Raw genomic sequence first — 56,873 nt, 5'->3', positions numbered from 1 at the left:
GGGCTCTCCGGCAGCGGCGACGCGCGCCGCATGGAAAGAGAGGGCAGCCTGTCCAGCCGCATCGCGGTTCTCGGCCGGCTCGCTGTAGTCGAAGACGACCTCCGAACCGGGCATGCCGGCAATCCAGGACAGGGTGCTGAAGATTGCGTCCTGGCTCAGATACGGAACGACACCCAGCCAGATGAAGAAACTGGGCTCGGTCTGCCGCAAACCGGCCGATGCCAGTTCATCCGCGGGGCGCTGGCGCTCGAAGTTGACCGGCACGAACATGGTGGCCCGCGGTTCGGCAAGACCAGCATCGGCGATGCATTTCCGTTTCCAGGCCTGTGTCGCCGGGTGATCGACTTCGAACACCGCGACATCAGGGTACGGATTGCGCAGCGAGAAAGTGTCGAGGCCGGCGCCGAGCACCACCACTTGCTGGACGCCCCGGCGCACCGCCGCAGCCAGCCAGTCCTCGGCGAGGCGGGCGCGCGCTGCCACGAACAGGCGCATGTGCCGGCTGCGCTCACCTTCCTGCTCAAGCTCCTGCACCGTCGGTGCGGCATCGCCCAGTATCGCACTCGCATATGGGTCGCGAAACAGCGCCGCCTGCTGCGAGAACTGGTGGAGGGCCCGCATGCGCGCGACGCCCAAGGCGGTTCGGCTGGGTTTTGCGTCTTCCATGCCGGGGATTCCAACCTCGTGTCGGGGAAATTCGCAAGCCTGTGCGACTGGCCTGCGACATCTGTCGCGCCATTTCCTGACAGCTGCGCCAACGACGGCTCTTTACCTGATGCCGCGTGGCCTCTAAAACCCGCCCGCTGCCGGATGCCTCCGGCTTCACACCACGACCACCCGCGCTCGTTTGCGGGACTGGATAGGAGATACCCGATGCTGAATTCCGTTTCCCTGACATTTCCCGATGGCTCCGTCCGCGACTATGACGCGGCGATGACCGGTGCGGGCCTCGCCGAATCGATCTCGAAGTCGCTGGCCAAGAAGGCTGTCGCCTATGCCATCGACGGCACCGTTCGCGATCTTTCCGACCCGCTTGGCAAGTCCGGCAAGGTCGAGATCATCACCCGCAGCGATCCGCGCGCGCTGGAGCTCATCCGTCATGATGCAGCACACGTGCTGGCGGAGGCCGTGCAGGAACTGTGGCCGGGAACGCAAGTGACCATCGGGCCGGTGATCGAGAACGGATTCTATTACGACTTCGCCCGCAACGAGCCGTTCACGCCTGACGATTTCCCGGTGATCGAAAAGAAGATGCGCGAGATCATTGCGCGAAACAAGCCGTTCACCAAGGAAGTCTGGTCGCGCGACAAGGCGAAAAAGGTCTTTGCCGAGAAGGGCGAGCGCTACAAGCTCGAGCTGATCGACGCCATTCCCGAAGACCAGGATCTCAAGATCTATTCCCAGGGTGACTGGTTCGACCTCTGCCGCGGCCCACACATGGCCTCCACCGGGCAGATCGGCAACGCCTTCAAGCTGATGAAGGTGGCCGGCGCCTATTGGCGTGGCGATTCGAACAACCCCATGCTGACCCGCATCTACGGCACCGCCTGGGCCGAGCAAGCTGAACTCGATGCCTACCAGACGATGCTGGAAGAGGCAGAGAAGCGCGACCACCGCAAACTCGGCCGCGAGATGGACCTGTTCCATTTCCAGGAAGAGGGGCCGGGCGTCGTCTTCTGGCACGCCAAGGGCTGGAAGATGTTCCAGAATTTGGTCAACTACATGCGCCGCCGCCTCGACGAGCAGGGCTACCAGGAGGTCAACGCACCGCAGGTTCTCGACAAGAGCCTGTGGGAGACGTCGGGCCACTGGGGCTGGTATCGCGATGCCATGTTCAAGGTGACGGTGGCCGGCGACGACACCGACGACGACCGCGTGTTCGCGCTGAAGCCGATGAATTGTCCGGGCCACGTGCAGATATTCAAGCACGGGTTGAAATCTTATCGCGATCTGCCCGTAAAGCTTGCGGAGTTCGGCAATGTGCATCGTTACGAACCGTCCGGCGCCTTGCACGGGCTGATGCGCGTGCGCGGTTTCACGCAGGACGATGCGCATATCTTCTGCACCGAGGAGCAGCTGGCCGCGGAGTGCCTGCGCATAAACGATCTGATCCTGTCGACCTACGCCGATTTCGGCTTCGACGATGTCAGCGTGAAGCTGTCGACGCGGCCGGATAAGCGCGTCGGCACCGACGAGGCCTGGGATCATGCCGAGGCGATCATGGGCAACGTGCTGGATACGATCAGGACGCGCTCGGGAAACCGCATCAAGACCTCGATCAATCCGGGCGAGGGCGCTTTCTACGGGCCGAAATTCGAATATGTGCTGAAGGACGCCATCGGCCGCGAATGGCAGTGCGGCACCACGCAGGTCGACTTCAATCTGCCGGAACGCTTTGGCGCCTTCTACATCGGTTCGGATTCGGAAAAGAAGCAGCCGGTGATGGTGCATCGCGCCATCTGCGGTTCGATGGAACGCTTTCTCGGCATTCTGATCGAGCATTATTCCGGCCATTTCCCGCTGTGGTTCGCGCCGCTGCAGGTGGTTGTGGCGACGATCACCTCGGATGCTGACGACTATGCGCGAAAGGTTGTCGCACAGTTTAAGGCGGCAGGACTTTTGGCCGAACCGGATCTGCGCAACGAGAAGATCAACTACAAGGTGCGTGAGCATTCGCTGGCCAAGGTTCCTGTGATCCTCGTCTGCGGCAAGCGCGAGGCGGAGGAGGAGACGGTCAACATCCGCCGGCTTGGCTCGCGCGATCAGGAATCGCTCAAGCTGGCCGACGCGCTGAAGCTGCTTTCCGACGAGGCTATTTCGCCCGACCGCAGGCGCAGCGCGGCCTGAGCAATCAATATTTCGGAGAAATGGCGGTGGAGCGATCCACCGCCATTTTCACATGCCTGTCACGCCAACCTTGTAACGAGCCCCCATGCTCAAGCTGAAGATACGGGAAAGACCGTTTCCCGAACTCTCCTACGCCAATGCGAGCCAGCCGGTGCTGACGCGCTGGTTCATCCATTCCATTGAAGGCCTGTCGGGCCGCGACCGCTTTGCCGCGCTCTATGATTTCTGGCGCCGCCAGGTGGCGCCGACCGGCGAGCGGGTGTTCAGCCGCATGCTGCAGCTGATCGACGTCAAGGTGCGCAGCACCGATCAGTGGCCGCCGGCGGGGCTGCCCGACACGCCGCTGGTGATCGTCGCCAACCACCCGTTCGGCATTGGCGACGGCATTGCCGTGCTGTCGCTCGTCGAGCAGCTCGGGCGTCCGTTCCGCGTCATGATCCACAAGGACCTGCTGAAGGTCCGCGAGATGGAACCGTATTCGCTGCCGATCGACTTTTCCGAGACCAAGGACGCGGTGAAGAACAACATGGCGGTGCGCCACGAGGCAGTGCGGCTGTTGAAAGAGGGCGTCACCATCGTGGTATTTCCGGCCGGCGGCGTCGCCACCGCGCCGAAAGGCTTTGGCCGGGCGCGCGACCTGCCGTGGAAGATGTTTCCGGCGCGCCTCGTGCAGGACGCCAAGGCGTCGGTGGTGCCGATGCATTTTTCAGGTCAGAACGGCCGGCTGTTCCATCTGGTCAGCGGTCCGATGAACATGGCCGAGCGCGAAGGAGGGCTGGCGAAATTCGTCGGCAAGGCGTCGCGGACGTTGCCCCTTTCAATGCTCATCCGCGAATTTGCGCGGCTGTCCGGCAAGGCGATCGACGTGCGCGTCGGCGATGTGCTGAGCTGGGATGAGTTGGAGCCATTGCGCGACCGCAAGACGCTGCTCGACCGTCTTCATCGCGGTGTCTTCGACCTGGCGCCCGACGCACCGCGCCGCCGCGTCCACTTCCTGCCGCGCCGTATGCGAAAGGCAGCTTGAGAGACGCTAACTAGGGCGTGTACTCATAAACGACATTCAGTCGGTCAAATTTTCGACAACCTCGGCCCTTTTGCTCAACAGCTCCTAGGGCAGTGGGAGCGGTTTGTCGCTGAGTGTACGCAAGTAGGCGATCAGGTTGACCCGTTCGGTCTCGTCCGGGACGCCAGGCACCTCCATGTAAACACCCGGCGTGGTGAGCATGGGCTCAAGCAGATATTTGTTCAGGTCCTCGTACGTCCATACACCCTCTAAGGCCAGCAAGGTGTCGGAGTAACGCATATTTGCCATGGATGCCTTGTCGCGGCCGACGACGCCCCATAAGTTCGGTCCCGTTTTGATCCCTCCCTGTGGCTCGGCATTGTGGCAACCGTGGCACACGTGTGTGAAGTAGGTTCGGCCTTTCTCGACATCGGCAGCAGCCAACTTCATCGAGATCGGAGCTGGCGTTGGCAACACAACGCCGTGCGACATGAGATAGTCAGCAACTTCGCGTTGCCCCTTGAATTTTGCCAGATGGAGCGGTGTCTTGCCGTCCTTTGTCTTCGCATTCACGTCCGCGCCGGCCTCAACCAGTGCTTTCACGCAATCGAGGCAACCGAGATTGACCGCGATGTGGATAGCGTTTTCGCGGCTGCGCTTCGAATTTGGATTTGCGCCCCCGTCCAGCAACAGATTGATCAAATCGGTCCTGCGTTTTGCCAAAGCCAGAATAAGGGCAGGACCCAAACGCGGGTCCGGGACGGCGTTGACGTCGGCACCGCGTTCAATGAGCAGTTTTGCCGCTGCAAAATGACCGCCCTTGACCGCAAGATAGAGTGGTGTCGTGCGCCCGTCGCTCTCATCGACGCCGGCACCAGCGTCGAGCGCTGCCGTGATCGCCGCGACATCGCCCTTCATGGCGGCGTCGTGAATGCCGGCGGCATGCGATACAATCGGTGCAAGCAGTAGTGGAATGAAAAGCAAGGACATGCGCATTTGGCATCTCCCAAGGCAAACTGCGGTACGGGTCATGCTTTCAAGGCCGCAAAAACATACCACGAATGCCGGATCGTGGCCACTCCAACCGGTGCCTAGAAACGAATCGCAAGGTCGATCCGTCCGGCTGTGGCTTCGGGCTTATGAGTCCACAACCTAGTCGGCGCCTTCCTCCGGATCGATCGCAGAGGCATCAGTGGCCAGCACCTCGATCTCCTGGTTCTGCCCGGCGACCACGGTGAAATCCTTCTGGTAGATGCGGTCGCGGTTCTTGGCGATGATGGTGTATTGGCCTTCGGCCAGCACCATCGAGGCGAAGGCGCCGACGGCCTCCTTGATCGGATCGCCGGATTCGTTGAGCAGCGACCAGGATGTATCGGCGATGGCCTCGCCGCCGGTCTCGCGCACCAGCTTCATGGTCTCCTCCGCCGCGCGATGCTCGACGGTGGCTTCGGTCAGCTTGCCGGCCTCGACGCGGATGTCGGAGCGAATGACGGCATTGACCGCGCCATAGGTGGAGACGACATGATAAACGCCGGCGTTGAGCCGCACGACGCTGTTCGGCTCGACATCGGGAATGATCAAAGCGCGGTCGCCATTGGCCTCGGCGGTGCCCTCATAAATGGAGAAGCGCAGTTTTTTCGGCGGAATACGCACGCCGCCCGACAGCACCGCGTCGAGCTTGAGGCCGCCGGCATCGAGCACCAGGCTTTCGCGCCTGGCGTCCTTGCCGACGGTGATGCGCTTGGTGGCGCCGGCGCGTCCGTAGGAGGCGTGGACCAGATAGCTGCCGGGTTCGAGCTGGAACACGGCGCTGCCGCCATGCGCGGAAGCCACCATCGGCAGCTTGCCGTCGCCGGCGGCCTCGGGCTTGAAGACGCGCCAGACGATGCCGCGCGTGATGTCGGCGCCCTTGTCGGTCAACTGCGCCGACAGCGTTATGGCACCGCCGCCACCGAGTGCCAGCGGCGTCTCGCCCTTGGGCGGTGCATAGCTCGAAATATCGGGGAGTTTCAGATTGCCGATGCCGTCGGCATTCTGCGCCATGGCCATCGAGGCCGGCGCAAACAGCGCTACGGCGAGCCAAATCAGGAAAAGGCGCGATGTCCCCTCAAACATGCCTTGCGTTGAAGCCCAAGGCGGTGGCAATTTCAAGGCTTAAGAGTCCGACCGCCTTGGCAACAGGTTCTTTCGTCCGGCGCGCCCGCGCCAATGCCCGAGCCGCCCCGATCCGCAATGGCGCGCTTCAGCTCAAAATCGAGTGCTTTAGGAGACCTGGCCCCCATGGCGTCGCCGATCATCGACTTCCTGCTGACCCGAAACTCCGCACCGATTCCTGAATTGAAGGAACCGGCGCCCAGCGATGGCGATATCGCGACCATGATCGCGGCTGCAAGCCGGGTGCCCGATCACGGCCGGCTGGAGCCGTGGCGCTTCATCCTTTATCGCGGCGAGGCGCGCGTCGAGATCGGCAGGAAGCTGGCGGCACTCGCCGAACAGCGCGAAGGACCGCTGCCGGAAAACCGCCGCAACCAGGAGCTGGCTCGGTTTTCGCGTGCGCCGCTGGTGATCGGCGTGGTCTCGAGCCCGAAGGACAATCCAAAAATCCCGCAATGGGAAATGTTCCTGTCCGGCGGCATGGCGGCGATGAACCTGATGATCGCAGCCAATGCGCTGGGCTACGGCACCAACATGATCAGCAACTGGTATTCCGACGTGGCGGAGGGCCGGGCGCTGCTGGGACTGGCGCCACAGGAACGTGTTGTCGGGTTTATCCATATTGGCTCCTATCAGGGACCGGCGCCGGAACGGCCGCGGCCCGATCCGGCAAAGCTCTATGCCGATTATGCGGGGCCGTGGAACGGCTGACACCCGAAAGCGATTCCCCTTTATTTAAACACAGGCTAAGACAGCGGCTTCGGCGATGCGTTGGGGTCGGCGCATCGACCATGGGGAATATTGGGGGTTGCCGGCGACATGAAGAAACGAGACTCGCTGGGAACCCGGCTGCGCTACGGGTTTGACAAGAGCATGGCCGCCGGCCCGATCGCGCTGATCGGCTGGCTCGCCGTTGCTTCGCTGCTGATCATCATTGCCGCCGCGGCTTTCCTTGCGGTGACCCGCATTGCGCCGGAGGGCGGCGAGCCGTTGAACTTCTTCGAAGCGTTCTGGGAATCGCTGATGCGCACGCTCGATTCCGGCACGATGGGCGGCGACACCGGCTGGGCCTTCCGTCTCGTCATGCTGTTCGTCACGCTTGCCGGCATCTTCGTCGTGTCGGCCCTCATCGGCGTGCTCAGCGCCGGCGTCGACAGCAAGCTCGATGAATTGCGCAAGGGTCGTTCCCGGGTGCTGGAGAGCGACCACACCATCATCCTCAACTGGTCGCCATCGATCTTCGACGTCATCTCCGAACTCGTCATTGCCAATGCCAGCCGCCGCCATCCGCGCATTGTCGTCATGGCCAATATGGACAAGGTCGCAATGGAGGACGAGATCGCCGCCAAGGTCGGCAGACTGGGCAATACACGCATCATCTGCCGCAGCGGCGACCCGACCGACCTCTACGATCTGGCCATCGTCAACCCGCAGACCTCGCGCTCGATCATCGTGCTGTCGCCGGACGGCGACGATCCGGATTCGCAGGTCATCAAGACGGTGCTGGCGCTGGCCAACGACCCGAACCGGCGCACGGCGCCCTATAACATCGCCGCCGAGATCCGCGACGGAAAGAACGCCGAGGTCGCCCGCGTCGTCGGCGGGGCGGAGGTGCAGCTTGTCCTGGCCGACCAGCTGATCTCGCGGATCGTCGTGCATTCGAGCCGGCAGTCGGGTCTCAGCGGCGTTTATTCGGAGCTGCTCGATTTCGACGGCTGCGAGATCTACACCACCGAGCAGCCTGATCTCACCGGCAAGACCTTCGGCGAGGCGGCGATGGCGTATGAGCATTGCGCGCTGATCGGGCTCTGCGACGAAAAGGGGTGCGTCAACCTCAACCCGCCACCGGAGCTGGTGATCGGCAAGGACATGCGCGCCATCATCATTGCCGAGGACGATGCGGCCATCAAGCTGGGAAGCGCGGCGGCCAAGATCGATACCGCGGCGATTCTTCGCCATCAGCCCATTGAGGCGAAGCCGGAGAGCACGCTGATCCTTGGCTGGAACCGGCGCGGTCCGATCATCACCTATGAACTGTCGCGCTACGTCGCGCCGGGTTCGATCCTGACCATCGCCGCCGATACGCCAGGCCTCGAGCAGGAAGTTGCCGGCCTGCCGGTCGTCGGCGACAATCTGTCGGTTTCCTGCCGCATCACCGACACGTCGAGCAGCACAGAACTGGCAAGCCTGGACGTGCCTTCCTACGACCACGTGCTCGTCCTCGGCTACAGCGAGACCATGGCAGCGCAGCCCGCCGATACGCGCACGCTGGTGACGCTGCTGCATCTGCGCAAAATCGCAGACGATGCCGGCACGCACATCTCGATCGTCAGCGAGATGATCGACGTGCGCAACCGCGAGCTGGCGGCGGTGACCAAGGCCGATGATTTCGTCGTCAGCAACCGGCTGGTCAGCCTGATGCTGGCGCAGGCTTCGGAGAACCAGCATCTCGCCGCGATCTTCGATGACCTGCTCGACGAGGAGGGCTCCGAAATCTACATGCGTCCGGTCGGCGACTATGTCGCCATCGACCAGCCGGTGACGTTCTGGACGATCGCGGAATCGGCGCGGTTGCGCGGAGAGATCGCCATCGGGCACCGGCGCGTTCGCGCCGCGCAGAGTGATGAGCGGGCGCTGGGCGGCGTCACCGTCAACCCGTTGAAGTCGCAAGCGCTGGCCTACCTGCCTGAGGACCGGGTCATCGTGCTGGCGCGGGACTAAACCCCGACTGCCTTGGCGCGAGCCAGAAGCCGTTCGGCGAGCCTGAGATGCGGCCGGTCATACATCTTGCCGTCAATGCCGACCACGCCAGGATTTCCGGCCGCCTCGAAAGCCGCGACGATGGCCCGCGAGCGCTCGACCGCCTCGGCCGATGGCGTGAAGGCGGCGTTGATGACCGGCACTTGCGCCGGATGGATCGCCATCTTGCCGGCAAAACCATCACGCTCGGCCTCCGTGCATTCGGTTTCGAAGGCGGCCATATCACGAAAGGCGGGGAAAACCGTGTCGATCGCCGCGACTTCGGCTGCGCCGGCGGCGAGGATGGTCATGGTGCGGGCAAGGCGGAAGACATCGGTGTATCGACCGTTGTCGTCGCGCGCAGCCCGCGCACCGATCGCCGCGGACAGATCTTCGGCACCCCAGGTGAGGCCGGCAAGCCGGGCGCTTGCCCCGGCGTAGGTCGCGGCGGCCAGCAAACCGGCAGCCGTCTCGGTGATGATCGGCAGGATCTTGATCGCGCCATCCGGCAATCCGTTTTCGGCCTCATGCACGCGGAGCTTTAGGGATAGCTGCTGAACATCCTGGCCGCTGTTCGACTTCGGCAGCATGATGCCGTCGGGCTTTGCAGGAACCAGCGCGGCCAGATCATCGTCGGTCAATCTGGTCGAGAGATCGTTGACGCGGATATAGATGGCGGAGCTTGTCTGCTGCCGATTGCCGGCGATAAAGCGTGCCGCGATGTCGCGTGCCGCCGCCTTGTTTTGTGGCGCCACGGAATCCTCGAGATCGACGATGACCACGTCGGCGCCGGCGCCAAAGCCTTTGTCCAGCTTCTTTTCGGAATCGCCGGGCACAAACAGCAGCGAGCGCATCAGGCCGCCTTTTTCATCATCATCGCCTGGCGCGTGCACTTGGCGACGAGCACTTCGTTCTGATTGTAGGCGCGATGCTCGAACTCGACGATGCCGCGGTCCAACCTGGATTTCGATTCCCTGGCTGAGATCACCGTCGTTTCGACACGGATGGTGTCGCCGTGGAAGACCGGGTGCGGAAACACCGTCTCCCTCATGCCGAGATTGGCAATTGTGGTGCCGACGGTGATGTCATTGACGGAAATGCCGATCATCAGGCCGAGCGTGAACAGCGAATTGACCAGCGGTCTGCCCCATTCGCTCTTGGCGGCGAAGTCGAAGTCGATGTGCAGCGGCTGCGGGTTCAGCGTCATCACCGAGAACAGCATGTTATCGCTTTCGGTGACGGTCTTGCGCAGCGTGTGCCGAAAGACATGTCCGACGACGAACTCTTCGAGATAAAGCCCGGGCATCGTTTTTCTCCTCCGCTGCCTGACGGTTGATAGGCGCTGCCCATGCCAGCCGCAAGTTTTAAGTCTTTGTTTTGATGCATGTCGTTGCCTCGAAACCGGGGCCACTTTCGAGCGACATGCATTAACAAACATGGTGAACCGTTCGTAAACCATTTCTGCCTATGGTCATTCCTGGGGCCGGAAGCTTTCCGGCAAGGGGCGTAGCAGGCAGTATGGTTGTCTCGCATTTTCTCAAATGGATCTACACCGCGAGGGTTTCGGAGCGCGCCGCAGCGGCGAGCGCGCTGGCCCGCGCCTACGTCAATTCCGACCTGCCTTTCGAAGACCGTTGCGCTGCCGAAGCGGCGCTGACGCTGCTGCTCGACGACGCCTCGTCGAAGGTGCGGCTGGCGATGGCCGAAGCGCTGTCGATGAGCCATCACGCGCCGCTGCAGATCATCAGCGCGCTTGCCTCCGATCAGCCGGAAGTGGCAGCCTTGGTGCTGGCGCGGTCGCCGCTGCTCACCGATGCCGACCTGATCGACCGCGTCGCGGCCGGGCACAAGGCGACGCAAAAACTGATCGCCGACCGGCCGGTCGTTTCGATGGCGGTTGCCGCGGCAATCGCCGAGATCGGCGAACCGGAAGCGTGTGCGACGCTGCTCGCCAATGACGGCGCCGATATAGCCTCACTCTCTTTCCGCCGCATCGCCGAGCGGCATGGCCATATCGCTCATTTGCGCGAGGCAATGGTCACGGATGTGCGGCTGCCGGCCGACTGCCGGCACATGCTGCTGGTCAAGCTCGGCGAAACGCTGAAGGCTTCGCCGCTGGTGATGGCGCTGATGGGGGCGGCCAGAGCCGAGCGCGTCACGCGCGATGCTTGCGTCAAGGCTTCGGTGCGGCTGGTCGAAGGCACGCGCACTGAGGAACATGCGGCACTCATCGAACATCTGCGCCTGCGCGGCGACCTGACCGCAAGTTTCATCATCCGTGCCATTGCCCACGGCAAGGTCGACTTTTTCGGCTCGGCCCTGGTTGCGCTCAGCCAGCAGTCGGAGCAGCGGGTGCGGGCCTTGCTCGCAGGCGGCCAGGACGTTGCGTTGCAGGCGCTCTTCCGCAGCGCCGGCCTTGCCGCTTCCACCCATGGCATCATCCTGCGCGCGCTCAAAATCTGGCGCGAGGTCGCCAACGGCAAGCGCCTCGCCGGCGTGCAGGAGGTCAGCTGGCTGATGCTGAAGGAGCTCGGCGGTCCGGCCACCGAGGGCGATCTCGCCGGCCTGGTCAAGTCGATCCACCTCGACGCGCTGCGGGAAAACGCGCGCGGGCATGCGCTGGCGATAGCCGCGGCCTGACGCCCTAAACTCGGTCCTTGGCGAAGAAATCCGGGAAATCCTCGATCGCGGCGGCGATGATGCGCAGCGAGGCTGCGATCTGCAGCATATCCGCACCGCCGCTGCGCTCTGAAAGGCTGGCTGCATATTGCCGGGCCACAGTGACAGTTGCTGTCTGTGGATCGCCGGTTGCGCGAAAGAGCAGTTCACGCGCGAGGCCGCGCAGGAAATTGGCGATCGAGAGCGCGGTGTCGGTAGGAGTGGACGGCCTCTGCTGCGCGGCGCGCAGGCGCAGGATTTCGAGGCCGACGGTAACGGCGGCGACCCCGCCGCCCAGGATCGCATCGCCTTTCCTGCCGGCATTTTGCAAGAGCGGCATCAGCTGGTTGATGCGGTCATAGGCCAGACTCTCGAAGGCCGAACGCCGCGGCACCCGCTCATGCAGGCACAGCCGCGCCAGATCCTCGCGCATGGCGCGCACGATGCGGTTGGCCGCGCGCCATGGATCCACCGGCAGCACCACGATGAAGACGCCGATAGCCAGCAGGATGCCGACCAGCACCGACGCCGAGCCGGCGAAGAACGGGCCTGGGGCATAGGTCATCGCCTGATGCGGGCTGAGGAAGGCGAGGAAATTGATTGCAAAGGCCGTCGCCACGCCGACGGTGCGCGGATTGGCCATGCCCAGCGCCGCCGGTACCAGGATCGGCACGACAAACAGCGTGAACCAGCCGAAGCCGGGCAAAGCAGGCAGCGCGACCTGGCCAACAAGGAAGGCAAAGGGCAAAGCCAGCAGCGTACCCTTGAAGAAGCCCCAGGACACCCGCACCGGGTCAGGCCGCGCGGCGAAAAGACTGGAGACGACCGCAACGAGGATAACGGTGCCGGCCGCATCGGACCATTTCGTCGTCAGCCAGAAGGCGGCGACCGCCAACGTGGCAAGGGCGGCGCGTATGGCATTGCGCGAAGCCCCGGGATAATCGCGGTGCACCACCAGCGCAGGCGGCTGCCTGTTGCTCCGGATAGGGCGCGTCACCGGTGCGCGCAGGGCGTCGAGGCCGCGCAGCACCTGCTTGAAGGCTTCGGCGAAATCGGCGGCGATGGTGAGGCGGGTTATGGTGCCGACCCTGTCGTCGCCCTGATCGGTCGAGGCGTCGGGCATTTGCCGGGCCTTGCCGGCGATGGCGTCAAGTCGCGTCACCCAGGGCGACGTGTCGTCCAGCGCCTCCGGCGTGGCTGCCAGCTCGCTGACCAGCGACTGCAGTTCGGAGCGCACCGGAATGAGGGCTGCGCTTTTCGGCGCGGCATGCGAATGCAGCGCGCGTGCCGCCGACAGCGCCGACAGAAGCTGACCGATGGTGAGGCGGACCGGATGGGCGCGGGTGGCGAAGCTCGGTGCTTCGAGCCGAGCATAGGTGCGCATCTCGGCCAGCGTCTGGGCGTCGCTGATCAGCTTGCGGTGCAGGCCGGCCAGCGTCGCCGGGTCGCCGCCGGAAAAAGCGCCGCCTGCATAGGTTGCGAGGTCGAGGATGCTGCGCTTCAACCTGGAGATGATGGCATCAGCGGCCAGCTTGGGCAGGATCAGCCGGCTGGTCAGGCCGGCGCAGACGATGCCGAGCACGATCTCGGCGCAGCGCGCGACAGCGAGATCGACGACCACATGCGGCTGGCCGAAAGCCGGCAGCCCAATGATCATCGCGGTATAGCCGGCAAGTGCGGCGCCATAGGCTTCCGGATTGCGCAGCAGCGACGAAACTAGCGTGCACAGCCCAATCCAGACGGATAGCGCCATGACCAGCAGCCAGGGATTGGTGCCGAAAACCGAGGTGATGCCGATCGCCGCAAGTCCACCGGCCAGCGTGCCGAGCAGCCGGTAAAACCCTTTCGCCAGCACCATGCCGGCGACCGGCTGGGCGACGATGAAGACCGTCATCATCGCCCATTGCGGGTGGTCGAGTTTCAACGAGTAAGCAGCGAGAAGCGCGATCAGACCGGCCGAAACCGTGCGCAGGGCGAAAATCCAATCCGAGCGCGTCGGCTGCGTCAGGCCCGCCAAACTGGTTTCGAAGTCGCTCTTCAGCCGCGCCCAGATCACAAGCTGGTCTCCGTATCGGAAGCGCAGGCTAGAGCAATTGCAGGAAAAGTGTGAAACGGTTTTCCGCCCGGAACTGCGTCAAAACAAAGAGTCGGCCGGCGCTCAGATATCCAGCACTTCCGTCGCGGCGAATTCGGCGCGTTCTTGGATGAAGCGGAAGCGGGCTTCCGGCTTGGTGCCCATCAGCGCGTCGACCGCATCCTTGGTCGCCGCCACGGCGTCGATGACATCGACCCTGAGCAGCGTGCGCTTCCTCGGGTCCATGGTGGTTTCCTTGAGCTGCGCGGCCATCATTTCGCCCAAGCCCTTGAAACGGCCGATCTCGACTTTGGCGCGGCCGGTGAATTCGGTGCGCAACAGCTCGTCCTTGTGCGCATCGTCCCTGGCATAGGCAACCTTGCCGCCTTGCCGGATCGAATAGAGCGGCGGCACGGCCAGATAGAGATGGCCGCCATTCACCAGGTTCGGCATTTCCTGGTAGAAGAAGGTGATCAGCAGCGAGGCTATGTGAGCGCCGTCGACGTCGGCGTCGGTCATGATGATCACGCGGTCGTAGCGCAAATCCTCATCGCGGTATTTCGAGCGCGTGCCGCAACCGAGCGCCTGAATCAGGTCCGAAATCTGCTGGTTGGCGGCGAGCTTGTCGTTGCCGGCGCTGGCGACGTTGAGGATTTTTCCGCGCAGCGGCAGCACCGCCTGGCTGGCGCGGTCCCGCGCCTGCTTGGCCGAGCCGCCGGCCGAGTCGCCTTCGACGATGAACAATTCGGCGCCCGCGGCGGCATTCTGCGTGCAGTCGGCGAGCTTGCCGGGAAGGCGCAGCTTGCGCACCGCGCTCTTGCGCGACACTTCCTTTTCCTGGCGCCGGCGCACCCGCTCGTCGGCGCGCGCAATCACCCATTCCAGCAGCTTGGAGGCTTCCTGCGGATTGTCGGCCAGCCAGTGGTCGAACGGATCGCGGATGGCGGTCTCGACAATGCGAATGGCTTCAATCGTTGCCAGCCTGTCCTTGGTCTGGCCGACGAATTCCGGCTCGCGGATGAAAACCGACAGCATGCCGGCCGCCGAGATCATGACGTCTTCGGAGGTGACGATCGAGGCGCGCTTGTTGCCGACCAAGTCGGCATAGGCGCGAAGCCCGCGCGTCAGCACATTGCGAAAGCCGGCCTCATGCGTGCCGCCTTCGCCGGTCGGGATGGTGTTGCAGTAGGAGTTGACGAAGCCGTCACCGCCGAACCAGGTCACCGCCCATTCCAGCGAACCGTGGCCGCCCTGCTTCTCGCTCTTGCCGGCGAAGATTTCGCGGGTCACCTGGAAATCATCGCCGAGCGATGCCTTGAGATAGTCCTTCAAGCCGCCGGGGAAATGGAACTCCGCCTTGGCCGGCGTCTGGTCCTTTTCCTTGATCAGCGATGGGTCGCAGCTCCAGCGGATCTCGACGCCGCCGAACAGATAGGCTTTCGAGCGGGTCATGCGATAGAGCCGTGCCGGCTCGAAGGCGGCGCCCTTGCCGAAAATCTGCTCGTCGGGATGGAAGCGGATTTTGGTGCCGCGCCGGTTGTGCACTTCGCCGAGCTGCTCCAGCCCACTCACCGGAACGCCGCGCGAGAACCTTTGGCGGTAAAGCTGGCGACCGCGCGCGACTTCGACTTCGAGATGGTCCGACAGCGCATTGACGACCGAGACGCCGACACCGTGCAGACCGCCGGAGGTTTCATAGACCTTGCTATCGAACTTGCCGCCCGAATGCAGCGTCGTCATGATGACTTCGAGCGCCGGCTTCTTGAATTTCGGATGCGGATCGACCGGGATGCCGCGGCCATTGTCGGTAACGGTCAGAAACCCGTCGGCCGACAGCTCGACATCGATGAAGGTGGCATGGCCGGCGACCGCCTCGTCCATCGAATTGTCGATGACCTCGGCGAACAGATGGTGCATCGCCTTGTCGTCGGTGCCGCCAATATACATGCCGGGACGGCGCCGCACCGGCTCCAGCCCCTCCAGCACCTCGATGTCGGCGGCGCTATAGCCCTCGCTGCCGTCCTTGGTCGCGGCAGGACGCTTCGTGGCCTGCACCAGCGGGTCGGCCGGGCGCGAAGGTGTCCGAGCCGGTGGGGGCTGCTTTTCCAGATTGCCGAAAAGATCGTTGTTGTCGTCCATGCCTGCCATAGAATCCGGTGCCGCGAATCACCCGTCGATACTGCCACGCTTTTCGGCGCCAAGCGACGGAAGTTCCTGTTACGTTCGGGGATTAAACCCTTCTTATCCTAAAACCTTTCGATAACCAAGCCGGCGGAAATAGGTCCGTGCGGGGCGGCCGCGATTCCTGAATCTTTAACAAAGCGGCCTAGCGTCGCCTCAACAAAACAAAAGACCACGAATGTCAGGGGTTGGTTGTGAGGGGCAAGGCCATAACGATGATTGGCATCGCTGCCGTCTTCGGCGCGATTTCAATCTTTGCCGCGGATTTCTGGGTGAAAAGCCAGGCCAAGGCCGATGCCGAAGAGAAAACGGCGTCGATCCCGGCGCCCGCAGCCCCCAAGGTCGTCTTCAAGACCATCGTGGTGGCCAACGCGCCGCTGCGTTACGGCATGGAGCTTGACCGGGCGCAGCTCAGCGAAATCCCATGGTCCGAGGATTCGGTGCCGCAGGGCGCGTTCACCACAGTCAATGCATTGCTCGCCGAAGGCAGCCGCGTGGTATTGTCGCCAATCGAGATCAACGAGCCGGTGCTGATCAGCAAATTGTCGGGGCCGAACGGCCGCGCGACGCTGTCCAACATGATGACGCCCGGCATGCGGGCGGTGACCATCCGCACAGACGAGATCGCCGGCGTCGGCGGCTTCGTCATGCCGGGCGACCGGGTCGACGTGGTGCTGACACGCGATGCGGGCGAAATCCAGGAAGTGGCCAAGAACGCGCAGGGCGCTGCCGGATCGACCGTTACCTCCGAGATCGTCGTCTCCGACGCCAAGGTGCTGACCGTCGGACAGGGCGCCGACGAGCGCCAGACCACGCCGCAGATCGCCAATTCCGTGACCATCGAGGTGACGACCGAAGGCGCGCAGAAAGTGGCGCTTGCCCGCACCGTCGGCACCTTGTCGCTGTCGCTCCGCTCGGCCGCCGACGGTGGTGCCGCCAAGGACGGCGTCACCACCATCTCGTCCTTCGGCGGATCGGTCGCCTCCGGCGTCCAGGCCGCTGCCGGCGCGCTGTTCACTGCCGCGACCAAGGAGCCTGAGAAGCCGAAATTCAAGACGATCATCGTGACGCGCGGCACGCAGGTCGAAGAATACCAGGTTCCTGCGCGGGACCAGCAATAACTGCCGGTGGGGACCGGGCGAAGGACGGGACAGATGTCGGGACTTCATGCATTTCAGACGACGAAAGGGCTGCGCCCAATGCGGGCGCTTGCGGTGGGGGCTTGCCTTGCCGCGGCCGTAATGCTCGGCCTCAGCGCGCCAGCGAAGGCCGACAACGATATAGTCCATGTCTCGTCGACAACGAATGCGTCGATCAAGGTGGCCAAGGGCAAGCCGAAGACGGTCATGACCAATGCCGCCTTCTACCAGATCGTCATCGGCGATCCGGAGATCGCCAACGTCAATCCGCTGACCGACAAATCCTTCTATGTGCTGGGCAACAATCTCGGCACCACCGGCATCGCGCTGTTCGACGAGAACAAGCAGCTGGTCGGCACCGTAGACATCGAGGTGACGCTGGACACCGACCAGCTGGCCAGCACCATTCGCGCCAGCGTGCCGGACGCCAAGATCAAGGTCGGCTCGGCCAATGGCCGCGTCGTGCTGTCGGGCGAGGCCGATGACGCGGTCGCCGCCGAGAAGGCAAGCAAGATCGCCAGCCGCTTCTCCGGCAATGAGGAAGTGATCAATTCGGTCAACATCTCGTCCTCGCAGCAGGTTCAGCTCAACGTCCGCTTCGTCGAGATCAATCGCCAGGCCGGACAGGATCTCGGCGCCAAATACAGCGCCAATTTTGCTTACGGCATTGGCGGGCGCGATGTCACCATCGAGCCGGGCTCGGTGCCGGGAGCCGGCAATGGCGAGATCATCGGCCGGCTGCTGTCCAACGGCCTGTCGATCGACGTCGCCATCAAGGCGCTGGAGGAACGTGGCCTTGCCCGGCGGCTGGCAGAGCCGAACCTGATCGCCCGCTCGGGCCAGACGGCAAGCTTCCTCGCCGGCGGCGAGTTCCCGATCCCGGTCTCCGAGGACAATGGCAAGATTTCCGTCAGCTACAAGAAATACGGCGTCAGCCTCGACTTCACGCCGACGGTTCTCAAGGACGGGCTGGTCAGCCTCGACATCGCGCCGGAAGTGTCCTCGATCGATGCTTCGGCCTCCTACAATATCGGCAATATCTCGGTGCCGGGCTTTATCGTGCGCCGCGCCAGGACATCGGTCGACCTGAAGAACGGCCAGAGCTTCATGATCGCCGGCCTGCTGCAGTCACAGAACGACATCACCACGTCGCGTCTTCCCGGCCTCGGCAAGCTGCCGGTGCTCGGCTCGCTGTTCTCCTCCAAATCATATCAGCGGCGCGAGACCGATCTGGTGATCATCGTCACCCCCTATCTGGTCAAGCCGGTCGATCCGTCGAAGAAGCTGCTCGAGCCGACCGACGGCACGCAGCCGGCCAGCAATGTCGACTATTTCCTAAACAACACCGAGGAAGTGAAATCATCCGACGCCAATCGTGCAGTGGCAATGGCCAGCGGCAGTACGGCACAGCCGGCCGCGGTCACCACCGTCGGGCATTTCCTCGACCTGCCGAAGGATTGAAGCCATGCGCGTGGAATCATGCATCGCCCTGCTGATCGCCGGCCTCGCCAGCGGCTGCACCAGCGACGACTATGTCCGCTCCGAGGGACCGACGATTGCCGCCGGCAACGCACAGGCCGCCAATACGGCCATGCAGATGGTCGATCCCTGGAAATACGGCGTCCAGAACACCAGGCTGCTGGTGCCGGCGCAGCGCAGTGAGGCGGCAGTCAACGCCGCCGACCAGGCTGCTGCTGCCAAGGCCGTGCAACCGACAGCGACAACCGATTGATTTGCCCGGTGATTTGACCGGGAATGACCTGACAGGCTGACAAAATGGCAAGCGGCATCAAGACCAAGAAGATCCTGCTGGTGTCCAGCGACCGGACCTTTGCGCAGGATACGCGCACCGCGTTCGCGGCCTCGGAGGTGATCCAGCTTTCGACCGTCGAGAAGAACATTACCGAACTGCGCGGCGAGGTCCAGGAAGCCGATTTCGGCGCGCTCATCGTCGACATGGATGCGGCAAAGCTGGAAGAGATCGAGTCGCTGCAGCGCATCATGCGCCGGCTTGAAGGCCGCGTTCCGGTGGTCGTCGTCACCCAGGAATTCAACGCAGCCGCAGTGCGTATCCTGGTGCAGCTCCAGGTCGCCGATTTCCTGGTCAAGCCGATCACCACCGCCGATCTGGTGCGGTCGGTCGTGCGCGCGCTGCAAGGGCCGGGGCGCGAGGAAAACACAGAGTCGCAGATCTATACCTTCATGCCGGCCGCCGGCGGCGTCGGCACCACGACGCTGGCGCTGCAGACCGCCTTCCAGCTGCATCATTCGGTGACGCGCGGCGCGTCGACCTGCGTGGTCGACCTCAACTTCCAGCAAGGCGCCTGCGCCGAATATCTCGACCTTGAGCCGCGCTTCGACATCACCGAAATCGAGAACCAGCCCGAGCGCCTCGACCGTCAGCTGCTGGATGTGATGCTGTCCAAGCATTCGAGCGGGCTCTGCGTGCTGGCGGCGCCAACGCATCCGTCGGAAATGCGCTCGTTTAAGACCGACGTCGTGGTGCGCATGCTCGATCTCGTCTCGGCCTATTTCGACAACGTCGTCATCGACATGCCGCGCACCTGGTTTCCGTGGACGGAAACGGTGCTGCTTGGCTCCAACAAGCTTTACATCGTCGCCGAAATGACGGTGCCGTGCCTGCGCCATACGCAGCGGCTGATCCAGGCGGTCTACGAGACGGCAGGCAAGGAAGTGAAGCCGAACGTGATCGTCAACCGTTTCGAGCAGAAGATGTTCGACAACGGCATCAAGCAGGCGGATGTCCAGGAAATCCTGGGCGAGCATTTCGTCGGCGGCATCTCCAACAATTACCGGCTTGTGCGTGAAGCTGTCGACCGCGGCGTGCCGCTGCATGAGATCGACCCGAACGCCAATGTCGTCAACGATCTGAAGAGGATCATCCTGCCGGAAGAAGCCGTGGTGACGCCGGAGAAATCGCGCTCGCTGTTCGGCATCGGCAGGGGCCTCCTGAAGAGGAAAGCCGGATGACCAGCCGCTTCTCGACCCTGCAGAACCGTGACGTCCGCGCGCCGAAGGCGGCCGAGGCGGCGCCGGTCGCGCATCACGCCGTGGTCATCCCGACGAACCGCAAGGCCTTGCCGCCGAAGCCGGAGACAACACCGGGAAAAAGCGCCAACAAGGTGCTCGATGCCCGCGTGCGCATCCACCGGCTGCTGCTCGAGGAAATCAACCTGGTCGCGCTGGAGCGCCTGCCCAAGGATGAGATGCGCCGGCAGGTGCAGGAGTTCGTGTCGGAAAAGACCCGCCAGGAGCGTATGGCGATCAACACCGTCGAACTTGAAGCGCTGGTCGATGACATCGTCGATGAGATGGTCGGCCTCGGCCCGCTGGAACCGCTGCTCAAGGACCCCGACATCAACGACATCCTGATCAACGGCCACCAGAACTGCTTCGTTGAAAAACGGGGCAAGCTGCAGCAGGTCCATATCCCGTTCAAGGACGAGGCGCACCTGTTGCGCATCGTCAACAAGATCGTCGCCGCCGTCGGCCGCCGGGTCGACGAATCGCAGCCGATGGTCGATGCCCGCATGCTCGACGGCTCGCGCTTCAACGCCGCCATTCGCCCGGTCGCCGTCGACGGGCCGCTGGTGTCGATCCGCAAGTTTTCAAAGAACAAGCTCGGCCTGCACAAGCTGGTCGAGTTCGGCGCCATCACCCAGAACATGGCCGAGGTGCTGGCGGCTGCAGTCCACGCCCGCAAGACGACCATCATCTCGGGCGGCACCGGCACCGGCAAGACGACGATGCTCAACGCATTGTCGGCCTTCATTCCGGAAGACGAACGGCTGATCACCATCGAGGACGCGGCCGAACTGCAGCTGCAGCAGCCGCATGTCGCGCGCATGGAAACGCGCCCCGCCAACATCGAAGGTCATGGCGAGCTGAAGCAGCGCGACCTGGTCAAGAACGCGCTGCGCATGCGCCCCGACCGCGTCATCCTCGGCGAGTGCCGCGGCGAGGAGGCCTTCGACATGCTGCAGGCGATGAACACCGGACATGAAGGCTCGATGGCGACCATCCACGCCAACACGCCGCGCGACGCCATTTCACGCCTCGAGCAGATGCTGGGCATGACCGGCATGCCGATGACGGTGCAGTCGATCCGCAGTCAGATCGCCAGCGCGCTCGACCTTATCGTCCAGCTGACGCGACTGTCGGACGGCAAGCGCAAGGTGACCAGCGTCGCCGAGGTGACCGGCATGGAAGGGGACGTCATCCAGATGCAGGAGATATTCCGCTTCGTGCGCACTGGCATGGAGGCCGACGGCAAGATCCTCGGTCACTACGAGGCGACCGGCATTCGCCCGCGTTTCCTCGAGGACCTGCGCAATATGGGCATTGAATTCCCCGGCAAATATTTCGAACCCGGCCGGCCGCAGGAGTAGCCGGGTGTTCGAGAATTTCAGCCCGATCTATGTCGTTTATGCCGCGGCAGCGCTGACCGGCATCATGATCGCCGAAGGCTGCTATCTGCTCTATGCCGGCCGCAGCGACAAGCGCCTGGCCATCAACCGGCGCATGAGGCTGCAGGAAAACAAGATCAGCCAGGAACAGGTGCTGATTCAGCTGCGCAAGGAACGCGGCCTCGATTCCGGCACGTCATTCTTCTCGCCCGACCGTTTTCGCGCGCTGCGCACGCAGTCTGGCATGGTGATGCCGTTGCCGAAATTCCTGACGATGACGACGGGCGTGGCGCTGGCGATGATGCTCGTCGCGCTCTGGTACGGGCTGCCGCTGTTGCTCGCCATTTTGCTGTTTGTGGTGCTGACAGCGCTGCTGCCGGTAATTGTGCTGCGTTCCAAGCGTGCCCGGCGGGTGAAGCGTTTCGGCGTGCAGTTGCCGGAGGCGCTGGAATTGATCACGCGCGGCTTGAAGGCCGGGCATCCGGTTCCGGTGGCGATCTCGATGGTGTCGCGCGAGATGTCCGATCCGATCGGCACCGAATTCGGCGTTATCTCCGACGAGGTGACTTATGGTTCCGACCTGGTTTCTGCGCTGAATTCACTGTTCGACCGCGTCGGCCAGGAGGATCTGCCGCTGTTCGTCACCGCGGTTTCCATCCAGACGAGTTCGGGCGGCAATCTGCGCGAGATCCTCGACGGGCTGTCGACGACGATCCGCGAACGCGGCAAGCTGCGCCGCAAGGTGCGCGCCATTTCGACTGAGGGTCGTATGTCGGCCTATATCCTGACGGCGGTGCCGGCACTGCTGTTCGCCACCATCATGGTGATGATGCCGCAATTCTATCAGAGCGTCTGGGATGTACCGAAGACGTGGTATCTGCTGGGCGGTTCCGTGACATGGCTGATGCTGGGCAACATCATCATGTTCAAGATGTCGAACTTCCGGTTCTGAGATGGAGCAGATGATCCAGTTTCTTGCATCGCTGGCGCCGACGTCGCTGATGCCGGTAGCCGCGCTGCTGCTGGTGTTGGGTGGCAGCGCGGTGGCATGGCCGCTCGTGGTAGCCAAAGGCGACCGCAACGATCTCAAGCGCCGGCTCAAGATCGACGACAGCAAGACTCCCCAACAGGCCGAGGCGGCGCCGAAGAAGAACCAGAGCGTCGTGCGCGAGAAGGCAGTGAAGCGGGCGCAGGAATTCTACGCCAAGAGCGATCCGGAAAATGTCGCCCGGTTGCGTATGAAGCTGATCCAGGCGGGCTATATGGAGCCGCGCGCGATCGGCACATTCTTCCTGATCCGCTTCGCCTGCCTGGTGGGCGCAACGATCGGCGCGTTCCTGGTCAACCATTGGATGGGCAGCGCCGATTCCACCGCGACCAGCCGCTGGACCTTCATCATCCTGTCGGGAGCCGCCGGCTATTTCGTGCCCGGCCTGGTGCTCAGCCAGAAGGTGCGGGAAAAGATGCGCGAATACCGCAACGGCTTTCCCGACTTCATGGATTTGATGATCGTCTGCTCCGATGCGGGCATGAGCATGGAGGCAGGCATCGAGCGGGTCTCGAAGGAACTGGCCAAGACCTATCCGTCGCTGAGCCAAAACCTGCAGCTGGTGTCGCTGGAACTCAGGGCCGGCCGCAGCCTCGACGATGCCTTGAAGGCGCTCGCCGACCGCCTCAGCTTGGACGAGGTGCGCTCCTTCGCCACGCTCTTGCAGCAGTCGAAGGAACTCGGCACCAGCCTCGCCGGGGCGCTGCGCGTGTTCTCCGACGAAATGCGCCACAAGCGCATGTCGTTGGCCGAGGAGAAGGCACATGCCTTGCCGGCCAAGATGTCGGTGCCAGTGGTGGTGTGCATCCTGCCGGTGGTGCTGATGATCGCCGTCATCCCGATCATCGTCAAAATGACGGCGGTTCAGTAGATACCAAGGCAGTAGATACCAAGTGGCCGCCCGGCGGCTTTCTGCGGTTACTCACTTCAACTACGCTTCGCCTGGATAGTCATATCCGGCCGGTTTGGCCGCTCTCCTTCGGCAAAATCCGCAAAAAGCAAAATGAGTGAGCCGTCCATGCGAATAGTCTTGTGCACCGCCTTCCTCTGCCTCGCCGCCGCCAGTCTGTCGCCGGCCTCGGCCGCGGCCGACGATTGCGGCGACGCTGTCGCTCTGGTGCAGCAGGCATATCCCAAGGCCCAAAAGAGTGCCGATGGCGCCTCCTTCACGCTCGAGCCTCATACCAGCATCGCCCAGACGCTTTGGGATGGCGATGCGCCATTCGGCGTGGTCTGCAAGATCTGGCCCGCCCATGACGACCTGTTGTTGGTCGCCGTGCCGCTGATCGACAGCTCCCAATCCAGCGACGACGGGCATGTCGGCGATGTCGACCTTCTGGTCGTCGACAGGAAGACCCGGCAGGTGCGCCAGCGCCTGCTCCAGCCCGGGCTGATGACCGATGATGCCATCGCCATCAACAAGGTCGAATTCGATACCGGCCGCTATGGCCTGGCGCCCGGTGTCACCGGCTTTGGCCTGCGCATCCATATGGCAAGCCATTCGCGGCCCAATCCCTTCAGCGAAACCGACCTGCGGCTCTATGCCCTTGACGGCGGTGATCTGCGCCTGGTGCTCGACGGCATCATCGTGGCCGGCTTTGGCGGCGAAGGCGACACCAATTGCGCAGGATCCTTTCAATCCAGCCGGGTCAGCCTGGCGATGAGCCCGGCGAGACATCACGGCTATCACGACATCACAGTGTCCGAGCGGTTGGACACCGACAATCCGTCTGTCGACAAGAATGGCGAGTGCCAGTCCCATCCCGGAAGGTCCATGAAACGAACCTACCGGCTGCGCTATGACGGCAGCCGCTATCAGTTTCCGGCGGGGCTCAAGTCGATGGAGCCGGACTAGGCTTCGGTTGGTTAATGGCTTCTGTGCCCGAAACCAAATTTTAGGCGCGTTTCCGCACTGAAGTTTAATCGCCCTGTTGTAGTCTGCTTCCTCAGAGAACGACCCGGTAAATCGGGCGATTGGGGCCAGGGGCATGCGTCACAGAAGTTTCACGGCAATGGCCGCGCTAGCGGCGGTCTTGATGGTCGGCGGCTGCACGACCGACAACGTCGACAAAACCAAGACCACATCGATCCAACCGGTGGCAAAAGACGTCAGCACCTCCGACCTTGCGCAAGGCAAGGCGCAGTTCCGCGAGGCCAATTACGGCCTTGCCGAACAGCATTTCCGCAAGGCCGTGGAACTGAAGGCCGACAGTGCCGAGGGATGGATGGGGCTTGCCGCCTCCTATGACGAACTCGGCCGCTTCGACTTCGCCGACCGCGCCTACGACCAGCTTTTGAAGGTTGCCGGGCGCAAGCCGCAGATTGTCAACAATATGGGCTATTCGCAGCTGCTGCGCGGCAACAAGAAGAAGGCGAGAGCGCTGCTCATGGAAGCAAGGGCCGGCATGGCCGACCCGAGCGTGATCAACGCCAATCTGGCGCTGCTCAACAAGGGCTGAGACTAGGGACACTCGCGTGCCGAGCTTCGCGGGACGGCAGTCGACGCTTTGTAAACCCTGTCGGCAGGTTGCTTTGAAAACCGGCCGAAAACGGTATCTCCGGCCGGTTGCATGCCTATGATGCGCCACAAATCGAAGATCCCAAAGGTTGCCGCTCATCCATGCTGGATTTCAGTTCGCTATTGCTGGCGGCTGCGCTGTCGGGCACATGCCTGAGCGTCACCATGTTTGTGATCTGGTTCACGGCGCCGCGTGCACGCTTCGTGCTGACGGTTGCGTGCGGCATTCTCGTCCTTGTCGCCCACGTCATCGTCTTCTGGCGCTACACGAGGGAGCCCAGTCCGTTGCTTTGTCAGGCAGCGTTGGCGCTGCTCAGCCTCGGTTTCCTGGCGCTTTCACTTTCGGCCATGCAATATCTTGGTGTGCGCAATTACAGCCGCGCTGTCCTGCCGGCCATGCTCGCGATCGCTGTCTGCGCCGGCGTGACCTATCTCGGTTTCGATGGTGTCGGCTTCATCCTCACCTATACGACGGTAACAGTGCTGCTCGCCTCGATCGGGGTGATGTTCTGGATCAAGGGCGGTCAGGATCGCGGCATTCTGCTGGTCGTTTCGGCGCTAAGCGGCGTCTGCGGCGTATCCTTCGGGCTCTGCGGCGCCGTGCTTCTGGTCAAGGGCCAGTGGGTGCTCGGCGTCGCACCCGACAATTGGGCCGAGCGGTTGAATTCGGTCGTGGCGGTCGCCTGCATGACGGCTCTCGGCGCGCTGACGCTGTCGCTGCATCATCTGCAGGCACAGATCGAACTGAAGGCCGAGACCCTGACCGACCCGTTGACCGGTCTGATGAACCGGCGGGCTTTGAACTCGCTCTATCGCGAGCGCGTCTTCGGCCCGTTCATGTCGGTCGCCATGTTCGACCTCGACCACTTCAAGCGAACCAACGATGTCTATGGCCATCCCGTCGGCGATCGGGTGCTCTGCCGTTTCGCCGCAGTCATCAAGAAGTATGACAGGGTTGGCGTCGACGCCTTCCGGCTGGGCGGCGAGGAGTTCGCGTTGGTCATGTCTCGGATGACCGAAGACAAGGCCTACGATCTCGCCAGCAGGATCGGCGTCGCCTTCGGCACGGAAGTGGTGCCGACGCCGCGCGGGCCGTTGCGCAGCAGCGTCAGCGGCGGCATTGGCTTTGGCAAGGAAGACGGCAGCAGCCTGGATGAAGTGCTGGCCGAGGCCGACCGGGCGCTCTACGCGGCCAAGAACGAGGGGCGAAATCGCGTGCTTGTCCTCAACGGCAAAGCCGACGGACCGGCCCTGCGCTCAGCCTGACAGGCCAGAGTGTTATTCGGCGGCGCCGAGATATTCCGACAGCGGCGGGCAGGAGCAGACGAGGTTGCGGTCGCCGGCGACATTGTCGATGCGCGAGACCGGCGGCCAGTATTTGGCCGCTGTATCGACATCGCCGGCGGGGTAGGCCGCTTCCAGCCGCGAATAGGGGTGGGTCCACTGGCCGGCAAGGGTTTCGGCCGCCGTGTGCGGGGCATTGACCAGCGGGTTGTCCTCGATCGGCCATTCGCCCTTCGCCACTTTCGCTGCCTCGCCGGCGATGGCGATCATCGCCTCGCAGAACCGGTCGAGTTCGCGCTTGGGCTCGGACTCGGTGGGCTCGACCATCAGCGTGCCGGCGACAGGGAACGACATGGTCGGCGCGTGAAAACCGTAATCGATCAGTCGCTTGGCGATATCGTCGACGCTGATGCCGGCGCTCTCCTTGAGGACGCGCGTGTCGAGGATGCATTCATGCGCGATGCGATCGTGCCTGCCTTTGTAGAGAAGCGGGAAGTGCGGCGCGAGCCGCGTCGCCACATAATTGGCCGAGATGATCGCCGTCTCCGTCGCCTGCTTCAGGCCGGCGGCCCCCATCATGCGGATGTACATCCAGGTGATCGGCAGGATGGAAGCGCTGCCGAACGGGGCAGCGGACACGGCATGCGCCGAGCCCTCCGTGACATGACCCGGCAGATAGGGTTTCAGATGCGCCCTGACGCCGATCGGACCGACGCCCGGACCGCCGCCGCCATGCGGGATGCAGAAGGTCTTGTGCAGGTTCATGTGGCAGACATCGGCGCCGATGTCTGCGGGCCGCGCCAGCGCGACCAGCGCGTTAAGGTTGGCGCCGTCGAAATAGACCTGGCCGCCATGTTCGTGAATGAGAGCGCACAGGTGGCGCGCGCCTTCCTCGTAGACGCCGTGCGTCGAGGGATAGGTGAACATCAGAGCTGCGAGATTCTTAGAATGCTCGTTGGCCTTGGCTCGCATATCGTCCATGTCGATATTGCCGTCCTCCAGGCAACGCACGACGACGACGCTCATGCCGGCCATCGCCGCACTCGCCGGATTGGTGCCATGCGCGGACTGGGGGATCAGGCAGATGGTGCGATGGCCTTCACCGCGCGCGCGATGATAGGCGCGGATGGCGAGCAGACCGGCATATTCGCCTTGGCTGCCGGCATTGGGCTGCAGGCTGACGGCGTCGAAGCCGGTGATCTCCGCCAGCCAGCCTTCCAGCTCGCCGACCATGGCGCGATACCCGGCCGAATGGCTGGCCGGCGCGAAGGGATGCAGGTTGGCGACAGCAGGCCAGCTGACCGGCATCATTTCGGCCGCCGCGTTGAGCTTCATGGTGCAGGAGCCCAACGGGATCATGGTGCGGTCGAGCGCCAAATCCTTGTCGGCTAGCCTGCGCAGCAGGCGCATCATGTCGGTCTCGGAGTGGTTTTCGCGGAAAACCGGCTGGGTCAGAAACTCCTTGCCGCGCGGCTTGCCGGGCATCGCGCCGGCCTCAGTAGCGCCGGACTTGGCGCCGAACAGGGCGGCGATAGCCTCGAGATCCGCCTCGGTCGAGGTTTCGTCGAAGGCGATGCTGATGCGGTCGGCATCGATGACGCGCAGCAGCCGGCCACCTTTTTCAGCGGCAGCGGCGATCGAAGCTGCCTTGCCCTTCACTTCGGCCGTCACCGTGTCGAAACGGCTTGAGCCGAGCACGGAAACACCAGCGGTTTTCAGGCCTGCTGCGAGGCCGTTGGCGAGCTCATGAATTCGGGCTGCGATCGCCTGCAAACCAGTGGGCCCGTGCCAGATCGCGTATGCGGTCGCCATGTTGGCAAGCAGCGCCTGCGCGGTGCAGATGTTGGAGGTCGCCTTGTCGCGGCGGATATGCTGTTCGCGCGTCTGCAGGGCGAGGCGATAGCCGGGACGGCCCTTGCTGTCGATCGACTGGCCGACGAGGCGGCCGGGCATCAGCCGGGTCAGCTTGTCGGAGACGGCGCAATAGGCGGCGTGCGGGCCGCCAAAGCCCATCGGCACGCCAAAGCGCTGCATCGGGCCGACGGCGATGTCGGCGCCAAGCCTGGCCGGCGCTTCGGTCAGCGTGAGCGCAAGCGGATCGGCAATGAAGACGACCACGGCGCCGGTGGCGCGAGCCTTCTCGATCGCCGCCTTGTGGTCGCCATAGACGCCAAACGTGTCCGGCCAGGAGACCAGCAGGGCGGCGGTGTTGTCGTCGATGGTCTCGCCATCGATCTCGATGCCGAGCGGCTCGGCGCGGGTGCGCACGACGTCCAGCGTCTGCGGATGCGGCGTGCCGGCCAGCGCCACCTTGGTGCGCTTGTCGCGATGATGGCGCAGCGCGATGCCGACCGCTTCGGCCACCGCCGTCGCTTCGTCGAGCAGGGAAGCCGAAGCCACCGGCAGGCCGGTCAATTCGGTGACCAGGGTCTGGAAGTTGAACAGCATTTCCAAGCGGCCCTGGCTGATCTCGGCCTGGTAGGGCGTATAGGCGGTGTACCAGGCCGGGTTCTCGAACAGGTTGCGCTGGATGACCGGCGGCACGTGGACGCCGTGATAGCCGGCGCCGATGAAGCTCTTCAGCACCGTGTTTTTTGCCATGATCGCCGACAATTCGGCCAGCGCTTCGGCTTCGCTCGCCGGCGCGGGAAGGGCCAGCGGCAGGTCGAGGCGGATCGACTGCGGCACAGCCTGGCTGATCAGCGTCTCGACGGAGGGAACGCCGATCACGGCAAGCATGGCTCTGACATCGTTTACATCAGGACCGATGTGGCGGGCCGAGAAGGGGGTAAGTGCTGCGCTCATGGCAATAGGTCCTGATATCAACCGATATGGGCTTTGTAGGCGGCCTCATCCATGAGGCCTGCGAGTTGGCCTTCGTCGGCGAGCTTCATCTTCCACAGCCAGCCGTCGCCGGTCGCAGCGGAGTTGACCAGCGACGGGTCCGAGGACAGCGCGCCGTTGGCGTCGGTGATCTCGCCGTCAACCGGCGCATAAACATCGGAGGCCGCCTTGACGGATTCGACGACCACGGCGGTATCGCCCTTGCTGAGCTTCGTGCCGATTTGAGGCAGTTCGACGAAGACGAGATCGCCAAGCTGTTCCTGCGCATAGTCGGTGATCCCGACGGTGGCGATGCCTCCCTCGACGCTCAGCCATTCGTGGTCTTGTGTGAAATAGGTCTTTGCCATCGGGATTTATCCTTTGCGGTAGCGATGAGGAGTGAAGGGCATGGAACTGATATCGACCGGGATTTTCGTCCCGCGAACGTCGGCGAACAGTTTCGTGCCCGGCTTGGCCAAGGCCGTTGACACATAGCCCATGGCGACAGGATGGCCGGCCGACGGACCGAAGCCGCCTGATGTCACGTGGCCAGCCGGATTGCCGTCGGCATCGAACAAAGCAGCGCCGGCGCGCACCGGCTGGCGGCCATCCGGCTTCAGGCCGACGCGCTTTTGCGACGGCCCGCGCTCCAGGATGGACCGCAGCGCATCGGCGCCGATGAAGGAACCGCCGGCGCGGAGATCTTTGGGGATCGCCCACATCAGGCCGGCACTGGCCGGATCGATCTCCGGCGTGATGTCCTGGCCGTGCAGGCACAGGCCGGCCTCCAACCGCAGCGAGTCGCGGGCAGCAAGGCCGATCCACAACACACGCTCGTCCTCGAGCAGTTTCGTGACCAGAGCGCGCGCATCCGCCTCCGGCAGGCCGATCTCGAAGCCGTCCTCGCCGGTGTAGCCGGAGCGGCTCATGAACCAGTTTTGCTTCGGCTCGATGCCATGCATGAACAAGAGTGAGCCGGTCTCGATGCCGGCGCGGGACAAGGCAGCCCAGGCTTCCAGCCCCTGGATCGCCAGGAAGACGCGGTCGAGCGCATCGACTTTGACGTCGAAGTCCGCGGCCAGCGCACGCAGATGCTTCTCGTCCTCGACCGCATTCCCGGCGTTGGCGACCACCATGAAGCGCTCGGCGCCGAGCCGGGTGACGATCAGATCGTCGATGATCCCGGCGGCCTCGTTGAGGAAGAAAGTATATTTGGACTGTGAAATCTCAAGCGCGCCGGCATCGAGCGGACTGGCGCGGTTGAGCAGTGCCGCAGCGCCCGGTCCGCTGACAGCGAACAGCTTCATATGCGAAATGTCGAACAGGCCGGCATGTTCGCGGGTGTGAAGGTGCTCCTTCATCACGCCGGCCGGATAGATCAGCGGCATAGACCAGCCCGCAAAGGCGCCAAAGCGTGCGCCGGCGGCGGTGTGCAGATCTTCGAGGGGAAGGTGTTTGGTGTCGTCGCCCGTCATGTCATCTCCAGAGTCGCACGCAATCGGCCGCTGCTGGCGACCAGTCCGTGCCCCTCTGTCTGAAGCCTGAGAGACTCGCGCAACCGGAACTCTGTCGGCGACGCTTACACCTTCGGCGCGGGGCAAGCCCCGACTTTCCAGAGTGTCTTTCCCGTCTACGGTTCTTTTGCCTGAGAGATTTCGGGCGATTTCCCCTTCGGCGGCAGCTCGCGCTGCTCTCTCCCGCAAACAGGTAGGACTCAGACCCTGAGCCCTCGACGCGCCATCCATAGCTTGTCGGCGACACCTTGTCACCTGCCAGCGACATCTTCCTGACAAGTCTTCGCTAACCACGCCGTTTGCCGGTTTTTCAAGACAATGCCGATATTCAGGGCTGATAATTTGGCCGGCAATTGCGTTGGGCACGGCGGATGGGGATTGACAGATGGGCGAACGGATCGGCAGCGCGCCGGTGGCGGGGCTGGCCTCGAAGGACCGCATCACGGCGGAAGATGTCGTCATGCTGCGTCGCGAAGTGTTCGCCGACGGCGTGGTGACGCGCGGCGAGGCTGAAGCACTGTTCGCGCTCGATGCGACAGCGGCGGACAAATGCCCGCAATGGCCTGAGTTCTTCGTCGAGGCCGTTACCGACTACATCGTCCACCAGGAAAAGCCGGCAGGCTATATCTCTGAAGACAATGCCGGTTGGCTGATACAGACCATCTCGCGCGACGGAATGGTCGACAGTGTGACCGAACTGGAGCTGCTGGTGCATGTGCTGGAAAGGGCGAAATCATCGCCCGGCCGGCTCTCCGCCTATGCGCTCGAGCAGGTCGCCAACGCGGTGGTCGACGGCAAGGGACCACTGATGCTCGGCGGCGCGCTGGTTCCCGGGCTGGTCGCCAAGGCAGAGGTCGATCTGTTGCGCCGCATTCTCCATGCCTATGGCGGCGACGGTAACATCGCCATCACACGGGTTGAGGCCGAGGTGCTGTTCCAGATCAACGAGCAGACCGCAGCGGCCCACAACGACCCGTCCTGGAACGACCTGTTCGTCAAGGCGCTCGCCAATTTCGTCATGTGTTCGGCCGGCTACGAAGCGCCGACGCGCGATGTGGCGCTGCGTCGTGACAGTTTCTTGGACCAGGCCGAGCCCGAAATTGGTGGCTTCTTCAGCCGCATGGTGTCGGGCGGACTGGCCGGCATCATGGAAGCCTATCGTTCGCCCGGCGATACCGAGGCCGAATGGGAGTCGAAGAACCGTGCCGCCGAGGCACTCGCGCGCCGCGCCGAGACGATCGACGCCAGCGAGGCGAAATGGCTGGCCGATCGCATCGGCACCGACCGCCCGCTGCGTGACAATGAACGCGCGCTGCTGACGCTGATCAAACTCGCCTCGCCGGAGATACATCCGGCGCTCAAGCCACTGCTCGACAAGGTTGCTTAAGCCGCGCCGTTTTCTGCGACCGGTTTGCAGAGAACGGTATTGGAGTGTCTTCAGGCCAATCGCCAAGTTCGGCCACGCGCTCGAAACCGGCTTCCTCAGGCAAGCTCGGTTCGGTCGGAGTCAAATCGTGCTCGGCTGTATGCGAGCGGCCATCAAATCCCGCCATACCAGTCATAGCCATTGTCTTCCCAATAGCCGCCGCGGCCGCCGCCGATATTGGCAAAACTGTCGACGAGCTCGATCTTGTTGAGATACTTTGGCATCTTGTAGCCGAGCTGTCGTTCGACGCGCACGCGCAGCGGCGCGCCGTTTTCGACCGGTAGCGGCTTGCCGTTGAGGCCGTAGGCGAGGATCGTCTGCGGGTGGCGGGCATCGATCAGGTCGATAGTACCGTAATATTTGATCTCCCCGGAGAGGCTGCGGTCGATCGTGTCGAGGCAATGGAACATGACGTAGCGGGCCTCGGGCTTGACCACCGCCTGGTCGAGCACCAGCGACAGCGGCGTGCCGGTCCATTTGGCGATGCAGCTCCAGCCTTCGACGCAGTCGTGACGGGTGATCTGGGTACGGCTTGGCATGGTCTGAAGCTGCTCGCGGCTGAGCGACAGCGGCTTTTCGACCAGGCCCGTTACCTCCAGCCGCCAGTCGGCGAAATTGTTGGCGAGCAGGCCCTTGTAGGTGTCATCGTCGGGCGCGGTGACGCCGTTCGGCCGCTGCGGCTGGCGGATGTCGGCCTCGGTGAATTCCGGCGCCAGAGCATCGCGGCCGGCAAGCCAGCGTTGCGCGCGGTAGGTCAGGCCATTGGCGTTTTCGAGGAAACTGCGCAGGCCATCGCCCATGCCGAGCTGGCTGTCGAAGGCATCGCAGCCCGACAACATGATGCCGGAAACGCCGAGGCCGGCACCCGTCAGGAACTTTCGGCGGCTGATCGGGAATTTGGCCATCTCACGCACTCCTCTCGGTGTCGCCATGCCTTGGCGGATCCGTGCGGTACCAGCCGGTGATGATCGAGCGCAGTTCATTGATCGGGCCGGCGGCGAGGATCATCATCATATGGACGATGAAAAAGCCGACCAGCAGAACCATCACCGTGAAATGGATGGTGCGCGCCGTCTGCCTTCCGCCGAGCACTTCGTTTAACCAGGGCAGCACCGAATTCATGCTCGGCGACATGGCGAGGCCGGTGATGATCATCAGCGGCAGCAGCACGAACAGCACGCCGCCATAGGCCATTTTCTGCAGAGTGTTGTATTGGCGTGTGTGGTGGAACCTCAGCTTGGCGTGGTCGACAATGTCCCGGGGCAGCCGCTTGAGATCGTCCAGGCGCGGCGCCAGATCGTGGCGCAGGTGGCCGTTTATGACGCTGGCGACGAGCCAGACGACCAGTGTGGTGGTCAGTATCCACGCGAAAAAGAAGTGGACGATGCGGGCAGTGCCGAGATCGTAATAGGACGGGATTGTCGCCCAGGACGGGAAGGCACGCGACGTCTGCTGACCGGCCGGGCCCGACCAGCCGAGCACGCCTGTGGTGTCGAAGCGATGGCCGAAGATTTCGGTATAGCCGCGCGGGCCGGTGGCGGTGTTTTCGGCGCCGATGGCAAAGACGGTGTTGTTGTATTCGAAGCCGGATTGCTTGCCGATGTAGAGCTGCGGCCGGGCATTGAAGATCTGCAGGCCGGACAAAAGCATGAAGAACAGCGAGATCGCCCACAGCCAGTGCGTCAGGCGGGTCCAGCGCGATTGCCGGTAGATCAGCGTCGTATCCTTCGGTGAGGCGGCATCGACGCCTGCGCCGGGCTGACTCATGGCAATGGCTTCCATCTTTTCCTCGCCTTCCGGCTGCGCGGTCCTGGGACGGCCGCGCTCGTCCTTGTCCTCCCAATACGTCGCTATCGAAAGCGATGTTTCATGCGATCACGTTTTTATTACGGGCACGGGTTTTCGCCGGCACGGATACTCAATTGCCGAGGCTGACCGCGAGATTGACGACGGCGGCGACGATGACGGCGTTGAAGAAGAACGACAGGATCGAATGGACAAGCACCACGCGGCGCATATGCGAGGTCGTGATCGCCGTATCGGCGGTCTGCGCGGTCATGCCGATCACCGTCGCGAAATAGAGAAAGTCCCAACCATCCGGCCGTTTGCTGCCGGGAAAATCGAGGCCGCCGACCGGCATTTTCTTCTTGGTGTCCGTATCGATCGCGTCGCCGTCCATCCAGTAGACATGCGCATAGTGGAGGGCGGCCATGGCATGGATGGTGAACCAGCCAAGCGGGATCGACAGCATGGCGAAGCCGAGTTCGATGGGGTCGCGATCCTTGTGATTGATCAAAAGGAACAGCAGGACGATGGCCATGGCGACGATGCCGAGCGTGATGGCAAAGATGCCCAGCACTGGGAGGTCCAGTTCGCGCGCGTTCTTGCTGAGATAGCGGCCGGACAGCAGCGGCATCTTGGCGATGACGAGCGCGATGAAGACGACGAAGAAGGAATCGGCGGCAATCGAAATCGAATAAGCAAGCCGCGTGGAGACGGGGAGCGATCCAATCAAAGGCAATACCGCGGCAAATACGACCAGACCGACGGCTAGCGACACAAAGAACTGCTTGTGCCGCTGCAACGGGTTATTCGGCGATGTGTCGGCCATAGCCCGACCTCGGTTGATGCTTCACGTCTGGTCGGGTGTGACGGATTTCAGAGCCCGCCGCAAGATACGGTCGAGCTCACCCAAGAAACGCGAGCGATCCTGTGGCGCAAAGCTGGCATTGTAGCCCTTGCTCTCGCCGGTTTCGCGCAGATGCTGCTTCAAATCGCGCATTGCAACCGCCATGCCGATGGTCTCCGGCGTGAACGGCCGGCCGGTTGGCCCAAGCACATGCGCGCCGAGCGCCACAGTGCGAGCGGCAAGCGGGATGTCGGCGGTGATCACGATGTCGTTGGGTTTTGCGTTCTCGACGATCCAATCGTCAGCGGCATCGGCGCTTTTAGAGACGACGACGTTGCGGATCATCGGATCGCGCGACGGACGAAGGCCGCCATTGGAGACGTAGGTGACGACCACGCCATGGCGCTCGGCGACCTTCTCGACCTCGGCTTTCACGGGGCAGGCGTCGGCGTCGACGTAGATGGCGGGTGCGGGCATTATCTCTCCAAAACGGACATGGGGCCGGCATGTTACCCGGCCCCATGCCAGAAATCTCGTACTGTCAGGCCGGCAGCGCGCCCGACTTCTTCGCCGTCCAGGTGGCGATGTAATCCATCAGGCCGGGGTTGAGACAGTCATAGGGCTCGAGGCCCATCGACTTCAACTGGCCGCGGATGCCGTCCATGCGCTTGGGTTCGACACCGGATTCGATGATCGACGAAACGAAAGCGGTGAAGCCCGGCGGTGACCAGCCGTCTTCCTGGAAGCGCTCGGGATGGATGAAGGACAGACCCTTGAACGGATGGTCGCGCTCGACCGGGCCGTGCATGTGGACGCCGCAACCGGTGCAGGCATGGCGCTGGATCAATGCTGTCGGATCGACCACCTTCAGCTTGTCGCCATTCTCGGTGACGGTGACGTCGCCGGTGCCGGCGACCGCCACGACCGAGAACACCGCGCCGTCCGGTTTCCAGCATTTGGTGCAGCCGCAGGCGTGGTTGTGGGCGATCTGGCCCTTGACCGTCACCTTCACCGGCTTGCTGGTGCAGGCGCAGACCAGCGTGCCGCCGGCAAAGCTTGCGCTCTCCTTTGGCAAGCCATTGTCGATTTTGGGATGCAGTTTCTCAGGCATTGTCTTCCTCCCTTGTTGAACCTGTGCAACTTCGGTCGCTGGCCCTTCGGTCGGCGGCTTGTTCTTCCTCCGTTTGGTGTGCGATCGGACGCAAAACCGGGCGCCACTTTTGCTGATCGCATTTAGTAAACGACGACGCTCCTGATCGACTTGCCCTCATGCATGAGGTCGAAGCCCCTGTTGATGTCCTCAAGCTTCAGCAAATGGGTGATCATCGGGTCGATCTGGATCTTGCCGTCCATGTACCAGTCGACGATTTTCGGCACGTCGGTGCGGCCGCGAGCGCCGCCGAAGGCGGTGCCCATCCAGGTGCGGCCGGTGACCAGCTGGAACGGCCGGGTCGAAATCTCCTGGCCGGCGCCGGCCACGCCGATGACGACCGACTTGCCCCAGCCGCGATGCGAGGCTTCCAGCGCCTGGCGCATCACCTTGGTGTTGCCGGTGCAGTCGAATGTGTAGTCGGCGCCGCCGATCTGGTCGGCGCCGCGCTTGGTCAAGTTGACGAGGTGAGGAACGATGTCGCCGTCGATCTCCTTCGGGTTGACGAAATGCGTCATGCCGAAGCGCTCGCCCCATGCCTTCTTGTCGTTGTTGAGGTCGACACCGATGATCATGTCGGCGCCGGCGAGCTTCAGGCCCTGGATGACGTTGAGGCCGATGCCACCGAGACCAAAGACGACAGCAGTCGCGCCTTGCTCGACCTTGGCGGTGTTGATGACCGCGCCGATGCCGGTGGTAACGCCGCAGCCGATGTAGCAGATCTTGTCGAAGGGCGCGTCCGGGTTGACCTTGGCGAGCGCGATCTCGGGCAGCACGGTGAAGTTCGAGAAGGTCGAGCAGCCCATATAATGGAAGATCTTGTCCTTGCCGATCGAGAAGCGCGAGGAGCCATCGGGCATCAAGCCCTGGCCCTGGGTGGCGCGGATGGCGGTGCACAAATTGGTCTTGCGCGACAGGCAGGACGGGCACTGCCGGCATTCCGGCGTGTAAAGCGGGATGACGTGGTCGCCCTTCTTGACCGAGGTGACGCCCTTGCCGACATCGACGACAACGCCGGCCCCTTCATGGCCGAGGATTGCCGGAAACAGGCCTTCGGGATCGGCGCCCGACAAAGTGAACTCGTCGGTGTGGCAGATGCCGGTCGCCTTGATCTCGACCAGCACCTCGCCTTCGCGCGGTCCGTCGAGGTCGACCTCCATGATTTCCAACGGCTTTCCGGCGGCGACAGCGACAGCGGCGCGGGTTTTCATCAGGCAATTCCTCCCAAGGCGATTGGTCTTCAGGCTTTCAGGGTTTTTATACTGTTTCAACCCGATTTGGCGACCAAATATGGCGCAAATCTTGGCCCAGTCGTCGGCGAGCCCAACCTTCGCCCCTCGGCACGGGCCTGGCGGGCCGGGAGTGTCTTGATGGGTGCGCTGCCGGCGGTGCTTGAGCCCGGCTGCCGAAGCCCATAAGAAAGACGAAAGACCCGAGGAAACGCATTCGATGTTCACGAAAATCCTGATCGCCAATCGCGGCGAGATTGCTTGCCGCGTCATCAAGACGGCGCGCAGGATGGGGATTGCCACCGTCGCGGTCTATTCCGACGCCGATCGCGACGCCGTGCACGTCGAAATGGCCGACGAGGCCGTGCATATCGGCCCATCGCCTGCCGCGCAAAGCTATCTCCTGCCTGAGAAGATCATTGCTGCCTGCAAGGAGACGGGCGTGCAGGCCGTGCATCCCGGCTACGGATTTCTGTCGGAGCGGGCCGCTTTCTGCGAAGCGCTTGAGGCTGAGGGCATTGTCTTCATCGGTCCGAAACCCAAGGCGATCAAGGCGATGGGCGACAAGATCGAATCGAAGAAGTTCGCCAATGCCGCAGAAGTGTCGACGGTACCGGGCTGGCTTGGTGTCATCGAAAATGCCGACCATGCGGAAAAGATCGCCGGCGAGATCGGTTATCCCGTGATGATCAAGGCCTCGGCCGGCGGCGGCGGTAAAGGCATGCGCATTGCCTGGAGCCAGTCGGAAGTGCGCGACGGCTTCGACCGGGCGCGCTCGGAGGCGAAAAGCTCGTTCGGCGACGACCGCGTCTTCATCGAAAAGTTCGTCGTCGATCCGCGTCATATCGAAATCCAGGTGCTGGCCGACGCGCATGGCACCGCCCTCTATCTCGGCGAGCGCGAATGCTCGATCCAGCGCCGGAACCAGAAGGTTGCGGAAGAGGCGCCGTCGCCATTCCTCGATGCCAAGACGCGCAAGGCCATGGGCGAGCAGGCCGTGGCGCTGGCCAAGGCGGTCGATTACCAGAGCGCCGGCACCGTCGAGTTCATCGTCGATGCTGAAAAGAACTTCTATTTCCTTGAAATGAATACACGATTGCAGGTCGAGCATCCGGTGACGGAGCTTGTTACCGGCATCGACCTGGTCGAGCAGATGATCCGTGTCGCCGCCGGCGAGAAGCTGGCGATCGAGCAGAGCGACGTCAAGCTGAACGGCTGGGCGGTGGAAAGCCGGCTCTATGCCGAGGATCCCTATCGCAATTTCCTGCCCTCGATCGGCCGGTTGACGCGCTACCGGCCGCCGGAGGAGGGCACGTTCGGCGATGTCGTCATCCGCAACGACACCGGCGTCACCGAAGGCTCCGAGATTCCGATGTTCTATGATCCGATGGTGGCAAAACTCTGCACCTGGGCGCCCACGCGTATCGAGGCCATCGATGCCATGTCGGAAGCGCTGGACAGTTTCGTCGTCGACGGCATCGAGCACAACATCCCGTTCCTGGCGGCGCTGATGCAGCATCCGCGCTGGCGCGAGGGGCGGATATCGACGGGCTTCATCGCCGAGGAATATCCTAACGGCTTCGCGCCGATCGTGCCCAATGGCGATGAAAAGGCAGTGCTGGCGGCGATCGCCACCGCGGTCGAGCTTCTGCGCCGCGATCGGCTTGACCGGCTGGGCGGGCGGCTGGCGCCGCATTCGGGCGCACTCAAGCGCGATTGGGTGGTGAAGCTCGGCGACGACTATCTCCAGGCTTCGATCATCGAGGGCATGATCTCCATTCCGATGGAAATCGATCTGTCGGTCGATGGCGGCAAAGCGCTGACCGTGGCGTCCGACTGGCGGCCGGGCGACCTCATCTGGCGCGGCACTGTCGGTGCCCGCAAGGTCACGGCGCAGATCAGGCCGGCGCCAAACGGCCTGCGCATTGCCTGGAAAGGCATGTCGGTGACGGCGCGCGCCATGCTGCCGCGCACGGCTGAACTGGAAAGGCTGATGCCGGAAAAGGTGGCGCCGGACACGTCCAAGATGCTGCTTTGCCCGATGCCGGGCCTGGTCGTGTCGATCGCGGTTGCCGAGGGGCAGGAGGTCAAGGCCGGCGAGACGCTGGCCGTGGTCGAGGCGATGAAGATGGAAAACGTGTTGCGCGCCGACCGCGATCTTGTCGTGTCGAAGCTCAACGCCAAGCCGGGTGACAGCCTGGCTGTGGATGCGGTGATCATGGAGTTCGCCTAGTGATTGTTTGGAAATTCTATTCCGGCGGCCTGAAGGTGGTTTCTGCGCTTCCCGTGCTCACGGACCAATGGCCGCTGCGCTCCGGTTCTCGAAACCACCATCATATGACTCGCCAGAGCGAATTTCGAACAATCTCTGAGCCGTGCGGCTGGGTACGGAAGCCTGTGGTCGGTGGTCATTTGTGCTGGACTGGCATCGCCCGGTCCGGGACAATACATCTCCATCGACTCAAAGCCCTTCGAGCAATTTGAAACATCATGGCGGATGACAAACTTCCACGCGATCCCCTGAGGCGCGAAGCAGCGCTCGCTGCTGCGCGCCCGGAGGCGCCGGCGCGGCCGTTCATCCATCTGCGCGTGCATTCGGCGTATTCGCTGCTCGAGGGCGCCTTGCAGGTCGCCGCCGTTGTCGGTCATGCCGTCAAGGACGAGTGCCCGGCAATCGCCGTCACCGACACAAACAATCTGTTCGGCGCGCTTGAGTTCGCCCAGAAGGCGGTGAAGGAAGGCATCCAGCCGATTATCGGCTGCCAGATCGATCTCGCCTTTTCCGGCGAGACCAGTGACGCACAGCGCGACCGCCGCCGCCACGGGCCGGAGATGAACGCCGTGGTGCTGCTCGCCGCCACCGAGGTTGGCTATAGCAACCTCGTCAGGCTGGTCAGCCAGGTCTATCTGGAGACGCCGCCGGGCGAGCCCGTGCATCTGACGTCAGCAATGCTGGAAGGCCATTGCGATGGCCTGATCTGCCTCAGCGGCGGGCCGCGCGGCCCGATCGGCCGGGCGCTGAAGGAGGATCGCCGAGATCTTGCCGAGACGCGGCTTCTGGCACTCAAGGCGCTGTTCGGCGACCGGCTCTATGTCGAGCTGGACCGTGTTTCCGGTTATGACCGCGCTATCGAGAAATCATCGGTCGACCTTGCCTATATCCATGATCTGCCGCTGGTCGCCACGAATGAGGCGTTCTTCGCCGCCCGCGACGACTATGACGCGCATGATGCTCTGATCGCCATTGCCGAGGGTTCGGTGGTTGCCGCCGACAACCGTCGCCGGCTGACTTCGGACAATTTCCTGCGCAGCCAGGCGGATATGGCGCGGCTGTTCGCCGACCTGCCGGAAGCGATCGACAACACCGTCGAGATCGCGCTGCGCTGTTCCTATTATCCCAAGACCCGCAATCCGATCCTGCCACGCTTTACCGGCGGCGATGTCGCCGACAATGAGGTGGCGCTGAAAGCGGAGGCCGATGAGCTACGCCGGCAGGCGCATGAGGGGCTGGAGGCGCGGCTGGCTGCGCATGGGCCCACTTCCGGCTACACGGTCGAACAATACCGCGAGCGGCTCGATTTCGAACTCTCCATCATCGAGAAGATGAAGTTTCCCGGCTATTTCCTGATCGTCGCCGACTTCATCAAATGGGCCAAGGCGCAAGGCATTCCGGTCGGGCCGGGCCGTGGTTCGGGCGCCGGATCGCTGGTCGCTTATTCCACGACCATCACCGACATCGATCCGCTGCGCTTCTCGCTGCTGTTCGAGCGCTTCCTCAACCCCGACCGCGTGTCGATGCCCGACTTCGACATCGACTTCTGCCAGGACCGGCGCGAAGAGGTCATCCGCTACGTCCAGCAGAAATATGGCCGCGACCAGGTTGGGCAGATCATCACCTTCGGTACGCTGCAGGCGCGCGCGGTGCTGCGCGACGTCGGCCGCGTGTTGCAAATGCCTTACGGCCAAGTCGACAAGCTCTCCAAAATGGTGCCGCAGAACCCCGCCAATCCGGTCAAGCTGGCGGATGCCATCGCCAACGAGCCGCGCTTTGCCGAGGAGGCGGAGAAGGAGCCAATCGTGCAGACGCTGCTCGATATGGCGCAAAAGCTGGAAGGGCTCTACCGCCACGCTTCGACGCACGCCGCCGGCATCGTCATCGGCGACCGGCCCTTGTCGGAACTGGTGCCGATGTACCGCGATCCGCGCTCCGACATGCCGGTCACCCAGTTCAACATGAAATATGTCGAGCAGGCCGGGCTGGTAAAATTCGACTTCCTCGGCCTGAAGACGCTGACGGTGCTGGAGACGGCGGTGAAGCTGATCCGCCGGCGCGGCATCGAGATCGACCTGGCGACGATCCCGCTCGACGATCCTGAAACCTACGCCATGCTGTCGCGCGGCGAAGTGGTCGGTGTGTTCCAGGTGGAAAGTGCCGGCATGCGCAAGGCGCTGATCGGCATGCGGCCCGACTGCATCGAGGACATCATCGCGCTGGTGGCGCTCTACCGTCCCGGCCCGATGGAGAACATCCCGACCTACAATGCCAGAAAACATGGCGAGGAGGAGATGGCCTCGATCCATCCCAAAATCGACCATCTGGTGAAGGAGACGCAAGGCGTCATCGTCTACCAGGAACAGGTGATGCAGATCGCGCAGGAACTGTCGGGCTATTCGCTCGGCGAAGCCGATCTGCTGCGTCGCGCGATGGGCAAGAAGATCCGCGCCGAAATGGACAAGCAGCGCGAGCGTTTCGTCACCGGTGCGGTCGAACGCGGCGTCGGCAAGCCGCAGGCCGACTTCATCTTCGACCTTCTGGCCAAGTTCGCCGACTACGGCTTCAACAAATCGCACGCGGCCGCCTACGCCGTCGTGTCCTACCAGACCGCCTATCTCAAGGCGCATTACCCCGTCGAGTTCCTGGCGGCGTCGATGACGCTCGACATGGGCAATACCGAGAAACTCGCCGATTTCCGCCAGGATGCGCTGCGTCTCGGCATCGAGGTGGTGGCGCCGTCGGCGATGACCAGCTTCCGCAATTTCGAGGTCGGCGAGAACCGCATCTATTATTCGCTGGCGGCCCTCAAGGGCGTCGGCGACGCTGCGGTCGAGCACATCGTCGCCATGCGCGGCGAAAAGCCGTTCAAGAATCTCGCCGATTTCTGTGAAAGGGTCGATCCCAAGATCGTCGGCAAGCGCGTCTTCGAAAGCCTGATCATGGCCGGCGCGCTCGACTGCTTCGGCCACGACCGCGCCCAGATGATGGCCGGCGTCGAACGGATGATGGGGCTGGCTTCGCTGGCGCAGCAGAATGCCATTTCGGGCCAGCACGACATTTTCGGCGCGTCGCTCGGCGCGCAGCAGCAGGCGCTCAATTTGCCGCAGACCGATCCGTGGCTTGCCGCCGACCGGCTGCACCGTGAATTCCAGGTCGTCGGCTTCTATCTTTCGGCGCATCCGCTCGACGAGTACAAGGCGGCCCTGCAGAAGATGCGCGTGCAAAACTGGGGCGAGTTCTCGGCTGCGGTCAAACGCGGTGCCGCCGCGGGCCGGCTCGCCGGCACCGTCACCACCAAGCAGGAGCGCAAGACCCGAACCGGCAACAAGATGGGCGTCATCGCCTTTTCCGACACATCTGGCCAATATGAAGCCGTGCTGTTTTCGGAAGGGTTGGCGCAGTATCGCGATCTGCTCGAGCCCGGACGTTCGGTGGTGATCACCGTTTCGGCCGAGGATAGGCCCGAAGGGGTCAATCTGCGCATCCAGACGGTGCAGTCGCTGGAGGATGAGGCCAGCCGCATCCAGAAGGCGCTGCGCATCTTCGTGCGCGATGCGGCTCCGATCGGCATGCTGGCCGGCCAACTGGCGGTGAAGGGCGAAGGCCAGGTCAGCTTCGTGCTGATCAAGGAGGCCGGCCAAGGCGAGATCGAGATCGAATTGCCCAACCGCTACCGCATCTCGCCGCAAATCGCGTCGGCCATGCGCGCGGTGCCGGGGGTGGTCGAGGTCGAGCTCGTCTAGGCTGCGCTGATATACACGGCAGTCGCATCGACGTCGGCCAGTGCATGACGGCCTAAAGATGCTCTGGGCCTGACATTGCAGCCGATAGGGCCAGCGTGCGGGGCGTGGTTGAACTGACCTTCCTTTGAACCACATGCGTTGAGCAGAAACTTCACAGGAACGCACAATCATGCCCAGCCGCGAACGCGTCGAAGCCTTCCTCAAGGAGGTGGTCGAAGGCTGCCACGTCAAGGCGATCGCCGACTTCTACCATGACGATGCCACCATGCAGGAAAATCTCGGCGTCCCGCGGCGCGGCAAGGAAACACTGATGGCGCATGAGCAGGCAGCACTCGACCGGATCGAGAAGATGCACACCCATCCTGTCCAGACATTCCTGGTCGATGGCGACAATGTCGCCATACGCTGGACCTTCGACCGTGTCGACAAGGCCGGCACCGTGCGCCGGCTGGAAGAGGTGGCCCTGCAGCGCTGGCATGGTGACCGGATTGCGGAGGAGCGGTTCGTCTACGACACCGCCTCGGCCTGGCGCCTCGTGGGGCCGGACGGCAAGGTGGTGGAGGGGTGACGATCACCGGGTCAGGTCATGATGAGATTTGGTTGAAATCTCATCATGATCTAACCCTTTGTTGGAGCATGATCTTTTCCAAAACCGGCACCCACTTTTTGGGATCATGCTCTAGACGGCCCCGGCTGGGACCGTTACGCACTTGTGATGAAGGCAGCCGAGAAGGACGGATTGCAGCAAAACTCAGCGATGGCGCGGCTGCGTGACAGGCTGCGCAAGCTCTATCACGGGCGCACGCCGGTGGCGTTCCGGTTTCAACTGGCGGCGGTCATCATCGACCTCGCCATCATCGCCTTCTTCGTTGCCACGCCGGTGCTCCAGGACAAGCCGTCATTCCTGTGGCTCGACTATACCGTCGCCGCATTGGTCGCCGCCGACCTGATTGCCCGGCTGTTAGCCTCCAACGACATGTTGCGGCTGATGAAACAGCCGACATCCTGGGTCGATGTCTTCATCCTTTTGACGCTGCTGATGCCGACGGCGCTGGCAAATCTGGCGTTCCTGCGCATCCTGCGGCTGTGGTCGCTGTCGCGCAGCGGGTCGCTGTGGCGGCATTTCGAAATGCGTGGCTTGAGGCCCTGGCGCGAGGCGAGCCACGCGGTCATCAACCTGTTGACGTTCCTGTTCGTCATCACCGGCTTCGTCTACACCTTCTTCTTCCGCACCGGCGCCGGCCTCGAAAACTACATTGATGCGCTGTATTTCACCGTTGCCACGGTGACGACCACCGGTTTCGGCGACATCGTGCTGCCGGGGATCGCCGGCAAGCTGACCGCGATCGCCACCATGATCATCGGCATCTCGCTGTTCGTCAGACTGGCGACGGCGATTTTTCGACCCGCCAAGGTGTTCTTTCCCTGTCCGCAATGCGGACTGCAACGGCATGAGCCGGACGCCGTGCACTGCAAGGCCTGCGGGCATCTTCTCAACATACCGGATGAGGGGAATTGACCGACCGCTACGAGGCCGCGACCTCGGCCGGCTTTGGCGCCTTGCGCTGCAGGTTGAGCAGGTTGCCCATCAGGATCAGCAGGGCGCCGCCGGCTGTAAAGATGTCGATCTGCTCGCTGTAGAGCAGCCAGCCGATCAGCGCCGACAGCGGCACGCGCAGGAAATCCATCGGTGAAATCACCGTAGCGTCGGCATAGGTGAGGGCACGCGCCATGCAGAAATGCGACGACATGCCGGTGAAGGCAATCAGCAGGATCCATGGCCAGAGTTCGAGCGGTGGGTTGCGCCATCCATAAAGCGCCGGGATCAGGCCGACCACCGACTGGATGATCAGCATCCAGAAGATGATGCGCACGACGCTGTCCGTGCGGGTCAGCGACTTGACCAACACCACCGATACGCCAAAGCACACGGCCGCGCCGAGAACGACGAGGTGACCCGGATCCATGGAGCCGACGCCGGGGCGAACGATGACCACCACGCCGATCAGGCCAAGCACGACCGCCGCAATTTTCGGGCGGGAGAGCCTTTCGCCAAGAAAGGTCACCGCCAGGATCGCGGTCCAGATCGGTGTGGTGAATTCGATCGATATGAGCACCGCAAGCGGGATCAGCGTCAGCGCATAGAGCCATGCCGCCTGGCCCGTATAGTGGATGACATTGCGAGCGATATGGGCCAACGGGCGCTGCGTGAGCATTGCGGCGAATCCGCCGCTCATCATCACCAGCGGCAACAGGATGAAGAAGCCGATTACCGAGCGCAGTTCCAGCACCTGGAAGACGTTGAGCTCGGCGGTGGTTGCGCGGCCGGCGACTGACATCGCCAGAAACGAGGCGATCGACAGCGCCATCCAGAACGCGGCTTTGGGGATCGATGGGGAAGGTGCCATAGGCGCTATGTCGCAAGCCGGGACTTCTATCGCAACCGTTAGGCGACGCATTCGACTGGGCCAGACCGTTGCAAAACAGCCATGCTGGAAGTGGAACCTGACGCAACGGCAGGCGTTGGTTCCCGGTATTGGCCAATTGCTGGACGCATCGTTTCTTCAACATCAACGGGGGAAAGGTTCCGATGAAATCATTCGCGCGGTTTCTGCTAGCCGGCTGCCTGCTAACTGCAAGCGCCGCGGCCCATGCCGACGAGGCGAATTTTCTCAGCTCCTTGCAAGGGAATTTCTCCGGCAAGGGGACAGTCAAGGTCACCACCGACGCACCGACGATGAATGTGTCCTGCACCTTCAATTCAGACGCGACCTCGAGCTCATTGTCGCTTGACGGCAATTGCCGTGGTCTTGTCGTGGTGACGCGCGCCATCAGCGCCAATCTGAAGGCCCGCGGGGCGACGTATACAGGCGTCTATGTCGGGTCGCGCACCGGGCCGGCACAGCTCGCCGGCAGCCGCTCCGTCAACGCGATAAGTCTCGGCATTCGCTGGGCGGCGGAGGTCAATGGTGATCGCAAGGCGCGGTTGACGGTCGAGAAAACCAGCGGCGACGGAATGCGATTGACCGTTACCGACGTCGATCCGAAAACCGGCAAGAACGTGGTGACGAGCCGCATCGATCTCAAGCGTATCTAAGCCGTCTCACTCCTCGATCGGCTCCGGCGGGTTGGCGTTGCGGCCTTTACCGAAGGTGTAGCCGGTTTCCACCGCCTTCTTGCCGAACTTGTCGCGCAGCGTATCGATGGCGCTTTCGGCCATGGCGCGCTTGCGCGAGCCGACGTCGACGAGATCGGGCGGATCGGCCTTCTCGTCATCCGAGAGATCGCTGACACCGATGCCAAGCAGCCGGTACTTTGTCCCGTCCGCCTCCTTGCGCAACAGCTCGAGCCCGGTCTGGAAAATGCGGTCGGCCAGCCGGGTCGGGTCGCCGAGCTGGCGGTTGCGGGTACGCAGCTTGAAATCCTGCGTCTTCAGCTTCAGCACCACGGTGCGCCCGGCAATGCCTGACTTCTTCAGCCGCGCCGAGACCTTTTCCGACAATCCCCTCAGCACTGGAACCAGTTCGCCCATTTCAGCTATGTCGGTGTCGAAAGTGGTTTCGGCCGACACACTTTTCGCATCCTGGTCGGGATCGACACGGCGGTCGTCCTGGCCGCGCGAGAGATGGTAGAGCCGGGTGCCCATCACGCCATAGCGGCGCATAAGATCGGCGCGCTCCATGCGCTGCAACTGGGCGATGCTGCGGATGCCGTCGCGTTCGAGCGTTGCGGCAAAAGCCTTGCCGACGCCCCAGATCAGCGTCACCGGCTGTTCGGCCAGGAAACCCAGCGCCTCGGCTTCGCCGATCACCGAAAAGCCGCGCGGCTTGCGGAAATCGGAGGCAACCTTGGCCAGGAACTTGCAGTAGGAAAGGCCGGCCGAAACGGTGATGCCGATTTCCTTTTCGACGGTCTGCGCAAAGCGCGCCAGCACAACCGCCGGCGGCATGCCGTGCAGGCGCTCGGTGCCGGCAAGGTCGAGAAACGCCTCATCGATGGAGAGCGGTTCGACCAGCGGCGTGAGCGCCTGCATAAAGGCGCGGACATCGCGGCCGACGCGGACGTATTTCTCCATATTGGGCGGGATGACGACCGCTTCCGGACAGGCTTCGAGCGCCTTGAACATCGGCATTGCCGAGCGCACCCCCTTGATGCGGGCGATGTAGCAGGCGGTGGAGACAACGCCGCGCTTGCCGCCGCCGATGATCAGCGGCTTGTCCTTCAGCGCCGGATTGTCGCGCTTTTCGATCGCCGCATAGAAGGCGTCGCAATCGATATGCGCCAGATGCAGCTGGTAGAGCTCGGGATGGCGGGTGAGTCGAGGGCTGCCGCAACGCTCACAGCGCCTGGTATCGCTGCGCTGAAAGGTCAGGCAGTCGCGGCAAAAACCGTGCTCGGGATTGTTGACAGGGGCCGCCATCGCTGCGAACATAAAGAGAACAGATGCAATGGTACGTCAGGACGGAAGCCGCCACAAGCGGTTAGCCGGGAGAGAACTCATGAGCACCACCATAGCGCCGCTGGCGCCTGACCTATGGGCGGATTTCGAGGATCTTTTCGGCAAGCAGGGCGCCTGTTACGGCTGCTGGTGCACGCATTTCCGGATGGCGCCGGCGGTCCGACGGGCCAGCGACAAGCAGCGCAACAAGGATCATATCAAGGCGCGTATCGAGGCCGGGCCGCCGCCGGGGCTTTTGGCCTTCGAGGACGGCCAGGCGGTCGGCTGGATGCAGATCGGTCCACGCGCCGACGTGCCCGAATGGAACAATCGGGGCCGGGGCTCGGCGCCGGTCGATCCAACGGACGCCGTAGATCCCGGCGTCTGGGCCATCTCCTGCTTCTTCATCCGCGCCAGCGCGCGCGGCCGGGGCGTCAGCCACCGCCTGGTCGAGGGCGGCATCGCTTTTGCCCGCCAGAACAAGGCGCGGCTGGTCGAGGCGTGTCCGATCGACGTGTCGCGCGATTCGCGTTCGATCGGGCTGTTCGTCGGCTCGTCGCGTGTGTTTGAAAAGGCCGGCTTCGAGCGGCTTGTCGAACGCAAGGCCGGACGGCCGCTGATGCGGCTGGTGTTGTAGTCTAATTACGTCGGCGTTTGTTGATGTCCTGTGGAAGCTGTAGGTTGGTTTCATAGCAGACGAACGAAGCGTTCCTTTTTGGTCAAATGGAGAATTTTGTGAACCGTGTCTTGCCGCTTGCTTTCCTTCTCGCCCTCAGCGCTCCTGCCTTTGGCCAGGCTGTCGATGCCCAAGGTGCCAAGCAACTTTCCGATGAGCTCTCTCGCTATGTCGGCAAACAGGCGCTCAATGAAGGCATTTTGAAGATCTCAGCCGAGGAGGGTGCCTACAAGATCACCTTCGATGTGAAGGCGCTTGTGGCGAAGATGCCGAAGCAGGATCTGAAGCGGTTCGATTTCCCGCCCGTCACGCTGCGGGTCAAACCGCGCAGCGACGGAGGCTGGGAAGTCGCCTCGGATTTCTCTACGACTGGGTCCATCGAGGTAAATGGCCCAAATGGCCTGAACACCGGGCAAATCGTTGTCAAGGATGGCAAGTTCACGGGCGTCTATGACCCGGAACTGGCGGCATTTACCAGCGGCACCAGTTCGATTGCAGGCATGACGATGACGTCGCGCCAAGTCAGTCAATTGACCGATTTGAGCGTGGGGCTGGGCTCTTCCAAATTTGACGCCAGCAAGTCGGCCAACGGCGGCGTCGATCTTAATTTCACACAGGCGATGGCGGACTTCGTCGAAACGGTCAAAATCGATGACCGGTCAATCGCAGCGCTCCGGGCACCGGAGCTCGCTGTGAACGTGACCGCTAAGGCCATTCAGACCAAGCCGCTTCTGGATCTTTTGGCGTTCGCCGTCGCCCATGAGGACGAGGCCCGGCTGAAGGCCGATCAAGCAGAGTTCAAAACGCTTCTGCTCGGTGCGCTGCCGCTATGGGAACGGATCGATGGGACCTACGCATTCAAAAACCTTGCCATTGAAACATATGCCGGCAATTTCGGCGCGGCGCAGCTGAACACCGTTGTCGGCATGGACGGCATCACCAAGGACGGCAAGATCAGCTACGCATTCAAGGTTTCCGGCCTGACAATACCGCAGCAGATGCTGCCCAGTTGGACCGTTGCGTTGCTGCCGACGGATCTCGACCTGAATTTCGGCGGCGCCAACATCGATCTCGACAGTATGGCTCGGAAAACCATAGAAACCCTCGATTTCAGTAAGGATCCACCGCTTCCGGCAGATTTCGGCGATCAGATTTCCGCCAATTTCCTGGCCAAGACACCAAAGTTCGTGCTTGGACACAGCACGGTCAAGAATGGCGACATAGAGGTCGCCATGGAAGGCGAAATGACCTTCCCCGACAAGAAGCCCGATGCCAACGTGACCATCGACGTCACCGGCTACGACGAGATCGTGGCAAGCCTGCAGGAGGCGGCGAAGACCGACCCGCAAGCGTCGCAGGCTTTCACAGGGGCGCTTGCCATCAAGGGATTCGCCAAGACGCTGCCGGGCGGTCGTATCGAATGGGTGATCAACGCCAGGCACGACGGGTCGGTGACGGTCAACGGCGCCATGCTGAAGGGGCCTGATCCGGTCGTGGAAGACAACACCGATCAGGATGCGAGCCCTGGGACAGCAACGAAGCCCTGAGCGCTGGACTCAGAGGCGACTAACTCAGAGCCCGAGCGCGCTCGCGATCTTCGGCGCGGCCTCGTGCCAGTCCTCGACGGAGATGATGTCGTCCGGCACCGGCGGCAGGAAGGCGCGGAGCGAATTGTCGGCCATCAGGTGGAAGAGATGGGCTTCGGCAACCGAGTTGCGTGCCGAGATGAGATTGGTGGGCTGGTCGTCGACAAAGGCTACCGGCCGGCCTTTGCTACCACGCAACTTGGCCACCGCCGGTCCCTTGGCCATTTCGGTGGTCAACAGGGGATAGGGCAGACCGAGCGCATCGAGATGGGCGCGGCGGGCGGCGCGATGCCGGTGCGGCATGGCGGTCAAAAGGACGATCTCGACGCGGTCGCTGAGGCTGGCAAGCGCTTGTTCGGCACCGTCGGTAACGCTCTGCCAGTCGGCCTGCGTATCGAAGAAATCTCCGAGAAGTGCCGTCACCTCCGGCTGTTCGATCAGCCGGCCGCTCGCCGTTTCGGCAATGTTGCCGGTGAGACGGAAGGAGGCCAGGGTCAGGCCGAAGCCGCGCGATTTCAGGAAATGCGGAAACGGCCGGATGAATTCGAGCACGACATCGTCGACATCGAGGATCAGCAGAGGCCGGTCGTCGGCTGCAAGTTCGGCGATCTGGCGTGCCGTCTCGGGATCGTCGCTCATATCGAATGCTCATGGTCGTCGCCAAGAGGCAGCGCGCGCAACGCCTTGCCGACTGAGGCCGGCGGAGTGTCGGTTTCCTCGGCAAAGCGCAGCAAGGTCGGCTCGTGGGCGAGGATGAACTGCAGCACGCCGGCAAGGAATCCCGGTTCGGCCGCGGCGCGGCGGATGGCGGACGCCTCGATGCCGGTGATGGCCAGGAAGCGCGGCAGGAGTTCGGGGTCGGCGGCGACGAAGCCCAGTGCCTTCACGGCAATGGTTTCCGCTTCCTCGCGCATTGACGCTGCGTTTGCCATCACTACTTTCTCGTTGCGGAAATGAGTCTCTTTTCCGCAGTAATCGCAAGCGTCGCCTGCGGCAAGCCACAGCCCCGATCCAATGTGGTTTTCGAGGTGGAATCCGAATGGCTTTTGCTGCTTCGGGTTTCCATTTCGTCAATCATATTGCCTTAAGAGTGAGCGAGGGTTTGGTGTGCTTCGACAAGGGCGGATAGCGGCAGGGCTTCGGGCAGAAGCCTGGCCGGGACGGGAAATCGATGCCTAAGAAGGTCATGATCGTCGAGGACAACGAGCTCAATATGAAGCTCTTTCGCGACCTCATCGAAGCCAGCGGTTATGAAACGGTTCGCACGCGCAACGGGCTCGAGGCGCTCGATCTGGCGCGCCAGCACAGGCCCGACCTGATCCTGATGGACATCCAGCTGCCCGAAGTGTCGGGGCTGGAAGTGACGAAATGGCTGAAGGAGGACGACGACCTCCATTCCATTCCGGTCATCGCCGTCACCGCCTTCGCCATGAAGGGCGACGAGGAACGCATTCGCCAGGGCGGTTGCGAGGCCTACATCTCCAAGCCGATCTCGGTGCCGCGTTTCATCGAGACCATCAAATCCTATCTCGGTGATGCCTGATGCCTTCAGCCGGAGCCTTGTGACATGACCGCGCGGATCCTCGTCGTCGACGACATCCCTGCCAATGTCAAACTTCTCGAGGTTCGGCTGCTGGCCGAATATTTCGAGGTGTTGACGGCCTCCAACGGGCCGGACGCGATCGAGACCTGCGAAAACGGCAAGGTCGATGTCGTGCTGCTCGACGTGATGATGCCCGGCATGGACGGGTTCGAGGTCTGCAAGCGGCTGAAAAGCGATCCGGCGACCGCGCATATACCGGTGGTCATGGTGACCGCGCTGGGCCATGTTGCCGACCGGGTGCGCGGCCTCGAGGCAGGCGCCGACGACTTTCTCACCAAGCCGGTCAACGATCTGCAACTGATGACGCGGGTGAAGAGCCTGGTCAGGCTGAAGTCGCTGACCGACGAGCTGCGGCTGCGCGCATCGACCACCCGCAACATCGGCATCGAGGCGCTGTTGAGCCGCAGCTTCGCGTCGGAGGACGCCACGCCGAAGGTGCTGTTGATCGACGAGCGCAAATCGTCGGTTGAGCGCATCCAGAACATGCTGCGCGGCAGCGCCGAGCTCGACATTGCCACCGATCCGCATGCCGGCTTCTTCCAGGCCGCCGAGGCGCCCTATGAGTGCGTGCTGATCTCGACCGGCTTTACCGATTTCGATCCGCTGCGGTTGTGTTCGCAATTGCGTTCGCTCGACCGCACCCGCTTCCTGCCGATCATCCTGATTGCCGACGAAGGCGAGGAGGGCCGCATCATCAGAGGCCTCGAACTCGGCATCAACGACTATCTGATGCGGCCGATCGACCAGCAGGAGCTGACGGCGCGGCTGCGTACCCAGGTGCGGCGCAAGCGCTATAACGATCAGCTGCGCGCCAGCGTCGCCCAGACCATCGAGATGGCGGTGACCGACGCATTGACCGGGCTGCACAACCGCCGCTACCTCGACAGTCATCTGCAGACGCTGTTCGACCGCGCCGTGGCGCGGCGGCGGCCTCTGTCGGTGATGATCACCGATCTCGACCGCTTCAAGACCGTCAATGACTCGCATGGCCATGATGGCGGCGACGATGTGCTGCGCGAGTTCGCAAGGCGGCTGCGCAAGAACGTCAGGGGCATCGACCTTGCCTGCCGCTTCGGCGGCGAGGAATTCGTCGTTGTGATGCCGGACACGGACGGCACGGTGGCGGAGAAGGTTGCCGAGCGCATTCGCGCCGAAATCGCCCAGCTGCCGTTTGCCATCGGTCCTGACGGCAAGGCGATCGAAGTCACGGTCAGCGTCGGCGTGTCATCGGTTCTGAAGGGCGCGGACACGGTCGCGGCGTTGATGAAACGTGCCGACGTGGCGCTCTACGAAGCCAAAAGTGGCGGCCGCAACCGGGTCGTCGCCAAGGCAGCGTAGGCTAGACCACCGATTATCCAGTCAATCGGACAGGGTTAGGAATTTACCTTAATCCAAGCGATTCGGCAGGCTTGGTTAAGAAACTATTGATTTTCAAACATTGTTGCGCAAATGTGCGGTGCAAGAACAAGGGCGATGCGGGCACGAGGGTAGACAGCCGCATCGCTTCGCCGAATACCCCATGATGCTCAGGTCCGCCGCATCTCCTGGGTCCGTGGGGTCGGCCGGCCGGCGCTGGCACATAGTGGCCTCCTCGTACCGCTGCCATACGCCGACCGGCCCCCTTTTTTGCCAAAAAATGAGATGAGCACTTCGCGCCAAACAGCGGAGGGTTCTGGCTTTTCGGGGCCTTGAATCAAAAACGCCGCCCGAAGGGGCGGCGCTTTTGACAGAGCGTATGAAAACCAGATTACTTGATCTTGGTTTCCTTGAACTCGACATGCTTCTTGGCGACCGGGTCGTATTTGCGGAACGACAGCTTGTCGGTCTTGGTACGGCTGTTCTTGCTGGTCACGTAGAAGAAACCGGTGTCGGCGGTCGACAGAAGCTTGATCTTGATGTTTGCGGCTTTGGCCATTGTATCAGTCCGTTATGTTCGTGGGGTTTTGGCCGCTGGAGCGGGGGAAAACACCCGGACGCGGGAAACTTGGCGCGACACATAAAGAACGTGCCCGGAAAGTCAAGCCCGGCGCGGCCGCCGTGTCGTAAGCACATGAGGTGTCCGGATTAGGTAGCACATGAGTTGTCCGGTTTTATCACCGGCTCGATGGAGGCTGAGGCTCAGGGCGTTCGAATCTTGAAAAGCCAAGCAATTGGCTTTTCGTCCGCTACGAGGCCGCTTCTCACCCCACAAGGAGAGAAGGTAAGGTCGCTGTTGCTCGCCCTCAGCGGGGCCGGATTTCTAGGCTTCTTCCTTAACTGGAAGCGCTTTCTTCCAGTCCCCGGTGGTGTTCCACCAGCGATTCGGATTGGCGCGGTCGTCCAGGCCCTTGGAGCGGCTGGCGAGGATTGGCTGGATGCGGATCACCGGCTCCTGGTAGGAATGCGCCTGGAAAATCGCCTCGACGACGCGGGCGGCGAGCGCCTGGTCGTCGGGCAACTCGAACGAGACCTCGACGGTGCCGGGGCGGCGGCGCAGTTCGGTTTCGACGCCGGCGGCTGCACCTTCCAGCGGTCGGTAGCGTTCGATGCCGTGCGCGGTTTGATAGGCGTTGCGGTCGTATTTGCCCATTGCCAGCGGCGCGATCGCGACCACGGCGTCCATGATGCGGTCGACATCGGCTGCCGGGGCCTGGAAGCTGACAAGCAGCAGAAGCGTCATGCGCAGAGATGTGGTTTCAAAGCCGCTGTCGATCATCGCCGTATCCTCAAACTCGGGTTTTTTGGGACACCCTTTTAGCTGAGGTCTCCTGACACGGTTCTGTCAGCAGCGGCGACATCCCGTCAGGATTGCGCAGGCTGGCGGGCGAACAGGCTACCAGATCTTGCGGACCAGCCTGGCGCTGACCAAGGCGATATAGGCGGCAAAGAACAGGCCGAGCGACCAGCCGAAGCCGGAAGGCCCGAAGGCATCCATGCCGATGCCGATCGCCTGCGGGCCAAGCACCATGCCGACACCGTAGCAGAGCACGAAGGCGGCGTTGGCCGAGGCCAGTTCATGGCCGGAGAGCTGCGAGCCCAGATGGGCAAGGCCGATCGTGTACATGGCGGCCACCACGCCGCCCCAGACAAACAGAAGCGCCGCCATCAGGTGCCAATTGCCGGCGAAGAACGGCATGAAGATGGTGCCGGCAAGTCCGACGGTGGCACAGGCCAAAAGCAGATAGCGGCGGTCTGAGACGCGGTCGCTGATCATGCCGATAGGGATCTGCAACAGCACGTTGCCGAGGCCGATCATGGTGAGCAGGAGGGCTGCATCCGCCTCGGAATATCCGATGCGGTTGCCATAGACGGGGAACAGCGCAAAGCCGCCGGTCTCGACGGCGCCGAACACCAGCACGGCGGCGGTCGCTGTCGGCACCAGCCAGATATAGCGCAGGAAGTTGCTGGTTTCGCCGTCAACCACGATTGTGGGACTTTCATTCCGTGCGGCCAGCACCGGGATTGCGGCCAGCGCGACCAGGACGATGATGACGCCAAACGGCAAGAAGCCGGTGCTGCCAATATGGGCGAAGACCCATGGCCCGGCGGCGAAGCCGAGCGACAGCACGGTGGCGTAGATGCCGAGCACCAGGCCGCGCCGGCGCGGCGGCGCCGAGGTGCTGATCCAGAATTCCGACAGGATGAACAGCACCGTCAGCGCGATGTGCAGCACGATGCGTAGTGGGAACCACATCCAGAAGTCCGGCGCGAAGTGGAAGCCGACAAAGGCGAGCGCGCCGGCGGCGATCATGGCGATCATCGTCCAGGCGACGCCGAAGCGCATCGCCAGCGGCGTGGCCAGCGGGGCGCCGGCGATCGAGGCGAGGCCGGCGACCGCGGTGTTGAGGCCGATCATCGATGCCGAGTGGCCGCGGCTCTCGAGAATAACGCTGAGCAGCGGCATGCCGAGGCCTATGGCGATGCCGACGACGCTGATCGACGAGATCGCGGCGATCATCGGTAGCCAATGTACGCGCTCGTCGCCCTCTTGCTGGGTATCGACCGTCATGGGATGCCTGAATACTCTGTCTGTTTGATATTGCGTAATTCCGGACGGAAAACCGCGTCACACTTTTCCTGGAATTGCTCTAAAGAATTTCGCGAACGAAGCGGTTGCGGACAAGCCGGTAGAACGGCACGGACCCACCGGGTCGCAGGCGCGGATCGCCGGCAAGCCGCGTCTCCAGCTCCTGCAAGATCGTTCGGGTGATGTCGGGGATATCGGCCTCTCTGGCCTTGGCGAGCGGCAGCCAGACCAGTTCTTCCAGCTCATTGGTCGGGCCGCCACCCGGCAGTTCCACGGCGACATCGCTGCGCCAGGCGCTGAAGAAGCGGGTGTCGAAACGACGCACGCGATTGGGCGGGGTGATGGCGCGGGCAATGAAGCGCAGCGGCGCCAGCGAAGGCTGGACGCCGTGCTCGACAAAGCCCTGCCAGTCGCGTTTGTCGGTTGCGAACGAGCCTTTGCGGCCGATGAGCAGGCCGGCTTCCTCATAAGTCTCGCGGATGGCCGAGAGCGCGATGGCACAGGCCCGCGACGGGCTGATGCGGCCGACGCCGGCGGTCAGCCTGGCTTCTTCCTCCGGAAGCAATGGGGTGGCAACGGCAATGCGGCTGTCGGCCGAATCGGTGCGGCCGCCGGGAAAGACGAACTTGCCGGGCATGAAGGCGTGGCCTGCATGGCGCCGGCCCATCAGCACCAGAATCTCGTCGCCCTCGCGGTCGAGCAGGATCAGGGTGGCGGCATCGCGCGGGCGTATGGGCAGGCCGCTGTGGGCGGCTGCGCCACGGTCCATCCTGCTGACTTCCGCCTTGGTCATACCTTCCATGCGCAGGACCTAGCGGAAACTTCTGGCAAACGAAAGTGGCCTTTCACGGTCGGCATGTTGCGCCAGGCGACATTGCCCTGACGCAAACTAGGTTCCGGGATGCGGCTCGGTGCCGTCTTTTTCGCCGCCGAAGCCGTGCATATAGAGCGCCCATTGCAGTCCGATGACGGCGCCCTTGATCGGTTGCAGCAGAGCGACCGACAGCACGATGGTCAACGGCACCCAAATGGCGATGTGCTGCCACATGGAGAGCGTCGACGTCGCCTCGACGCCCATGAAGGCGCCGAGAACGATGTGGCCGACGATGACGATGACGAGATAAGCGGGCAGGTCGTCGGCGCGGTGGTGGTGGAACTCCTCACCGCACGCGGCGCATTTGTCGACGCTTTTGGTGAAGCCGGCGAACAACCTGCCTTCGCCGCAATGCGGGCAGCGGCCAAGGGCGCCGCGCTTCATCGCCGTCCACAGCGGGCGGGCGACTCGGCCCGAATGATGTTCGCCCCCGAAAACCTGCTTCTGGATTCCCATTTCGCTTGCCATTATCGTCTCCTGCCGCGCGACCCCGGGCGCGATTGCGACGCGCGGGCGCGGCCTTTTGCCTTGTGAAACGACCGTTTGGAGCCGGGCAGGGGCTTCGGGTCGGTCAGCATCTCGAAACGCATCGCGCCGGCCATAGGCGCCACCTCGATCAGGCGAACCTCGACGCGGTCGGCAAGCTGATAGCCCTTGCCGGTGCGTTCTCCGAACAGCGATCGCGCGGTTTCGTCATATATATAGTAATCGCCATCCAGACTTGACACCGGGATGAAGCCATCTGCGCCAAACTGCGGCAATTGGACAAATAGTCCCGATTTGGTGACGCCCGAAATGCGGGCGTCGAAGCGGTCGTCGATGCGCTCGG

At 63.0% G+C, this 56,873-nt stretch carries 51 protein-coding genes and 1 riboswitch (2 of these 52 only partly in view); of the genes, 25 read left to right on the top strand and 26 right to left on the bottom strand.

The window, feature by feature from the left end; genetic code table 11:
• Nucleotides 1–636 carry the 5' portion of an SAM-dependent methyltransferase gene (locus NKJ57_RS14540; RefSeq protein ID WP_352511683.1) on the bottom strand. Its footprint begins 171 nt before the window's first position, so only the first 636 of its 807 coding nucleotides appear in the window; the start codon lies at nt 634–636; its stop codon lies off the left edge, out of view.
• A 237-nt stretch (nt 637–873) separates the two neighbouring features.
• Between NKJ57_RS14540 and thrS the strand changes: the two genes are divergently transcribed.
• On the top strand, nt 874–2,847 hold the full coding sequence (gene thrS, locus NKJ57_RS14535) for a threonine--tRNA ligase (protein WP_352511682.1): 1,974 nt from the start codon (nt 874–876) through the stop codon (nt 2,845–2,847).
• Nucleotides 2,848–2,932: 85 nt separating this feature from the next.
• Nucleotides 2,933–3,871, top strand: a complete 939-nt coding sequence (locus tag NKJ57_RS14530; protein WP_352511680.1) for a lysophospholipid acyltransferase family protein — start codon at nt 2,933–2,935, stop codon at nt 3,869–3,871.
• 84 nt (nt 3,872–3,955) lie between these two features.
• Here NKJ57_RS14530 and NKJ57_RS14525 read toward each other — a convergent pair whose 3' ends face one another.
• Together NKJ57_RS14525 and NKJ57_RS14520 are read right to left on the bottom strand one after the other, a co-directional pair.
• On the bottom strand, nt 3,956–4,846 hold the full coding sequence (locus tag NKJ57_RS14525; protein ID WP_023818143.1) for an ankyrin repeat domain-containing protein: 891 nt from the start codon (nt 4,844–4,846) through the stop codon (nt 3,956–3,958).
• A 156-nt stretch (nt 4,847–5,002) separates the two neighbouring features.
• Complete coding sequence (locus tag NKJ57_RS14520) at nt 5,003–5,965, bottom strand: RgsD C-terminal domain-containing protein (protein WP_023815388.1); 963 nt, start codon at nt 5,963–5,965, stop codon at nt 5,003–5,005.
• Nucleotides 5,966–6,130: 165 nt separating this feature from the next.
• Here NKJ57_RS14520 and NKJ57_RS14515 point away from each other — a divergent pair, with 165 nt between their 5' ends.
• The gene (locus NKJ57_RS14515) at nt 6,131–6,715 is read left to right on the top strand and encodes a nitroreductase family protein (RefSeq protein WP_023738986.1); all 585 of its coding nucleotides are present in this window, start codon (nt 6,131–6,133) and stop codon (nt 6,713–6,715) included.
• A 108-nt stretch (nt 6,716–6,823) separates the two neighbouring features.
• Entirely contained in the window at nt 6,824–8,725 is a 1,902-nt protein-coding gene (locus tag NKJ57_RS14510; protein WP_352511679.1) for a CASTOR/POLLUX-related putative ion channel, read from the top strand.
• Here the strand turns inward: NKJ57_RS14510 and NKJ57_RS14505 are convergent.
• Together NKJ57_RS14505 and NKJ57_RS14500 are read right to left on the bottom strand one after the other, a co-directional pair.
• Nucleotides 8,722–9,597, bottom strand: a complete 876-nt coding sequence (locus tag NKJ57_RS14505) for an HpcH/HpaI aldolase/citrate lyase family protein (RefSeq protein ID WP_352511677.1) — start codon at nt 9,595–9,597, stop codon at nt 8,722–8,724. The two genes, NKJ57_RS14510 and NKJ57_RS14505, sit on opposite strands and share 4 nt — an antisense overlap.
• A complete protein-coding gene (locus NKJ57_RS14500; RefSeq protein ID WP_488377188.1) occupies nt 9,597–10,181 on the bottom strand; it encodes a MaoC family dehydratase in 585 nt (194 codons plus the stop codon). The genes NKJ57_RS14505 and NKJ57_RS14500 overlap by 1 nt, the downstream gene beginning before the upstream one ends.
• Nucleotides 10,182–10,261: 80 nt before the next feature.
• Here NKJ57_RS14500 and NKJ57_RS14495 point away from each other — a divergent pair, with 80 nt between their 5' ends.
• Nucleotides 10,262–11,383: a DUF2336 domain-containing protein gene (locus NKJ57_RS14495; protein WP_352459097.1), complete on the top strand. Its 1,122-nt coding sequence runs from the start codon at nt 10,262–10,264 to the stop codon at nt 11,381–11,383.
• 4 nt (nt 11,384–11,387) lie between these two features.
• Here the strand turns inward: NKJ57_RS14495 and NKJ57_RS14490 are convergent, their stop codons facing one another.
• Nucleotides 11,388–13,457 carry an FUSC family protein gene (locus tag NKJ57_RS14490; RefSeq protein ID WP_352511674.1) on the bottom strand — a complete coding sequence of 690 codons (2,070 nt, stop codon included), beginning with the start codon at nt 13,455–13,457 and terminating at the stop codon, nt 11,388–11,390.
• A 102-nt stretch (nt 13,458–13,559) separates the two neighbouring features.
• A complete protein-coding gene (parE, locus tag NKJ57_RS14485) occupies nt 13,560–15,614 on the bottom strand; it encodes a DNA topoisomerase IV subunit B (RefSeq protein WP_352511673.1) in 2,055 nt (684 codons plus the stop codon).
• 257 nt (nt 15,615–15,871) lie between these two features.
• Between parE and cpaB the strand changes: the two genes are divergently transcribed.
• The 10 genes from cpaB (at nt 15,872) to NKJ57_RS14435 (ending at nt 26,054) form a co-directional block, all read left to right on the top strand.
• Nucleotides 15,872–16,777, top strand: a complete 906-nt coding sequence (gene cpaB / locus NKJ57_RS14480) for a Flp pilus assembly protein CpaB (protein WP_352511672.1) — start codon at nt 15,872–15,874, stop codon at nt 16,775–16,777.
• A 78-nt stretch (nt 16,778–16,855) separates the two neighbouring features.
• Complete coding sequence (locus tag NKJ57_RS14475; RefSeq protein ID WP_031193121.1) at nt 16,856–18,256, top strand: type II and III secretion system protein family protein; 1,401 nt, start codon at nt 16,856–16,858, stop codon at nt 18,254–18,256.
• A 4-nt stretch (nt 18,257–18,260) separates the two neighbouring features.
• On the top strand, nt 18,261–18,527 hold the full coding sequence (locus NKJ57_RS14470) for a hypothetical protein (protein ID WP_352511671.1): 267 nt from the start codon (nt 18,261–18,263) through the stop codon (nt 18,525–18,527).
• A gap of 44 nt (nt 18,528–18,571) precedes the next feature.
• Nucleotides 18,572–19,786, top strand: coding sequence for a CpaE/TadZ family protein (locus tag NKJ57_RS14465; RefSeq protein WP_352511669.1), 1,215 nt, complete (start codon nt 18,572–18,574; stop codon nt 19,784–19,786).
• Nucleotides 19,783–21,204 (top strand): TadA family conjugal transfer-associated ATPase, encoded by a 1,422-nt coding sequence (locus tag NKJ57_RS14460; protein WP_352511668.1) that lies wholly within the window; start codon nt 19,783–19,785, stop codon nt 21,202–21,204. Before NKJ57_RS14465 ends, NKJ57_RS14460 begins: the two co-directional genes overlap by 4 nt.
• 4 nt (nt 21,205–21,208) lie before the next feature.
• A complete protein-coding gene (locus NKJ57_RS14455) occupies nt 21,209–22,174 on the top strand; it encodes a type II secretion system F family protein (RefSeq protein WP_023704530.1) in 966 nt (321 codons plus the stop codon).
• A gap of 1 nt (nt 22,175) precedes the next feature.
• A complete protein-coding gene (locus NKJ57_RS14450) occupies nt 22,176–23,141 on the top strand; it encodes a type II secretion system F family protein (protein ID WP_023681595.1) in 966 nt (321 codons plus the stop codon).
• Between the two features lie 147 nt (nt 23,142–23,288).
• A complete protein-coding gene (locus NKJ57_RS14445) occupies nt 23,289–24,125 on the top strand; it encodes a PA3715 family protein (RefSeq protein ID WP_352511666.1) in 837 nt (278 codons plus the stop codon).
• Between the two features lie 133 nt (nt 24,126–24,258).
• Nucleotides 24,259–24,729 carry a hypothetical protein gene (locus NKJ57_RS14440; RefSeq protein WP_023667596.1) on the top strand — a complete coding sequence of 157 codons (471 nt, stop codon included), beginning with the start codon at nt 24,259–24,261 and terminating at the stop codon, nt 24,727–24,729.
• A gap of 161 nt (nt 24,730–24,890) precedes the next feature.
• The gene (locus NKJ57_RS14435; protein ID WP_352511665.1) at nt 24,891–26,054 is read left to right on the top strand and encodes a GGDEF domain-containing protein; all 1,164 of its coding nucleotides are present in this window, start codon (nt 24,891–24,893) and stop codon (nt 26,052–26,054) included.
• A gap of 12 nt (nt 26,055–26,066) precedes the next feature.
• Here the strand turns inward: NKJ57_RS14435 and gcvP are convergent, their stop codons facing one another.
• The 3 genes from gcvP to gcvT are packed head-to-tail and all read right to left on the bottom strand — an operon-like array spanning nt 26,067 to nt 30,370.
• Nucleotides 26,067–28,877 (bottom strand): aminomethyl-transferring glycine dehydrogenase, encoded by a 2,811-nt coding sequence (gene gcvP / locus NKJ57_RS14430; RefSeq protein ID WP_352511663.1) that lies wholly within the window; start codon nt 28,875–28,877, stop codon nt 26,067–26,069.
• A gap of 17 nt (nt 28,878–28,894) precedes the next feature.
• On the bottom strand, nt 28,895–29,263 hold the full coding sequence (gene gcvH, locus NKJ57_RS14425) for a glycine cleavage system protein GcvH (RefSeq protein ID WP_023688297.1): 369 nt from the start codon (nt 29,261–29,263) through the stop codon (nt 28,895–28,897).
• Between the two features lie 6 nt (nt 29,264–29,269).
• A complete protein-coding gene (gene gcvT / locus NKJ57_RS14420) occupies nt 29,270–30,370 on the bottom strand; it encodes a glycine cleavage system aminomethyltransferase GcvT (RefSeq protein WP_352511661.1) in 1,101 nt (366 codons plus the stop codon).
• 148 nt (nt 30,371–30,518) lie between these two features.
• Nucleotides 30,519–30,605: riboswitch (glycine riboswitch) on the bottom strand.
• Between the two features lie 189 nt (nt 30,606–30,794).
• Here gcvT and NKJ57_RS14415 point away from each other — a divergent pair.
• Nucleotides 30,795–31,796 carry a hypothetical protein gene (locus tag NKJ57_RS14415; RefSeq protein ID WP_352511660.1) on the top strand — a complete coding sequence of 334 codons (1,002 nt, stop codon included), beginning with the start codon at nt 30,795–30,797 and terminating at the stop codon, nt 31,794–31,796.
• 152 nt (nt 31,797–31,948) lie between these two features.
• On the opposite strand, the gene NKJ57_RS14410 is transcribed toward NKJ57_RS14415, so the two are convergent.
• From NKJ57_RS14410 to NKJ57_RS14385, 6 genes are all read right to left on the bottom strand, one after another.
• Nucleotides 31,949–32,740, bottom strand: a complete 792-nt coding sequence (locus NKJ57_RS14410; protein WP_352511658.1) for a molybdopterin-binding protein — start codon at nt 32,738–32,740, stop codon at nt 31,949–31,951.
• Between the two features lies 1 nt (nt 32,741).
• Entirely contained in the window at nt 32,742–33,602 is an 861-nt protein-coding gene (locus NKJ57_RS14405) for a cytochrome b/b6 domain-containing protein (protein WP_352511656.1), read from the bottom strand.
• A 151-nt stretch (nt 33,603–33,753) separates the two neighbouring features.
• The gene (locus NKJ57_RS14400) at nt 33,754–34,446 is read right to left on the bottom strand and encodes a DUF1345 domain-containing protein (protein WP_352511655.1); all 693 of its coding nucleotides are present in this window, start codon (nt 34,444–34,446) and stop codon (nt 33,754–33,756) included.
• A 21-nt stretch (nt 34,447–34,467) separates the two neighbouring features.
• The gene (locus NKJ57_RS14395; RefSeq protein WP_023695438.1) at nt 34,468–34,941 is read right to left on the bottom strand and encodes a YaiI/YqxD family protein; all 474 of its coding nucleotides are present in this window, start codon (nt 34,939–34,941) and stop codon (nt 34,468–34,470) included.
• 64 nt (nt 34,942–35,005) lie between these two features.
• Entirely contained in the window at nt 35,006–35,575 is a 570-nt protein-coding gene (gene gfa, locus NKJ57_RS14390) for an S-(hydroxymethyl)glutathione synthase (RefSeq protein ID WP_352511654.1), read from the bottom strand.
• Nucleotides 35,576–35,697: 122 nt separating this feature from the next.
• Nucleotides 35,698–36,825, bottom strand: coding sequence for an S-(hydroxymethyl)glutathione dehydrogenase/class III alcohol dehydrogenase (locus tag NKJ57_RS14385; RefSeq protein WP_352511652.1), 1,128 nt, complete (start codon nt 36,823–36,825; stop codon nt 35,698–35,700).
• A gap of 238 nt (nt 36,826–37,063) precedes the next feature.
• Between NKJ57_RS14385 and NKJ57_RS14380 the strand changes: the two genes are divergently transcribed.
• The 4 genes from NKJ57_RS14380 to NKJ57_RS14365 all read left to right on the top strand — a co-directional run bounded on the left by NKJ57_RS14380 (nt 37,064) and on the right by NKJ57_RS14365 (nt 44,380).
• On the top strand, nt 37,064–39,076 hold the full coding sequence (locus tag NKJ57_RS14380) for an acetyl-CoA carboxylase biotin carboxylase subunit (protein WP_352511650.1): 2,013 nt from the start codon (nt 37,064–37,066) through the stop codon (nt 39,074–39,076).
• A 257-nt stretch (nt 39,077–39,333) separates the two neighbouring features.
• A complete protein-coding gene (dnaE, locus tag NKJ57_RS14375; RefSeq protein ID WP_352511649.1) occupies nt 39,334–42,861 on the top strand; it encodes a DNA polymerase III subunit alpha in 3,528 nt (1,175 codons plus the stop codon).
• A 169-nt stretch (nt 42,862–43,030) separates the two neighbouring features.
• Nucleotides 43,031–43,429, top strand: coding sequence for a nuclear transport factor 2 family protein (locus NKJ57_RS14370; protein WP_352511647.1), 399 nt, complete (start codon nt 43,031–43,033; stop codon nt 43,427–43,429).
• Nucleotides 43,430–43,576: 147 nt separating this feature from the next.
• A complete protein-coding gene (locus NKJ57_RS14365; protein ID WP_352511645.1) occupies nt 43,577–44,380 on the top strand; it encodes a potassium channel family protein in 804 nt (267 codons plus the stop codon).
• 7 nt (nt 44,381–44,387) lie between these two features.
• On the opposite strand, the gene NKJ57_RS14360 is transcribed toward NKJ57_RS14365, so the two are convergent.
• Nucleotides 44,388–45,269, bottom strand: coding sequence for a DMT family transporter (locus NKJ57_RS14360; protein ID WP_352511644.1), 882 nt, complete (start codon nt 45,267–45,269; stop codon nt 44,388–44,390).
• A 182-nt stretch (nt 45,270–45,451) separates the two neighbouring features.
• On the opposite strand from NKJ57_RS14360, the gene NKJ57_RS14355 reads away from it, so the two are divergent.
• Nucleotides 45,452–45,958 carry a hypothetical protein gene (locus NKJ57_RS14355; protein WP_352573716.1) on the top strand — a complete coding sequence of 169 codons (507 nt, stop codon included), beginning with the start codon at nt 45,452–45,454 and terminating at the stop codon, nt 45,956–45,958.
• A 6-nt stretch (nt 45,959–45,964) separates the two neighbouring features.
• On the opposite strand, the gene NKJ57_RS14350 is transcribed toward NKJ57_RS14355, so the two are convergent.
• A complete protein-coding gene (locus NKJ57_RS14350) occupies nt 45,965–47,293 on the bottom strand; it encodes a DNA polymerase IV (RefSeq protein WP_352511640.1) in 1,329 nt (442 codons plus the stop codon).
• A gap of 67 nt (nt 47,294–47,360) precedes the next feature.
• Between NKJ57_RS14350 and NKJ57_RS14345 the strand changes: the two genes are divergently transcribed.
• Complete coding sequence (locus NKJ57_RS14345) at nt 47,361–47,936, top strand: GNAT family N-acetyltransferase (RefSeq protein WP_023681576.1); 576 nt, start codon at nt 47,361–47,363, stop codon at nt 47,934–47,936.
• A gap of 98 nt (nt 47,937–48,034) precedes the next feature.
• Nucleotides 48,035–49,522, top strand: coding sequence for a hypothetical protein (locus NKJ57_RS14340; protein WP_352511638.1), 1,488 nt, complete (start codon nt 48,035–48,037; stop codon nt 49,520–49,522).
• 24 nt (nt 49,523–49,546) lie between these two features.
• On the opposite strand, the gene NKJ57_RS14335 is transcribed toward NKJ57_RS14340, so the two are convergent.
• Nucleotides 49,547–50,200 carry a hypothetical protein gene (locus tag NKJ57_RS14335; RefSeq protein ID WP_352511636.1) on the bottom strand — a complete coding sequence of 218 codons (654 nt, stop codon included), beginning with the start codon at nt 50,198–50,200 and terminating at the stop codon, nt 49,547–49,549.
• Nucleotides 50,197–50,493, bottom strand: a complete 297-nt coding sequence (locus NKJ57_RS14330) for a DUF3572 domain-containing protein (RefSeq protein WP_352511634.1) — start codon at nt 50,491–50,493, stop codon at nt 50,197–50,199. The genes NKJ57_RS14335 and NKJ57_RS14330 overlap by 4 nt, the downstream gene beginning before the upstream one ends.
• Nucleotides 50,494–50,732: 239 nt before the next feature.
• Between NKJ57_RS14330 and NKJ57_RS14325 the strand changes: the two genes are divergently transcribed.
• Together NKJ57_RS14325 and NKJ57_RS14320 are read left to right on the top strand one after the other, a co-directional pair.
• Nucleotides 50,733–51,104 (top strand): response regulator, encoded by a 372-nt coding sequence (locus tag NKJ57_RS14325; protein ID WP_023667574.1) that lies wholly within the window; start codon nt 50,733–50,735, stop codon nt 51,102–51,104.
• Between the two features lie 24 nt (nt 51,105–51,128).
• Nucleotides 51,129–52,502, top strand: coding sequence for a PleD family two-component system response regulator (locus tag NKJ57_RS14320; protein ID WP_352511632.1), 1,374 nt, complete (start codon nt 51,129–51,131; stop codon nt 52,500–52,502).
• Between the two features lie 409 nt (nt 52,503–52,911).
• On the opposite strand, the gene rpmG is transcribed toward NKJ57_RS14320, so the two are convergent.
• The 6 genes from rpmG to rnr form a co-directional block, all read right to left on the bottom strand.
• Nucleotides 52,912–53,079 carry a 50S ribosomal protein L33 gene (rpmG, locus tag NKJ57_RS14315; protein ID WP_006201775.1) on the bottom strand — a complete coding sequence of 56 codons (168 nt, stop codon included), beginning with the start codon at nt 53,077–53,079 and terminating at the stop codon, nt 52,912–52,914.
• 324 nt (nt 53,080–53,403) lie between these two features.
• Nucleotides 53,404–53,859 carry a YqfO family protein gene (locus NKJ57_RS14310; RefSeq protein ID WP_352511631.1) on the bottom strand — a complete coding sequence of 152 codons (456 nt, stop codon included), beginning with the start codon at nt 53,857–53,859 and terminating at the stop codon, nt 53,404–53,406.
• A gap of 117 nt (nt 53,860–53,976) precedes the next feature.
• The gene (locus NKJ57_RS14305) at nt 53,977–55,152 is read right to left on the bottom strand and encodes an MFS transporter (RefSeq protein ID WP_352511630.1); all 1,176 of its coding nucleotides are present in this window, start codon (nt 55,150–55,152) and stop codon (nt 53,977–53,979) included.
• A gap of 79 nt (nt 55,153–55,231) precedes the next feature.
• The gene (locus NKJ57_RS14300; protein WP_023815376.1) at nt 55,232–55,972 is read right to left on the bottom strand and encodes an NUDIX hydrolase; all 741 of its coding nucleotides are present in this window, start codon (nt 55,970–55,972) and stop codon (nt 55,232–55,234) included.
• A gap of 87 nt (nt 55,973–56,059) precedes the next feature.
• Nucleotides 56,060–56,512 (bottom strand): DUF983 domain-containing protein, encoded by a 453-nt coding sequence (locus NKJ57_RS14295; RefSeq protein WP_352511629.1) that lies wholly within the window; start codon nt 56,510–56,512, stop codon nt 56,060–56,062.
• Nucleotides 56,512–56,873 carry the 3' end of a ribonuclease R gene (gene rnr / locus NKJ57_RS14290; protein WP_352511628.1) on the bottom strand. The gene runs 1,945 nt beyond the window's last position, so the window shows 362 of its 2,307 coding nt (coding positions 1,946–2,307); the start codon falls outside the window, past its right edge; it ends in the stop codon at nt 56,512–56,514. Before rnr ends, NKJ57_RS14295 begins: the two co-directional genes overlap by 1 nt.

Origin of the sequence: Mesorhizobium sp. M0077 (assembly GCF_040322955.1) — a bacterium.
Taxonomy (GTDB): domain Bacteria; phylum Pseudomonadota; class Alphaproteobacteria; order Rhizobiales; family Rhizobiaceae; genus Mesorhizobium.
The sequence above is the reverse complement of the archived record's forward strand: the minus strand, read 5'-3'. Positions and strand labels throughout refer to the sequence as shown.

Excerpts from the sequence above, each read along its gene's own strand:
- NKJ57_RS14450 (WP_023681595.1), top strand. The coding sequence starts at position 22,176 with ATGGAGCAGATGATCCAGTTTCTTGCATCGCTGGCGCCGACGTCGCTG.
- NKJ57_RS14525 (WP_023818143.1), bottom strand. The coding sequence starts at position 4,846 with ATGCGCATGTCCTTGCTTTTCATTCCACTACTGCTTGCACCGATTGTA.
- NKJ57_RS14445 (WP_352511666.1), top strand. The coding sequence starts at position 23,289 with ATGCGAATAGTCTTGTGCACCGCCTTCCTCTGCCTCGCCGCCGCCAGT.
- NKJ57_RS14400 (WP_352511655.1), bottom strand. The coding sequence starts at position 34,446 with ATGGCCGACACATCGCCGAATAACCCGTTGCAGCGGCACAAGCAGTTC.
- NKJ57_RS14370 (WP_352511647.1), top strand. The coding sequence starts at position 43,031 with ATGCCCAGCCGCGAACGCGTCGAAGCCTTCCTCAAGGAGGTGGTCGAA.
- NKJ57_RS14345 (WP_023681576.1), top strand. The coding sequence starts at position 47,361 with ATGAGCACCACCATAGCGCCGCTGGCGCCTGACCTATGGGCGGATTTC.
- rpmG (WP_006201775.1), bottom strand. The coding sequence starts at position 53,079 with ATGGCCAAAGCCGCAAACATCAAGATCAAGCTTCTGTCGACCGCCGAC.
- NKJ57_RS14365 (WP_352511645.1), top strand. The coding sequence starts at position 43,577 with ATGAAGGCAGCCGAGAAGGACGGATTGCAGCAAAACTCAGCGATGGCG.
- NKJ57_RS14350 (WP_352511640.1), bottom strand. The coding sequence starts at position 47,293 with ATGTTCGCAGCGATGGCGGCCCCTGTCAACAATCCCGAGCACGGTTTT.
- NKJ57_RS14470 (WP_352511671.1), top strand. The coding sequence starts at position 18,261 with ATGCGCGTGGAATCATGCATCGCCCTGCTGATCGCCGGCCTCGCCAGC.
- NKJ57_RS14310 (WP_352511631.1), bottom strand. The coding sequence starts at position 53,859 with ATGATCGACAGCGGCTTTGAAACCACATCTCTGCGCATGACGCTTCTG.
- NKJ57_RS14520 (WP_023815388.1), bottom strand. The coding sequence starts at position 5,965 with ATGTTTGAGGGGACATCGCGCCTTTTCCTGATTTGGCTCGCCGTAGCG.
- gcvH (WP_023688297.1), bottom strand. The coding sequence starts at position 29,263 with ATGGCAAAGACCTATTTCACACAAGACCACGAATGGCTGAGCGTCGAG.
- NKJ57_RS14305 (WP_352511630.1), bottom strand. The coding sequence starts at position 55,152 with ATGACGGTCGATACCCAGCAAGAGGGCGACGAGCGCGTACATTGGCTA.
- NKJ57_RS14495 (WP_352459097.1), top strand. The coding sequence starts at position 10,262 with ATGGTTGTCTCGCATTTTCTCAAATGGATCTACACCGCGAGGGTTTCG.
- NKJ57_RS14500 (WP_488377188.1), bottom strand. The coding sequence starts at position 10,181 with ATGTTTGTTAATGCATGTCGCTCGAAAGTGGCCCCGGTTTCGAGGCAA.
- NKJ57_RS14510 (WP_352511679.1), top strand. The coding sequence starts at position 6,824 with ATGAAGAAACGAGACTCGCTGGGAACCCGGCTGCGCTACGGGTTTGAC.
- NKJ57_RS14465 (WP_352511669.1), top strand. The coding sequence starts at position 18,572 with ATGGCAAGCGGCATCAAGACCAAGAAGATCCTGCTGGTGTCCAGCGAC.
- parE (WP_352511673.1), bottom strand. The coding sequence starts at position 15,614 with ATGGACGACAACAACGATCTTTTCGGCAATCTGGAAAAGCAGCCCCCA.
- gfa (WP_352511654.1), bottom strand. The coding sequence starts at position 35,575 with ATGCCTGAGAAACTGCATCCCAAAATCGACAATGGCTTGCCAAAGGAG.
- NKJ57_RS14410 (WP_352511658.1), bottom strand. The coding sequence starts at position 32,740 with ATGGCCAAATTCCCGATCAGCCGCCGAAAGTTCCTGACGGGTGCCGGC.
- NKJ57_RS14435 (WP_352511665.1), top strand. The coding sequence starts at position 24,891 with ATGCTGGATTTCAGTTCGCTATTGCTGGCGGCTGCGCTGTCGGGCACA.
- NKJ57_RS14380 (WP_352511650.1), top strand. The coding sequence starts at position 37,064 with ATGTTCACGAAAATCCTGATCGCCAATCGCGGCGAGATTGCTTGCCGC.
- dnaE (WP_352511649.1), top strand. The coding sequence starts at position 39,334 with ATGGCGGATGACAAACTTCCACGCGATCCCCTGAGGCGCGAAGCAGCG.
- NKJ57_RS14355 (WP_352573716.1), top strand. The coding sequence starts at position 45,452 with ATGAAATCATTCGCGCGGTTTCTGCTAGCCGGCTGCCTGCTAACTGCA.
- gcvP (WP_352511663.1), bottom strand. The coding sequence starts at position 28,877 with ATGAGCGCAGCACTTACCCCCTTCTCGGCCCGCCACATCGGTCCTGAT.
- NKJ57_RS14460 (WP_352511668.1), top strand. The coding sequence starts at position 19,783 with ATGACCAGCCGCTTCTCGACCCTGCAGAACCGTGACGTCCGCGCGCCG.
- NKJ57_RS14405 (WP_352511656.1), bottom strand. The coding sequence starts at position 33,602 with ATGAGTCAGCCCGGCGCAGGCGTCGATGCCGCCTCACCGAAGGATACG.
- NKJ57_RS14330 (WP_352511634.1), bottom strand. The coding sequence starts at position 50,493 with ATGGCAAACGCAGCGTCAATGCGCGAGGAAGCGGAAACCATTGCCGTG.
- NKJ57_RS14300 (WP_023815376.1), bottom strand. The coding sequence starts at position 55,972 with ATGGAAGGTATGACCAAGGCGGAAGTCAGCAGGATGGACCGTGGCGCA.
- NKJ57_RS14325 (WP_023667574.1), top strand. The coding sequence starts at position 50,733 with ATGCCTAAGAAGGTCATGATCGTCGAGGACAACGAGCTCAATATGAAG.
- NKJ57_RS14295 (WP_352511629.1), bottom strand. The coding sequence starts at position 56,512 with ATGGCAAGCGAAATGGGAATCCAGAAGCAGGTTTTCGGGGGCGAACAT.
- NKJ57_RS14320 (WP_352511632.1), top strand. The coding sequence starts at position 51,129 with ATGACCGCGCGGATCCTCGTCGTCGACGACATCCCTGCCAATGTCAAA.
- gcvT (WP_352511661.1), bottom strand. The coding sequence starts at position 30,370 with ATGACGGGCGACGACACCAAACACCTTCCCCTCGAAGATCTGCACACC.
- cpaB (WP_352511672.1), top strand. The coding sequence starts at position 15,872 with ATGATTGGCATCGCTGCCGTCTTCGGCGCGATTTCAATCTTTGCCGCG.
- thrS (WP_352511682.1), top strand. The coding sequence starts at position 874 with ATGCTGAATTCCGTTTCCCTGACATTTCCCGATGGCTCCGTCCGCGAC.
- NKJ57_RS14515 (WP_023738986.1), top strand. The coding sequence starts at position 6,131 with ATGGCGTCGCCGATCATCGACTTCCTGCTGACCCGAAACTCCGCACCG.
- NKJ57_RS14530 (WP_352511680.1), top strand. The coding sequence starts at position 2,933 with ATGCTCAAGCTGAAGATACGGGAAAGACCGTTTCCCGAACTCTCCTAC.
- NKJ57_RS14395 (WP_023695438.1), bottom strand. The coding sequence starts at position 34,941 with ATGCCCGCACCCGCCATCTACGTCGACGCCGACGCCTGCCCCGTGAAA.
- NKJ57_RS14415 (WP_352511660.1), top strand. The coding sequence starts at position 30,795 with ATGGGCGAACGGATCGGCAGCGCGCCGGTGGCGGGGCTGGCCTCGAAG.
- NKJ57_RS14440 (WP_023667596.1), top strand. The coding sequence starts at position 24,259 with ATGCGTCACAGAAGTTTCACGGCAATGGCCGCGCTAGCGGCGGTCTTG.
- NKJ57_RS14505 (WP_352511677.1), bottom strand. The coding sequence starts at position 9,597 with ATGCGCTCGCTGCTGTTTGTGCCCGGCGATTCCGAAAAGAAGCTGGAC.
- NKJ57_RS14335 (WP_352511636.1), bottom strand. The coding sequence starts at position 50,200 with ATGAGCGACGATCCCGAGACGGCACGCCAGATCGCCGAACTTGCAGCC.
- NKJ57_RS14475 (WP_031193121.1), top strand. The coding sequence starts at position 16,856 with ATGCGGGCGCTTGCGGTGGGGGCTTGCCTTGCCGCGGCCGTAATGCTC.
- NKJ57_RS14360 (WP_352511644.1), bottom strand. The coding sequence starts at position 45,269 with ATGGCACCTTCCCCATCGATCCCCAAAGCCGCGTTCTGGATGGCGCTG.
- NKJ57_RS14385 (WP_352511652.1), bottom strand. The coding sequence starts at position 36,825 with ATGAAAACCCGCGCCGCTGTCGCTGTCGCCGCCGGAAAGCCGTTGGAA.